General features: G+C 58.7%; 46 protein-coding genes (2 of these 46 running past the window's edge). 12 read left to right on the top strand and 34 right to left on the bottom strand.

All coding sequences use genetic code 11. From position 1 onward, the window contains the following. The 4 genes in view from ACFSR7_RS22450 to ACFSR7_RS22465 are tightly spaced (at most 45 nt apart) and all read right to left on the bottom strand, a layout consistent with a single transcriptional unit that may run on beyond the window. Positions 1 to 809, bottom strand: partial view of a Gfo/Idh/MocA family protein gene (locus ACFSR7_RS22450; RefSeq protein ID WP_378165435.1) — the 5' portion only. It extends 181 nt beyond the left edge of the window; the window shows 809 of its 990 coding nt (coding positions 1-809); the start codon lies at positions 807 to 809; its stop codon lies beyond the left edge, outside the window. Between the two features lie 15 nt (positions 810 to 824). Beyond that, the gene (locus tag ACFSR7_RS22455) at positions 825 to 2,474 is read right to left on the bottom strand and encodes an extracellular solute-binding protein (protein WP_378165437.1); all 1,650 of its coding nucleotides are present in this window, start codon (positions 2,472 to 2,474) and stop codon (positions 825 to 827) included. Positions 2,475 to 2,519: 45 nt separating this feature from the next. Then, the gene (locus ACFSR7_RS22460) at positions 2,520 to 3,410 is read right to left on the bottom strand and encodes a carbohydrate ABC transporter permease (RefSeq protein WP_378165438.1); all 891 of its coding nucleotides are present in this window, start codon (positions 3,408 to 3,410) and stop codon (positions 2,520 to 2,522) included. 33 nt (positions 3,411 to 3,443) lie between these two features. Continuing rightward, the gene (locus ACFSR7_RS22465) at positions 3,444 to 4,343 is read right to left on the bottom strand and encodes an ABC transporter permease (RefSeq protein WP_378121348.1); all 900 of its coding nucleotides are present in this window, start codon (positions 4,341 to 4,343) and stop codon (positions 3,444 to 3,446) included. A 176-nt stretch (positions 4,344 to 4,519) separates the two neighbouring features. Between ACFSR7_RS22465 and ACFSR7_RS22470 the strand changes: the two genes are divergently transcribed. Together ACFSR7_RS22470 and ACFSR7_RS22475 are read left to right on the top strand one after the other, a co-directional pair. Next, positions 4,520 to 4,759, top strand: coding sequence for a hypothetical protein (locus tag ACFSR7_RS22470; RefSeq protein ID WP_378165440.1), 240 nt, complete (start codon positions 4,520 to 4,522; stop codon positions 4,757 to 4,759). 6 nt (positions 4,760 to 4,765) lie between these two features. Further along, the gene (locus tag ACFSR7_RS22475; RefSeq protein WP_378165442.1) at positions 4,766 to 5,167 is read left to right on the top strand and encodes a hypothetical protein; all 402 of its coding nucleotides are present in this window, start codon (positions 4,766 to 4,768) and stop codon (positions 5,165 to 5,167) included. Here the strand turns inward: ACFSR7_RS22475 and ACFSR7_RS22480 are convergent. The 5 genes from ACFSR7_RS22480 to ACFSR7_RS22500 all read right to left on the bottom strand — a co-directional run bounded on the left by ACFSR7_RS22480 (position 5,077) and on the right by ACFSR7_RS22500 (position 13,336). Further along, positions 5,077 to 6,903 (bottom strand): cache domain-containing sensor histidine kinase, encoded by a 1,827-nt coding sequence (locus ACFSR7_RS22480; protein ID WP_378165444.1) that lies wholly within the window; start codon positions 6,901 to 6,903, stop codon positions 5,077 to 5,079. The genes ACFSR7_RS22475 and ACFSR7_RS22480 overlap by 91 nt on opposite strands. Further along, on the bottom strand, positions 6,900 to 8,153 hold the full coding sequence (locus tag ACFSR7_RS22485) for a response regulator transcription factor (protein WP_378165445.1): 1,254 nt from the start codon (positions 8,151 to 8,153) through the stop codon (positions 6,900 to 6,902). Before ACFSR7_RS22485 ends, ACFSR7_RS22480 begins: the two co-directional genes overlap by 4 nt. Positions 8,154 to 8,245: 92 nt before the next feature. Continuing rightward, positions 8,246 to 11,026, bottom strand: coding sequence for a glycoside hydrolase family 38 N-terminal domain-containing protein (locus ACFSR7_RS22490; RefSeq protein ID WP_378165447.1), 2,781 nt, complete (start codon positions 11,024 to 11,026; stop codon positions 8,246 to 8,248). 211 nt (positions 11,027 to 11,237) lie between these two features. Then, positions 11,238 to 12,407 (bottom strand): GntR family transcriptional regulator, encoded by a 1,170-nt coding sequence (locus ACFSR7_RS22495; protein ID WP_378165448.1) that lies wholly within the window; start codon positions 12,405 to 12,407, stop codon positions 11,238 to 11,240. A gap of 155 nt (positions 12,408 to 12,562) precedes the next feature. Next, complete coding sequence (locus tag ACFSR7_RS22500; RefSeq protein ID WP_378166084.1) at positions 12,563 to 13,336, bottom strand: phytanoyl-CoA dioxygenase family protein; 774 nt, start codon at positions 13,334 to 13,336, stop codon at positions 12,563 to 12,565. Between the two features lie 128 nt (positions 13,337 to 13,464). On the opposite strand from ACFSR7_RS22500, the gene ACFSR7_RS22505 reads away from it, so the two are divergent. Continuing rightward, positions 13,465 to 14,358 (top strand): helix-turn-helix domain-containing protein, encoded by an 894-nt coding sequence (locus ACFSR7_RS22505; RefSeq protein WP_378165449.1) that lies wholly within the window; start codon positions 13,465 to 13,467, stop codon positions 14,356 to 14,358. Positions 14,359 to 14,439: 81 nt separating this feature from the next. Here ACFSR7_RS22505 and ACFSR7_RS22510 read toward each other — a convergent pair whose 3' ends face one another. Continuing rightward, entirely contained in the window at positions 14,440 to 15,969 is a 1,530-nt protein-coding gene (locus ACFSR7_RS22510; protein WP_378165451.1) for a carboxypeptidase M32, read from the bottom strand. 114 nt (positions 15,970 to 16,083) lie between these two features. On the opposite strand from ACFSR7_RS22510, the gene ACFSR7_RS22515 reads away from it, so the two are divergent. Then, positions 16,084 to 16,431 carry an iron-sulfur cluster biosynthesis family protein gene (locus ACFSR7_RS22515; protein WP_378165453.1) on the top strand — a complete coding sequence of 116 codons (348 nt, stop codon included), beginning with the start codon at positions 16,084 to 16,086 and terminating at the stop codon, positions 16,429 to 16,431. Positions 16,432 to 16,446: 15 nt separating this feature from the next. Continuing rightward, a complete protein-coding gene (locus ACFSR7_RS22520) occupies positions 16,447 to 17,046 on the top strand; it encodes a beta-class carbonic anhydrase (protein WP_378165455.1) in 600 nt (199 codons plus the stop codon). Here the strand turns inward: ACFSR7_RS22520 and ACFSR7_RS22525 are convergent. Continuing rightward, positions 17,043 to 17,597: a DUF309 domain-containing protein gene (locus tag ACFSR7_RS22525; protein ID WP_378165456.1), complete on the bottom strand. Its 555-nt coding sequence runs from the start codon at positions 17,595 to 17,597 to the stop codon at positions 17,043 to 17,045. The genes ACFSR7_RS22520 and ACFSR7_RS22525 overlap by 4 nt on opposite strands. A gap of 143 nt (positions 17,598 to 17,740) precedes the next feature. On the opposite strand from ACFSR7_RS22525, the gene ACFSR7_RS22530 reads away from it, so the two are divergent. Both ACFSR7_RS22530 and ACFSR7_RS22535 read left to right on the top strand, forming a co-directional pair. After that, positions 17,741 to 18,187, top strand: coding sequence for a hypothetical protein (locus ACFSR7_RS22530; protein WP_378165458.1), 447 nt, complete (start codon positions 17,741 to 17,743; stop codon positions 18,185 to 18,187). A 6-nt stretch (positions 18,188 to 18,193) separates the two neighbouring features. Then, positions 18,194 to 18,484: a DUF2653 family protein gene (locus ACFSR7_RS22535; protein ID WP_378165460.1), complete on the top strand. Its 291-nt coding sequence runs from the start codon at positions 18,194 to 18,196 to the stop codon at positions 18,482 to 18,484. A 56-nt stretch (positions 18,485 to 18,540) separates the two neighbouring features. Here the strand turns inward: ACFSR7_RS22535 and ACFSR7_RS22540 are convergent, their stop codons facing one another. From ACFSR7_RS22540 to fur, 3 genes are all read right to left on the bottom strand, one after another. After that, the gene (locus ACFSR7_RS22540) at positions 18,541 to 20,988 is read right to left on the bottom strand and encodes an EAL domain-containing protein (protein ID WP_378165461.1); all 2,448 of its coding nucleotides are present in this window, start codon (positions 20,986 to 20,988) and stop codon (positions 18,541 to 18,543) included. A 365-nt stretch (positions 20,989 to 21,353) separates the two neighbouring features. Next, positions 21,354 to 22,331, bottom strand: a complete 978-nt coding sequence (locus ACFSR7_RS22545; RefSeq protein WP_378165463.1) for an aldo/keto reductase — start codon at positions 22,329 to 22,331, stop codon at positions 21,354 to 21,356. A gap of 364 nt (positions 22,332 to 22,695) precedes the next feature. Beyond that, positions 22,696 to 23,175 (bottom strand): ferric iron uptake transcriptional regulator, encoded by a 480-nt coding sequence (gene fur / locus ACFSR7_RS22550; protein WP_378165465.1) that lies wholly within the window; start codon positions 23,173 to 23,175, stop codon positions 22,696 to 22,698. Between the two features lie 186 nt (positions 23,176 to 23,361). Between fur and ACFSR7_RS22555 the strand changes: the two genes are divergently transcribed. Beyond that, positions 23,362 to 23,724, top strand: coding sequence for a helix-turn-helix domain-containing protein (locus tag ACFSR7_RS22555; protein WP_378165467.1), 363 nt, complete (start codon positions 23,362 to 23,364; stop codon positions 23,722 to 23,724). Here ACFSR7_RS22555 and ACFSR7_RS22560 read toward each other — a convergent pair. Then, the gene (locus ACFSR7_RS22560) at positions 23,696 to 24,322 is read right to left on the bottom strand and encodes a phosphatase PAP2 family protein (RefSeq protein WP_378165469.1); all 627 of its coding nucleotides are present in this window, start codon (positions 24,320 to 24,322) and stop codon (positions 23,696 to 23,698) included. The two genes, ACFSR7_RS22555 and ACFSR7_RS22560, sit on opposite strands and share 29 nt — an antisense overlap. Further along, positions 24,319 to 26,379: a sensor histidine kinase gene (locus ACFSR7_RS22565; RefSeq protein ID WP_378165471.1), complete on the bottom strand. Its 2,061-nt coding sequence runs from the start codon at positions 26,377 to 26,379 to the stop codon at positions 24,319 to 24,321. Before ACFSR7_RS22565 ends, ACFSR7_RS22560 begins: the two co-directional genes overlap by 4 nt. A gap of 120 nt (positions 26,380 to 26,499) precedes the next feature. Here ACFSR7_RS22565 and ACFSR7_RS22570 point away from each other — a divergent pair, with 120 nt between their 5' ends. Together ACFSR7_RS22570 and ACFSR7_RS22575 are read left to right on the top strand one after the other, a co-directional pair. Beyond that, positions 26,500 to 27,231 carry a response regulator transcription factor gene (locus ACFSR7_RS22570; RefSeq protein ID WP_378165473.1) on the top strand — a complete coding sequence of 244 codons (732 nt, stop codon included), beginning with the start codon at positions 26,500 to 26,502 and terminating at the stop codon, positions 27,229 to 27,231. Positions 27,232 to 27,269: 38 nt separating this feature from the next. Then, on the top strand, positions 27,270 to 28,139 hold the full coding sequence (locus ACFSR7_RS22575; protein ID WP_378165475.1) for a class I SAM-dependent methyltransferase: 870 nt from the start codon (positions 27,270 to 27,272) through the stop codon (positions 28,137 to 28,139). A gap of 58 nt (positions 28,140 to 28,197) precedes the next feature. On the opposite strand, the gene ACFSR7_RS22580 is transcribed toward ACFSR7_RS22575, so the two are convergent. Then, complete coding sequence (locus ACFSR7_RS22580; RefSeq protein WP_378165477.1) at positions 28,198 to 29,133, bottom strand: MBL fold metallo-hydrolase; 936 nt, start codon at positions 29,131 to 29,133, stop codon at positions 28,198 to 28,200. Positions 29,134 to 29,542: 409 nt separating this feature from the next. Between ACFSR7_RS22580 and tnpC the strand changes: the two genes are divergently transcribed. Further along, positions 29,543 to 31,000, top strand: a complete 1,458-nt coding sequence (gene tnpC, locus ACFSR7_RS22585; RefSeq protein WP_378165479.1) for an IS66 family transposase — start codon at positions 29,543 to 29,545, stop codon at positions 30,998 to 31,000. 309 nt (positions 31,001 to 31,309) lie between these two features. On the opposite strand, the gene ACFSR7_RS22590 is transcribed toward tnpC, so the two are convergent. The 6 genes from ACFSR7_RS22590 to ACFSR7_RS22615 form a co-directional block, all read right to left on the bottom strand. Then, positions 31,310 to 32,539 (bottom strand): VWA domain-containing protein, encoded by a 1,230-nt coding sequence (locus tag ACFSR7_RS22590; RefSeq protein WP_378165481.1) that lies wholly within the window; start codon positions 32,537 to 32,539, stop codon positions 31,310 to 31,312. A 3-nt stretch (positions 32,540 to 32,542) separates the two neighbouring features. Then, the gene (locus ACFSR7_RS22595) at positions 32,543 to 34,921 is read right to left on the bottom strand and encodes a DUF5682 family protein (RefSeq protein WP_378165483.1); all 2,379 of its coding nucleotides are present in this window, start codon (positions 34,919 to 34,921) and stop codon (positions 32,543 to 32,545) included. Next, positions 34,918 to 36,009: an ATP-binding protein gene (locus ACFSR7_RS22600; RefSeq protein WP_378165485.1), complete on the bottom strand. Its 1,092-nt coding sequence runs from the start codon at positions 36,007 to 36,009 to the stop codon at positions 34,918 to 34,920. Before ACFSR7_RS22600 ends, ACFSR7_RS22595 begins: the two co-directional genes overlap by 4 nt. Continuing rightward, positions 35,985 to 37,802 (bottom strand): HEAT repeat domain-containing protein, encoded by a 1,818-nt coding sequence (locus tag ACFSR7_RS22605; protein ID WP_378165486.1) that lies wholly within the window; start codon positions 37,800 to 37,802, stop codon positions 35,985 to 35,987. Before ACFSR7_RS22605 ends, ACFSR7_RS22600 begins: the two co-directional genes overlap by 25 nt. A 13-nt stretch (positions 37,803 to 37,815) precedes the next feature. Beyond that, positions 37,816 to 39,258 (bottom strand): SWIM zinc finger family protein, encoded by a 1,443-nt coding sequence (locus tag ACFSR7_RS22610; protein WP_378165488.1) that lies wholly within the window; start codon positions 39,256 to 39,258, stop codon positions 37,816 to 37,818. A gap of 274 nt (positions 39,259 to 39,532) precedes the next feature. Beyond that, complete coding sequence (locus tag ACFSR7_RS22615) at positions 39,533 to 40,000, bottom strand: MarR family winged helix-turn-helix transcriptional regulator (RefSeq protein ID WP_378165490.1); 468 nt, start codon at positions 39,998 to 40,000, stop codon at positions 39,533 to 39,535. A 212-nt stretch (positions 40,001 to 40,212) separates the two neighbouring features. On the opposite strand from ACFSR7_RS22615, the gene ACFSR7_RS22620 reads away from it, so the two are divergent. Continuing rightward, the gene (locus tag ACFSR7_RS22620; protein ID WP_282908478.1) at positions 40,213 to 40,389 is read left to right on the top strand and encodes a hypothetical protein; all 177 of its coding nucleotides are present in this window, start codon (positions 40,213 to 40,215) and stop codon (positions 40,387 to 40,389) included. A gap of 169 nt (positions 40,390 to 40,558) precedes the next feature. Here the strand turns inward: ACFSR7_RS22620 and gyrA are convergent, their stop codons facing one another. The 11 genes from gyrA to ACFSR7_RS22675 form a co-directional block, all read right to left on the bottom strand. Further along, positions 40,559 to 43,036 (bottom strand): DNA gyrase subunit A, encoded by a 2,478-nt coding sequence (gyrA, locus tag ACFSR7_RS22625; RefSeq protein WP_378165492.1) that lies wholly within the window; start codon positions 43,034 to 43,036, stop codon positions 40,559 to 40,561. A gap of 16 nt (positions 43,037 to 43,052) precedes the next feature. Continuing rightward, positions 43,053 to 45,026, bottom strand: coding sequence for a DNA topoisomerase IV subunit B (gene parE / locus ACFSR7_RS22630; protein ID WP_378165494.1), 1,974 nt, complete (start codon positions 45,024 to 45,026; stop codon positions 43,053 to 43,055). A 182-nt stretch (positions 45,027 to 45,208) separates the two neighbouring features. Beyond that, positions 45,209 to 45,562: a hypothetical protein gene (locus ACFSR7_RS22635; RefSeq protein ID WP_378165496.1), complete on the bottom strand. Its 354-nt coding sequence runs from the start codon at positions 45,560 to 45,562 to the stop codon at positions 45,209 to 45,211. A gap of 107 nt (positions 45,563 to 45,669) precedes the next feature. Next, a complete protein-coding gene (locus ACFSR7_RS22640; RefSeq protein ID WP_378165498.1) occupies positions 45,670 to 46,656 on the bottom strand; it encodes an ABC transporter permease in 987 nt (328 codons plus the stop codon). Continuing rightward, a complete protein-coding gene (locus ACFSR7_RS22645; protein ID WP_378165500.1) occupies positions 46,640 to 47,683 on the bottom strand; it encodes an ABC transporter ATP-binding protein in 1,044 nt (347 codons plus the stop codon). The genes ACFSR7_RS22640 and ACFSR7_RS22645 overlap by 17 nt, the downstream gene beginning before the upstream one ends. A gap of 17 nt (positions 47,684 to 47,700) precedes the next feature. Further along, a complete protein-coding gene (locus ACFSR7_RS22650; protein WP_378165502.1) occupies positions 47,701 to 48,525 on the bottom strand; it encodes a GDSL-type esterase/lipase family protein in 825 nt (274 codons plus the stop codon). Between the two features lie 262 nt (positions 48,526 to 48,787). Next, entirely contained in the window at positions 48,788 to 50,587 is a 1,800-nt protein-coding gene (locus ACFSR7_RS22655; protein ID WP_378165504.1) for an ABC transporter ATP-binding protein, read from the bottom strand. After that, positions 50,584 to 52,368 carry an ABC transporter ATP-binding protein gene (locus ACFSR7_RS22660; RefSeq protein ID WP_378165506.1) on the bottom strand — a complete coding sequence of 595 codons (1,785 nt, stop codon included), beginning with the start codon at positions 52,366 to 52,368 and terminating at the stop codon, positions 50,584 to 50,586. The genes ACFSR7_RS22655 and ACFSR7_RS22660 overlap by 4 nt, the downstream gene beginning before the upstream one ends. Positions 52,369 to 52,652: 284 nt before the next feature. Further along, positions 52,653 to 56,354 (bottom strand): dynamin family protein, encoded by a 3,702-nt coding sequence (locus ACFSR7_RS22665; protein ID WP_378165508.1) that lies wholly within the window; start codon positions 56,352 to 56,354, stop codon positions 52,653 to 52,655. Continuing rightward, positions 56,351 to 57,025, bottom strand: a complete 675-nt coding sequence (nth, locus tag ACFSR7_RS22670) for an endonuclease III (RefSeq protein WP_378165510.1) — start codon at positions 57,023 to 57,025, stop codon at positions 56,351 to 56,353. Before nth ends, ACFSR7_RS22665 begins: the two co-directional genes overlap by 4 nt. Positions 57,026 to 57,668: 643 nt before the next feature. Continuing rightward, positions 57,669 to 57,671: the final stretch of an S-layer homology domain-containing protein gene (locus ACFSR7_RS22675; RefSeq protein ID WP_378165512.1), read on the bottom strand. 2,706 nt of this gene lie beyond the right edge of the window; only the last 3 of its 2,709 coding nucleotides appear in the window; the start codon falls outside the window, past its right edge — the gene reads right to left on this strand; it ends in the stop codon at positions 57,669 to 57,671.

The raw sequence follows: 57,671 nt of genomic DNA on the forward strand, positions 1-57,671 counted from the left end.
CGGTCGTGCGTGCAGAGGATGACCTCGCCCGACTTGGACAGCACCTCGATCGTGCCGTCCGTGCCGACGATAAACATTCGGCAGTCCCATGCCGTATTCCGGGGCGTCAGCCAGTCTGCTTCGATGTGGACCGTGACGCCCCCTTCCAGGACGAACAGCGCCTGTGCGAAGTCGACATAGTCCGGCTTGTCCGCGAAAAAGCGGGTATGCAGCGAGCGTGCCGTCACTTCGCGGACTTCGCCGCGGCTCATCCACAGGGCCAGATCGATATCGTGGATCATCAGATCGACGATCAGCCCGCCGTTGCGGGCATTCTCGTACATCCACGGCTCCTCGCGCTGGGCGGTCGACTCGTGCGGCCGCATCATGATGCAGCCGGCGATGTCGCCGATCGCGCCTTGATCGATCAGTTCCTTGGCCTTGACGTACAGCGGGTTAAAACGCTCGGTCAACAGGACCGAGCACTCGGCGTCCGAGGCCGCGATCTGCCGCTCCAGCCGCTCCAGCTCTCCCTCGGTAATCGAGACCGGCTTGTCGGAGATCGTATGCTTGCCTCGTTTCAGGCATTCGATGACGGCATCGGTCTTCAGATCGTTCGGCAGGCAGACGATGGCCGTATTGCAGTCGATCTCGTCCAGCATGCGCGCATAATCCCGGTAAAAAGGAACGCCGTAGCGTTCCGCAACCGTGCGCCAGCGTTCCTCCGTCTCCATAATGGCAACCAGGCTGACGCCTTCCGCTTTCAATATTTCCTGGATCGCGTATTCTCCGTGAATCCGCAGTCCGATCGCGACGACTTTTAGCTCCATTTTTATCCGTCCGCCTTACTGCTTATTTTTCTGAACATATTCGTCGATCAGCTTCAGCTTTTCGGCCGTTACGACCGGTTCGCCGATCTTTTTAAAGTTTGCGAGCATGTCGCTTGTAATCTTGCGGACTTCTTCCTCCGAGTCGGCGAAGATCGCCTTCGCTTCCCACTTGCTAATCTCCGGCCACAGATCCGGCCAGTGCTTATCCCACTCCGGTCCTGTGCCGGAGAAGTTGAACGGCACGTTCTGCTCGCCGACGGCCGGCAGCCAGGTTTTCTGCGCCATAATGAACTCATCGGTGCCTGGCATGACGGTTACGCGCGGAATGACGGGCACGTTCAGCAGATTGTAATAGGCAATGCCCGTCGTGGTCTCGAAGCTTTTATCCGCTTTGTCCTGCTGCTCCTTAACCTCGGGCTTGGGCTCAAGCAGCCCGTCCGCGTTTTTGACATAGTACTCGCCATCCGGGCCCGTGCTCAGAATGGTGGCGCCTTCGGTGCTAACGCTCCAGTTGAGGAATTCCATCAACCGCTCCATATTGCGCGTGTTTTCGGCGAATTTTTTGGAAACGGTCAAGGCCTGGGCCATCGCAAAGCTGGATTCCTGATAGATCGGCATCGGCAGACCCGGCACCTGGATCGGCGGATTCGGAATAAAGCGCTTCGCCGGATCTTCAGCCTTCAGTACGCCGTTGGCCGTATCCATCGGACCGTTCGTATTGAGCGTAAAACCTACGCGGCCCGAGCTGAGCTTGGCTTGGTACTGCGCAGGCTGCTGGGTAATCGTTTCCTTGTCGAGCAGGCCGTCCTTGTACAGCTTGTTCATGAACAACATGTAGTCTACGATGTGCGGATTGTTGAACCACCAGTTCAGCGTTTTGTTGTCTTCGGACAGGTCGAACCAGTTTTTGGTCCAGGAGTACATAAACAACTGGCGAAAGTTATCGAAGGAGGCCGGGATGATCGCCTTGCCGTTCACGTCAGGAATTTTTTCTTTAAACGCTTTCAGGACGGCATACAGCTCGTCTGTCGTCGTCGGCGGCGCCATGCCCACTTGCTTGAGCCAGTCCTCGCGGATCATCGGGCCGACGACCATCTGCATGACGTTTTTGTTCGCGGCCGGATTGCCCGGAATCATATACATTTTGCCGTCCTTCTTGCTGGCATAGGTCACCTTGTTGTAGTCCGGGTCTGTATACTTCAGCAGATCCGGGTACTTGGACAGCCACGGGTCGAGATCGACGATATATCCCGCTTCCGCCCATTTGTTGGCGATACCGTTGTTGATGTCGTCCGTCAGGATGCTGACGACATCGGGGATATCTCCGCTGGCCAGCATCGTGTTCATCTTATCCGCCGGCGTCTTCGTGTTGGCGGTCGTGATTTGGATGTCGATGTTTTTGTTTTCCAGCAGCCACTGATGCATCCTGTTGTCTGCCTTCGGCGCGTTGTCGAAGGTGTGCATGATCAAGACGTTTACCTTGAGCGGCTCTTCCTTGGGCGGCGCTTCCGATGCCGATGCCGATGATGATGCGGAAGACGAGGCGGGAGCCGGCTCCGAGGATTTGTTATTTGCGGCGCCGTTGTCTTTGGCGCATGCGGCGAGCGAGGCGCCGAGCATGGAGACGGATATCAGCGTCGCTAGCAGCTTTGCTTGTTTTTTCATGTTGACGACAACCACCCTTGTTTGAATTTGTTCGAAACCGATTCTTTAGCCTTTTAACGAGCCGATGATCACTCCCTTCACGAAGTAGCGTTGGAGGAATGGATAGACCGACAGGATGGGCAGCACGACGACGATGAGCATGGCCATCTTGACCGATTCGGCCGTGACGGTTCGTCTTGCGTTATCGCTTAAATTCACGACGCCGTATGCCAAATTGCCTGCCTCGTTTTGATTGATGTTCATGACTTTCATCAGCAGCGTCTGAAGCGGCAGCAAATGCTCGTTAGTCGTGTAGATCACGGCGGTCAGGTAGTCGTTCCAGTGTCCGACGGCGGCGAATAGCGCCATCGTGGCGAATATCGGCAGACTGAGCGGCACCGCGATGCGGAAAAAGATGGTTAAGTCGTTAGCGCCGTCGAGCTGAGCCGAATCTTCCAGCTCCTGCGGCATGGCGCGGAAGAAGGAACGGAAAATAAACACGGTAGCGGCGCCGTAAAGCGTCGGAACGATGTACACCCAGAAGGTGTTGAGCAGGTGCAGCGACTTGTACAGCATATAGGTAGGAATGAGCCCGCCGCTGAAAAACATCGTCAATATGAGCATCACGTTAATGATGCCGCGGCCCTTGAGTCGCTGCTTGGACAGGCCGTACGCCATCAGCGAGACAAGAGCGATCGAGAGCAGCGTCCCGATGATCGTCCGTCCGATCGAGATGGCATACGCATTCATCATATCGCTTCTGGAAAAGACGGCCGCAAAGTTGTCGAGCGTGAACTTGCGGGGCCAGAAGTTGATGCCGCCCCGCGACGCGTCCAGTCCCTCGTTCAACGAGAGCGCCGCGATTCGCCAGAACGGAAACAAAAAGGTAAGGCAGAGAACGCTCAAAAACAAATAGTTGAACCATTGAAACGCTTTTTCCCCGCGCGTTTGCTTCATGGTGACCTCCTCGAATCCTTCGACTGAATGGCTCTAAAATACCCCATCTTCCCCGAACTTCTTGACGATAAAATTGGCGGAGACGAGTAAAATCAAACCGATTATGGACTTGAACAATCCGACGGCCGTCGCGATCTCGTAGTTGGCGCGGAATACCCCGACCTTCATGACGTACGTATCGATAATTTCCGCCCGGTCGAGAACCATGTTGTTCTGCATCGCGTAAATCTGCTCGAAGCCGGCGTCCAGGAAATGCGCGATATTGAGAATGAACAGCAGGACGATCGTCGCGCGGATCGCGGGAAGCGTAATGTGCCACACTTGTCGCGGGCGGCTAGCGCCGTCCACGACCGCCGATTCGTACAGCTCCGGATTGACCGATGTTATCGAGGCCAGGAAGATAATCGTCCCGAAGCCGATGCCCTTCCAGATATCGGAGGCAAGAATCATGCCCCAGAAGTAATTGGGGTTGCCGAACCAGAATATGGGCTCCTTGATGATCCCAAGGCTTGCCAGCATCTGATTGACGAAGCCGCCGTCGACGCTGAACAGATCGTACCAGATGCCGGTAATGACGACCCAGGAGACGAAAAAGGGCAAGTAAGAGATGGTCTGCGCCAGCCGCTTGAACATCCGGCTGCGCACCTCGTTCAGCAGCAGCGCCAGCACGATGGGAGCCGGGAAGCCGAACAGCATCTTCAGCACGCTGATCGCGATCGTGTTGCGCAGCAGCACCTCGAAGTTCGGACTGCCGAAGAGCTCCCTGAAATGGGCCAGCCCGACCCATTCGCTGCGAAAGACCCCTTTAATGATGTCGTAGTCCTTGAAGGCGATGAGCACGCCGTACATCGGCTGATAGGCAAAAACGAGAAACCAGACGACGCCTGGGAGGACGAACAGATAAAGATAGCGGTTGTTCCATACGCTCTGCAAATCGACACTCCCTTTTTCTATAGTTGCGCCTTGCGCTTGATGTCTCTAAGTATATAGGGGGAGCTGCCGGTGAAAAATCCAGGATTCTACGGGTCTGGTTTTAAAATTCTACGCATTTTGTATCCGCTTGCAAAAAAAAGCGCCGCATCGTCATTGCGCGCGCTTTTTTGCATTTTATGTTGAGTTACAAGGAAGAACCGAGCAGACCATCGGGGCAAAGTGCGCTGTACAGCGTTACATGGCGGGACCGAGCGGGCATTAGCGGCAAAGAGGCGCTGTACAGCGTTACATGGTGGGACCGAGCAGGCATTCGGGGCAAAGAGGCGCTGTACAGCGTTACATGGCGGGACAGAGCGGTCATTTGCGGAACAGTGGCGCTGTGCAGCGTTACATGGCGGGACCAAGCGGTCATTTGAGGAAAAGTGGCGCTGTACAGCGTTACATGTCGGGTCCGAGCGGTCATTTGGAGCAAAGAAACGCTGTACAGCGTTACTTGGCGGGACCAAGCGGTCAACCGGGGCAAAGAAACGCTGTACAGCGTTACATGGCGAGACCGAGCGGTCATCCGGGGGAAAAAAGCGCTGTACAGCGTTACATGGCAGGACCAAATGGTCATCTGCGGCAAAGAGGCGCTGTACAGCGTTACTTGGCGGGACCGAGCGGTCATTTGTGGCAAAGAGGCGCTGTACAGCGTTACATGGCGGGACCGAGCGGTCATCCTGGTGAGTCGTCTTTATTCATCGCTGACGGCCGGGATGCGGATCGTCACTTTTGTCCCGCTGCCTTCGGCGCTCTCGATCGATACGCCGTACGCTTGCCCGTAATGCAGCCGGATACGCTCGTGGACGTTGCGGATGCCGTATCCGTTGCCGAATGGAAAAAGATCGGCCGCAGGCGGAGCGGGCATGCCGATGCCGTCGTCCTCGATTACGAAAACCAGTTCGTCTTCTACTCGTCGCGCGCGGATCGCGATCGCGGTCGTGCCGGCTTTCTGCTCCGCGCCATGCAAGATCGCGTTTTCCACGAACGGCTGGAGAATCAGCTTAAGCGTCATACACGATTCAATGCCCGCCTCCACTTCGTAGATGAAGTTGATGCGTTCCTCCAGCCGGATTTTTTGAATTTCCGTATAGGCCTGCAGATGGCGGATTTCCTCCCTCACCACGAGCAGCGGCAGACCTTTATTGAGCGAGAGGCGATAGAAGGTCGCCAGATGGTTGACCATCCCGATAATTTTGTCATGCTGGCCGCCCATTGCCATCCAGTTGATCGTCGCCAGCGTGTTGTACAAAAAATGCGGATTGATCTGCGTCTGCAGCGCCTTGAGCTCGGACTCCCGCTGCGTCTGCTGGCTGGCCGTCAGCTGTTCGACCAGCTCCCTGATCTTGCGGATCATCCGGTTGTAGCTCCGGGCCAGCGCGCCGATCTCGTCGCGTCCGTCGATATCCACTTTTACGTCAAGCGTGAGATCCTCCACGCTCTTCATATGGCCGGACAGTACCGACAGCCGGCGGGCGATCATCCTGGCCAGCGCCAGCGCAAGCAGCAGACTGATCAGCAGGCACAGCGCCCCTACGACAATCGTAAACTGCCGGACCGTCTTGGCGCCCGCGAACAGCCTGTCGTACGACAGCACGCGGACGTACAGCCAGCCGGAATCACCGCCTCGTTCATACAATACCATCTTGTCGGCGCCGCCCATTTTTATCCTGAACTTGCCTGACGCTTGGCCGTCCACTTGTGCAGCGGTTTTCTCCGCCAAAGCAGCCGTCAGTCCATGCCGGTCGGACTCCCCGTCTGTCAGGCTCGCATAGACGTTCTGCCATTTGTCGTTCGCGACGAGCATATAGTCGTCCGGGCCGGTGCCGGTCGCCGCAAAGTCTCCGAATATGCGGTCATAACGAACGAACAGCTCGAAGACACCTGACAGCTTTTCGAAATTGTAGATAACCGGTTTAATGATCGCGACCCGCTTCTCGCCGGGCAAGTCGCTTTTTTCTCCGGACAGCCTGTAGTCGGGCTTGTTCACCTCGTCGGTGACGATCCAAAATTTGCGTTTCGACAGCGCGATATAGTCGTTGATCGTATATTTTTCCATATGTGCGAAATATTTTTGGTACCAGGCGGTGCGCAAAATATAGTCGATATCGATCAACACGTCGCCCGATTCGGGCAGGGTCGGATTGTTCTTATATAAAATAATCGATTCTATGCTGTTGTCTTGCTTGCCGACCTCGAAATACCGCGAGATGGTATTCAGATAAGCGTAGGAATAGTCGCCCGGAGACGTATACGAGAACGAAACCGCGCCGACGAACTTCGAATCCGAAACGAACTGATTAAGCAGCTGGTCGTAATTGTTGAGCTTGTATTCGGTATTCAGTACAACCTGCGACAGCGTCTGTCGGTACGATTCGCTCGCTTGCTCGTACACATACTTTTGCATGCTGGAATAAAAAGCGGCCCCGAGCGCGACGATGGACAGCAGGACAAGCAGCCCGTAGCTGAACATCATTTTGTGCTTGATCGAGATGTCGTGGACGCGCAGCGGCATCCTCATTCGGAGATCCGCTCCCTCAGCGACTCTCTGTACTCCTTTGGACTTACGCCGTACGTATTTTTAAAAACGACGCTGAAATAAGACGTGCTGTTGAATCCGGTGCTCTCGGCAATCTCGTAAATTTTGCGGGTTGGATCGGCCAGTTGATTCCGGGCATGACGCAGCCGCACACCCGTCAAGTAATCGATGATTGTCTCCCCGGTTTGTTCTTTAAACAAATTGCTGATGTAATTAGGCGAAAGAAACACCATTTTGGCCAATTCCTCGACCGAGATCGGCCCCCCGTAGCGGGTCTCGATATAGGCGACGATCCGCTGCACGGGTACCTCCTTGTTCAAGACGCGCGCGCCGCCGAGTATTACAGTCTTGTTCAAGTCTTGGCCCGACCGCCTTGCCAACTCGGCGGCGGCACGCCGGTACGATTCGGAAAAAAGGCCTGGATCGCGAATTCCGCTGCCGACGCAGGCCGCCAGATTCATGCCCAGCTCGCCATTCGCATAAATGCGAAGCGCGTCCAACACGCGGATCGCTTCTTCTTCGCCGGCAGCCGCGATCCAGACCAGCTCGTCGCCGTCCGACCAATACGATTCGGACCACCGCAGCCCCCTGCCGATGCAGGCCAGGTTTTGTGCGAGCTTTGTTCCGCTTACTCCCTTTTCCTTGACGCCGTTGCTACCGTCATCCGCCCTTATGACTGCGATCGCGAATTCATCCGAAGCCGGCATGCCGGCTTCGCGCATTTCCCCTTCGATAGCGTCCGGATCTTCGAGACGTCCCTGCAGCAGATCGCGCAGCAACTGGCGCACGGCCAGCGGCTTGGCTTCCGCCATCCGGCGCTGCAGCTCGAGCCGCATCCGCTCCTGCATGGCCTCTTCCTCGCAGACGGAAGCGACATTTTGAAGCGTTTCCAGCAATGCGCGAAAATCAAGCGGCTTGAGTAAATATGCGGTGGCGCTCAGCTCGATCGCCGTACGGGCATATTCAAAATCGTCATAACCGCTTATAATGACGATTTTCATGCGCGGATTCAGTTCCCGCGCATGCTTCGCCAGCTCAAGACCGCCCATCAGCGGCATTTTAATATCGGTGACTAAAATGTCGGGCGGCGCGGCGCGCATGTGCTCCAACGCTTCTTTGCCGTTCGCCGCCGTGCCGGCCAGGACAAGCCCCATTTGCTTCCAGGGCACATGCATGACAATGCCCTCGCGCTGAATCCGCTCGTCGTCCGCGATCCATACCGACCATGTCAAATCAAGCGCCTCCCTCCGGCAGGGCTATCGCAATCTCAAAGGATCGATTCGACAGCATGAGCTACCATTCGACAGCAAGTACGGCTTTTCCTTCATGCCTCCTCCGCTGCATGACCTCCCCAGACCAATCCGATCGTCACGATCTGACGGGGTCCGGCCTTGAAGGCGATCCCGCCCCCATCGGTCTCCAGCTTCTCGAGCATTTCCTCATTCAGGTTAAGGAGCCGGGCTTCGACAATTTCTTGCTCGCAAGTCAGTCTGCCGCTCGCCTCCCGGTCGGTCGTATTAAAAATCCGTACGATCCAGCGGTTCTCGCCCTCTTCGGCGGCTTTGACGGCGCTGATCTGCAGCCCTGCGCCCTCGATGCCGAGAAAAGATGCCGAGAGCGGCAGATTCGCGTCCCTGCGATAGGGCGATTCTCTCCAGACGCGGCCCGCAGGCCGTTCCGCGGTCCGGATCCCGGCCGCATAGCGCTGATGGGCCAACCAGAGCCTGCTCTCGAACTGTTCCTCGACGCGAATCGGCTCGATCGCATACGCGAACGTCATCGTTCTTAACTGCTGTCCGCCGTCGCCCGGATCGGTGCCGACCTCCTTGGCCGTGCTTCGGAAAAGCGTCAAGCCGAGCGCTCGGTCCTCGTCAGCGCGCAGGCATGTCTCGTAGAGTCCTTTGCTGTAAATCGCGAAACCTACCTTTCCGTCGCTTGCGGCGAGAATGCCGTTGTGCGGGAAAGCTTCATAAGGCTTGCGCAAATATTTGGACTGGTCAGGCTCGGAGAACGGCCGCTTCACCAGATCGAACGGCGTACTGGCGGCATAATGGTCCGTATCGAGCCCTGTCGGGAACCAGACGCCGAACCGGTGGTCGCGCACCGCGTTATCGACGACGGTCCGGCAGTAAACGACCGGGTCGCCTTGCAACAGCGTGACGAACGTCGTGACCGTAAAGTCCGTCCATGCTTCGCTGCGTTTGGCTCCCGAGGCGTCGACGCCCTGCGGCAGCCGCAGGCTGGAACGGATTCGCAGGCAGGTGGCATAGGGACCGTCGTAAACGACCGACACCTGCGCCGGAGAGCCGGCGGAGGTGAAGCGTTCGTTGCCGATCGGCGCCATATGCGTCCAGCCGTCCCCGATGTCTGCTTCGTCCTCGAAGCGCAGCAGCCCCCGGAACGTATGTCCGGTCGCGGCTTCGGTGATGTCGAGCGTGCCGTCCGGCTGCACTTCCAAGCGGATCCGCCCGTTGTTCCAGGCCCGGGCGCCGATCTTTTGCGTTCCTGGAAGGCGGACAGGCGCGATGAGCTTTGGCGCGCTGAACTCGAGCGTGCCGTGCCAATCGAGCTCGTAGGGTTCGACCGTATAGGCCGTATAGCCGAACGAAGGCACCTTCGCATGCAAGGCGAGCCGGTAAACGTCGCTGACCCGGCCGCGAGGCAGCTCGCGATAAGGACGGTACATTTCCGTATGCCCCCGCTGCACCGACAACACTTGGTAGGCGATCTCGCGCCGATCTCCGTCGAAAATACGGAAAGAAGTGCCTTGCAGATTATGATCGGCCATCCGAAGCGAGGCGTCCGATCCGGCCGGCAGCGAAAGCTCGATTTCCACGATACCGTCGATCTCGCTTTGCGACATGTTGAACACGGCCAGCACCTGTTTACCGTCCACCTTGCTTTCATCCAAGTGGTCGACGATGTAATGCACGCTTTCCTTGACAAGCCCGTCGCCTATTAGTCTGGCTTGATCGAACCGGTAAATCATATCCCGATGGACTTGATCGATGGAGCAGCCGCAGATCGAATCGTGCGGGTGGTTCTGGAGCAGATGCGTCCAGGCCTCGGTCAAAAAGCCTGCCGGATAAGGCTTACCCAGCGCCGCGGTCATGACGCCGAGCGGTTCCGCCCATTTTTCAAGCAGATTCTCGCCATGCTGGTTGTGCTGCTTGAGATGAATGCGGGACGACAGAACGTTTTCCGGCACCCAGTTGTTAATGCCATTGAAGCCGAGCGCGCGCTGCTCGCCTTTGTGAATGTTCAGGTCTTTGATTTTCAAGCGGAGATCGGCCGTATATTGCTCGATCGTGGCATGGACGAATTCGACGCCCGTCTCCTCGGTTAATGTGCGCAGCAGCCAAGTCAGCTGAGGTTCGATCTCGACATGGTCCACGCCGTCCATCCCGATCGCGATATCGGTGGTTGCGCGTTCATTTTTGTAAGTAAGGTACTGTTTTGCCCGCTCGATCAGCTCCTTCGCATGGCCCGAATAATCGTCGTCCCGCTCGAAAAACGGCCAACGCACGGCAAAGTAAAAATCGCTGTATGCCCGATCCTCGTCGAGCTTGAGCCCCAGCACCTTGCTCCCGTCCGCGCCTTCCCACCACAACTCCGACGGATCCCCGTCCCCATGGAAACCTCTGAACATGACGGCATGATCGATGCCGAACCCTTGAAGCAGCTGCGGCAATTGGCTGTTATGACCGAAAATATCCGTCACGTAACCGGAGCGAACAGGCTCGGCCCCCCATTTGCGGGCATCGCGAACGCCTTTGAGCAAATTGCGGATCAACGATTCGCCGCTGACGAGGAATTCGTCCGGCATCACGTACCAAGGTCCGATCTGGATCCTTCCGCCCGCGATCAGCTTCGCAAGACGATCCTTGCGCTCAGGCCGGATGCGGATGTAATCCTCCAGGATAATCGTCTGTCCGTCCAGCATGAAATAGCGATAAGCCTCATCGCGTTCCATATGGTCGATGAGTTCGTCCATCATGTGAACGAGGCGCAGGCGAAAGCCCTGGAAATCCTGGTACCACTCCCGATCCCAATGCGTGTGGGACAGCACATACATCTTGTTGATTTTTTTCTGGTTTTCGCTCAATGTAGAACCCCCTCAAATGACTAAATAATATATCATTATTAACACAGTTCATTGAATCGCACAACAATATGTTATATTATATGTTCAATAAATTTCTGCTCAGCAGAGTGAGTTTAATGCACTACGCCACGGATCAAAAACAAATAAGCCGTCCCCGAAGCGGTAATATCGGCTTGGGAACAGCTTTTTGCGGAAGTCTCAGATATTTGAATTATTGTCGAGGGGGAACTCCGGTTGACTCGCGTATGACGAGCGCCGTATCCAGCTGTTGGCCCGAAATCGGCGAGCCGTCGCGGATGAGCCGGATAAGCGAATCTGCGGCACGCTCCCCCATTTCATAGAAGGGCTGGCTGACCGTCGTAAGCGGCACCTCCAGATATTCGGTCATGGCGAGATTGTCAAAGCCCGCCACGGACAGCGCTTCGGGAACGGCAATTCCTGCGCGCAAGGCCGACTTGATCAGATGGATGGCCAACAAGTCGTTGCCGGCCAGCAAGGCAGTCGGCCTGCCGCTGCCGGACAGCCATCGCTTCAACAGGGCGTCCGCCTCTTTGTGAAGCACTTCAGGCTCGGTGCCCAAGGCCCAATCCGCCGATACGATCCACTCCGGACGTACCGGAATCCCCGCTTCGACGAGCGCGCGGCAGTATCCCTTGTACCGCTCGCGAAATGCCGGATGGATATACAACCCCGGCGCGACAAACGCGATTCTCTCATGACCCATTTGAATCAAATGCCGGGTCATTTCGTAGCTGCCGCGTTCATTGTCCGGCGAGAACAGCGGCACTTCGATACCTTCCAGGGGGTGATCGATGACGACATACGGAAAGCGACGGATCGTCATCCCGCTGAACAGGTCGATATTGTCAAGGCCTGCGCAGGGATACACAATGATTCCCCGTGCATCTTGCGCCAGCTTTTCCAGCAAGCTCCGTTCAAGCAGCGGGTCCATCATCGCATTATGAAAGCTGACATAGTAGCCGTGTTTTCGCGCCGCATGCTCGATACCGAGCAGAATATCCTGCCCCGCATGTTCCAAGTCGCTCATTACGACCGAGATGAGCGGAATTTCCGCTTTTGCAACCACTTCTGCGTTACCCGGGTCGTCTTCCGATCCGGCACCAGTTTTAGGATTCAATGACTCGTCGCTTTGGCGGTCCAGATCCTCGCGAACAAACGTCCCCTTGCCCTTAACGCGATATAGCAGCTGCCGATGCTCAAGCTCCCGCATCGCTCGAATAACGGTTATTCGGCTCACGCCAAACTGCTCGGCGATCTCGAGCTCCGTCGGCAGCCTGTCTCCCGCCTTTAACCGCCGTTCCGCGATTTCATCAAGGAAAAACGAGAAAATTTTGCGATATAACGGCGTCCCCTGCGTCATTTGATCTCATGCCCTTCATTGTCGATGCAGTCATTATAGCAAATGACATATCATTCAGCCAAACCTACCGACGCAACAGCCCAAAAATAGACCTGCCGCCCCTAAAAGGACGACAGGTCTTGGCTCGGATCGATAGAAACGCTTGGCCTAGCCCGTTATTTCAAAGCGTATTCAGGCTGGTAAGATTTATAAACGGGATTCTCCCCGCAAACCATGAGTCCCTGTCCCCAGTTCACGTGCACGTCTTCGGTCGGCAGGTCCGTCGGGTCGCGGTACTGGAACAGGACGTTGCGCCGGTTGCGCGCGCTGCGATTGACGTCGGAGCCGTGGATGGTCAAATAGTTGAAGAACAGCACGTCGCCCGCCGATGCCGGACAAGGCGTCGCCGCGGACAATGGGTATTCCCGGTGATCCAGGTAATAGCGTCCGACATGCGGCAGCAGGCCTTGCTTGTGGGAGCCCGGAATAACGCACAGGCAGCCGTTTTCCATGTCCGAATCGTCCAGATGGACGCTGGCTGCGAGCATCGTATGATCGGCATGCGGGAAATAAGGCGTGTCCTGATGCAGCGGGAAGGCGGCGCCTTTTTCGGGCGGCTTGACCAGCATCTTGCTGTGGTGAAGCTGAACGTTGAGACCGATCAGCTGCGACAAGACGGCCGTCATGTTCGGGTGCACGGCTGCGCGGGTAAACGAAGCATCGTGATAATGAACGTCGTGGAAGCCTTTGAGCACCAGCTTCTTCAATTCCTCCGGCGGCAGATAGTCCCCCTGCCAGGTCGCATTGCCGTCGAACTTCGACTTGGCGGCGCGATCGATGATGCCGGTTACGGCGTTTCGCATCTCATCCACTTCTGCGGACGAGAATACGCCGCGGACGAGCAAGTACCCGCTATCCTTGTAAAATTGTACGTCGTCTGCTTTAATCAGCTTATCCATTCAAAATTTCCTCCTTCGATGTAAACGCTAAGAATACGATCAGTATAGGAAATTTTAAGACGACTGTATTTGCAAAAGCCGGACGTCCGTTTGCACAATCGCGCCAAGAGGTGACAGCGTTGACCGAAGAAAACTTCTTTTTCGTGACCCGGATCTTGAACGAGAACTACAGAAGATGCACCGACGGGGATGGCGTCACCTTTCAAATTTACAACTGGGGACTCGCGTGGCAGCATTACGACAATCCCGTTCACCGGCATTCGTTTCATGAAATTTGCTACGTACTCGACGGGATAGGCGAATACGAGGACGACGACGTCACTTACAAGCTAGAGAGCGGCTCTCTGTTCGCGTCGCTGCCCGGACATTGGCATCAGATTCGCAGCCAGTCGGGCCTGAAGCTGTTTTTTGTCGCCTTCGAGGTCGTCGCGGCACCGGCGTCTTCCGAGGCCAAGCAGTATGAGGACGAGCTGCAAAGCAGCAACTCGCCGGTCGTTGCGGATGCCGAAGGCGTGACCGCACTGTTATGGCGAGCACTGTACCGGCATGTCCTGCTGCATCAGGCAGACGGCGAGCCGCAAACGAAAAGCTTGTGCGCGATGCTGCTTCGATCGTTTCAGAGAACGTTCGGGCGGCAGGACGGAACGCCCGCAACTAAGGCGAAGGCCTCCTCCCGTTCCCGCACGCATCTCGTCCAGCTGGCGAAGCGTTATATTCACGACAACCTCGCGGGCTCGCTGGGCCTCGCGGAAGTGTCCGCCTATCTGAATATATCCTCGCGTCATTTGTCCCGTATCTTCAAGGAAGAGCTCGGCCAATCGCTCGTGGACTACGTCACCCGCGAACGCATGCTCACCGCTGAAGGTTTGCTCAAGACGACGCTCTTCAATGTCAAAGAAGTCGCTGACGCCACGGGGTATCAGTCCGTACATTACTTCACCCGCGTATTTTCGGATCGCTTCGGCATGCCGCCCGCCGAGTATCGCAAGGCGACATTGCCTGCCGGCGAATAATCCACGCTTTAAGTTCTGCAACGCAAAAAAGGGATGATCAGGTTACCCCTGTTCATCCCTTTGCAGTCGCATACCCGACGATTAAGACAGCCGATAGATCTCTTTGTACTTCTCTTCCAAGTAATCGCACAGATCGTCCGACCGCAGCGGCTCTCCGGTGATCCGCTCGATAATCTCGCCAGGCTCGAGCATCTTGCCGTGCCGGTACACCTTCTCGGCGAGCCATTCCTTGAGGGGCAGCAGGCGCCCGGCGGCGATGTCTTCGTAAAGCGCCGGCAGCTCGCGCTCCGCCGTCTTCAGCATCTGAGCCGCATACATATTGCCCAGCGAATACGACGGGAAGTAGCCGAACATGCCGCCCGACCAGTGGACATCCTGCAGGACGCCTTCGCCCGCGTTCGAAGGCTCGATGCCGAGTGCTTCCTTGTACTTCGCGTTCCACACTTCTTCGAGCCGTTCGGGATCGAGATTGTCGTTAAACAGCATCTTCTCGATCTCGTATCGGATCATAATGTGGATGTTGTACGTCAACTCGTCCGCTTCGATACGGATCAGCGACGGCTCGACGACGTTGATGCCGCGGTAGAACGCCTCCGCGTCGACGCCTTCGAGCTGCGCGGGAAATTCTTTCTTGAGCTCCGGCAAATACCGTTCCCAGAACCCGCGGCTGCGCCCGATCATATTTTCCCACAGGCGCGACTGCGATTCGTGAATGCCCATCGAAGTGCCGCCGCATAGCGGCGTGCCGTTAAGCTTCGGATCCACGTTCTGCTCGTACAACGCATGTCCGCACTCGTGGATGGTGCCGAACAACGCGCTCGTCAGATCGTCCTCCAGATACCGCGTCGTAATCCGTACATCGCCCGTGCTAAGACCGGTCGCGAACGGATGCACGCTCTCGTCGAGTCTGCCCGCATCGAAGTCGTAGCCCATCTGGCCGAGCGTGTAAAGGCTGAAGCGCTTCTGCGCGGCTTTGTCGAAGGTGCCCTGCAGGAAGGCCGTATCCGGCTTGTCTCCCCGCTGCGCGATGTCTGCGGCGAGCGGCACGAGCCGATTGCGCAGCTCGCCGAACAGCCGGTCCAGCTCCGTCGTGGTCGTGCCAGGCTCGTACATGTCCAGCAGCGTGTCGTACGGCGTTCCCTTCACGCCCCAGAGCGCGATGAAGCGGCGGTTGTAATCGACGATTTGCTTCAAATATGGGAGAAATCCTTTAAAATCGCTTTTGGCCTTGGCTTCTTCCCATTCGGTCTCGGCTTGGGAGGTCAGCACAACGTATTCACGGTACAGCTCCGGCGGGATCTTGAGGTTCCGCTCGTATTCCTTGCGCGTCTCCTTGATCAGCTTGCGATCCACGTCGGTCAGCTTGCCGTCCGAATCGGCCCCGTCCAGCTCCGCGAGCAGCTCGCCCATCTCCGAGGACGTGGACAGCCTGAACATCTCCGAGGACAGCGCCCCGACGGCCTCGGAGCGCTGGGCGATGCCCTTGCGCGGCGCTCCCGTCCGCATGTCCCAATAGACGACGCCAAGCAGCTCTTCATAATGCTTGATCTGGGTCGTCAGCGCACGAAACCGGACGATCGCCGAATCCTTTGCTGCGGCATTATCACGCATTCCGATCTCATCCTTCCATTTCCTATTGAATAGCAGACCCCTTGATCATACCTGCCCCGATCTCTATAATCAACATAACGGTCTTATAACGCTAACCGAAAGGAGCGAAGAGCGATGAGAATCGAGTGGACGAATGAGGCAGCCTCCGCGCTGCAATCGAAGTTCGCCCCGCCGGTCCGCGTCTGGAAGCTGGTATCGGACAACGAAGGCTGCGGCTGCGCAGTTAACGGCGTGCCCTTTTTATGGGCGGTCGACGAGCCGGGAGCCGGGGACCTTCGTGCCGACAGCGAGCCGGTCGAGCTTTGGTACGAGCCGCGCCATGCGGTCTACTTCGACGAAGTTCTGCGCGTCTCCTACAATAGCGCGACCCGCAGCTTCAAGCTGTCCAGCGACGGCCAGATCTACACGAACGCGCTGGGTACCGTCGACTTAAGAACTTCCGCAAGCACTTATACTCGCTGATAGGAGCCACTCAAGATGACCAAATTGGAAGAAGTGCTTAGTTACAACAAAGAGTTCGTCGCCAACAACGAATACGAAAAGTACGCCAACAACAATGCGCCGGACCGGCGCCTTGTCGTCGTCACTTGCATGGACACGCGTCTGACTGAGCTGCTTCCGAAGGCGCTCAACATTCGCAACGGCGACGCGAAGATCATTAAAAACGCGGGCGCCATCATCACCGCGCCGTTCGGCAACATTATGCGAAGCGTCATCGTCGCGCTCTACGAGCTGAAGGGCGACGAAGTGATGATCATCGGCCACAAGGATTGCGGTATGACGGGCATCGATCCGAAGGTCGTCGTCGGCCATATGATGAAGCGCGGCATCCGTCAGGACACGATCCGCATGCTGCACAATTCCGGCGTCGACTTCAACCGTTGGCTGACCGGCTTCGAGAACGTCAAGAGCAGCGTGGAAAACAGCGTCGAAATCGTCCGCAACCATCCGCTGCTCCCGCCCGGCACGCCGGTTCACGGCCTGATCATCGACCCCGTGACGGGCGAGCTCGAGCTTGTGACCGACGGTTACGATTTTCTGTCGGCCCAGCACGACGCCAGCGCGCTGATCGACTAATCGGCGCCTTCGGATGTCCGGTTCTTTTGCCGGCTGCGGATCGAGGATTCTCTTGCTTCGACGACTTCCGTGCGGTCCCTCGCGAGATGGCGATGGACGATGCTATCGTCCGCCAGCTGCCCGGGGGACAGCCACGCAGCGCCCAGCGCTTCGGCCCGGCGCACGGCTGCCTCCAACAGCTCGCTGTCCGCAATCGGAAGATTGAAGTCGTCGTAGACGACGTTATGCGCGTCCTTCCAGCGCTCTCTTCTGCGGGCCAGCATTTGCTTCAGCCGCCGGCCGTCCAGGCCGAGCTCGTCCATCCGGTCCGGCTCGATCTCCGATTCGGCCTTCGCGAGCAGCTTCATGGCTCCGCTGCCATTGCCCCTGCGCGCATGGTACTGCATGACTGCGATCCGGATCAGCACCAGCCAGCTGCCTTCATAGGCGGCTTCTTTTTTTTCCTTCCAATATTCCTCCATAATCTCGTGACACTCAAAATAGTCGCGGGTGCCATGATATTGCGCCAAATAATGTACGAAAGGCTCGGGAATCGGGAATAATGACATCATGTCGCCAGAACGCTCCTTCCTTCCAAGCAAGTTCAAAGTTCCAATAGCAACAAGCATACGAAAAAACGCGAAAAAATGAAACCGCTCGTGACTTTTACCGTATTACTGAACGCATCTTATTTACACAGGAGGAATCGCAACGTATGTGGAAAAAATTGTTGCTCGTGTTCACGCTATTCGCGTTCACGGCGGCCGTCGTCATTCCTGCCGACGCAGCGGACGCCGCGCGCAAAGGATTCAGCTCCAGCAAGCGTTCGTACACCAAGACGCCGGCCAAGGCGCAGGACAACGTATCCAGCAGCACGAACAAGAGTACCGGAACGACGGCGGGGGCCGGCGCAACGACGCCTAAGCGCGGATTCACGAGCGGAGGCGGCTTCATGAAAGGCTTGATGATCGGCGGCATCGCCGGCATGCTGTTCGGCGGAATGTTCGGCGGCATGGGCTTCTTCGGAGACATCCTGGGCCTGCTCGTCAATCTCGCCGCGATCTTCTTCGTCATCGTCCTGATCATGGGCATCGTGAATTCCTTGCGCCGTCGCAGACAGCATCAGCCGCAGGGTCCTAACGATCCCAACCGACGCTGGTAATCCGATATGAGGCTGACGACGGACGAGATCGTAAACGCCGTATGCCTGCATACGTCGGAGCGGCAGCAGGTCCCCGTCACTTCCGTTGAAGTCGAGCTCTTCTGGGACGATGAGCAAGGCTTCACCGCCGAGATGTGGGTCGAGGGACGAAGCCGCTACCTGATCGAAGCCAATCTCAAGGAAGCGATCGTACGATATATGCTGTCCGAATACGGACGCCGCGTCTATCCCTCTTCCATCACGATGGTGGCGGACGAGGAGCTTGAGGAAATATTCGCGGACGTATTCGAAGAATAACGCTCCATACAGAAGGGCCGGCGGTCAACTGACCGCCGGCCCTTCTGTCATGTGCTTTAGGCTCTCAGCTTGCTGTCGCGCAGCGGCTCGAAGAAGCTCCGTTCGATCTCGTCGGCTGGAATCGGCTTGCTGAAGTAGTAGCCTTGAATCTCTCTGCAGGATTGAGCGCGAAGAATATCGAGCTGCTCCTTGGTCTCGATGCCCTCCGCGATGATGTCGAGCTTGAGATGCTCGGCCATCGAGATGATCGTCGCGACGATCGCACGGTCGCTCTCGCTCACCGTAATGTCGCGGATGAAGGAACGGTCGATCTTCAGCTTGTGGATCGGGAAATGCTTCAGATAGCTGAGCGAGCTGTAGCCTGTCCCGAAATCGTCCAGACTGATGCGTACGCCGAGCGCGCTGAGACGGTTCAGAATCGCCGTCGACACCTCCACGTCCATCATCATGCTCTCGGTAATTTCCAGGTCGAGATACTGCGGATCAAGCCCCGATTCGGACAAAATGTTCGCAATGTGCTCGTCCAGATTGGACTGGTAAAATTGCTGGGAGGACAGGTTGACGGACACCGGCACAAGCGGCCCGCCGGCCAAATGCCATTCGCGCATCTGACGGCAAGCTTCTCTAAGCACCCAGTCGCCGAGCGGGCCGATGAGCGCGATCTCTTCGGCAAGCGGAATGAACACGCCGGGAGAGATCATGCCCTTCTGCGGGTGATTCCAGCGTACGAGCGCCTCCACGCCGATCATGAGGCCGTCCGAGGAACGCACCTGCGGCTGGTAAAAGAGCTCGAGCTCATTGCGCGGCAGCGCCTGTCTGAAATCGCGCTCGAGCTCAAGCTTCTCGGTCAGCTTGTCGTTCAGCTCGGGCTGGTAGAAGCGGTATCCGTTTTTCCCCTGCTTCTTGATCTCGTACATGGCCAGATCCGCATGCCGGAGCAGCTGGTCGGGCTGTTCGCCGTGCTCCGGACAGACGGCGATGCCGATGCTCGCCGTCACGTAGTAATCTTGGTGATGCAGCGGGTAAGGACGCTGAATCTGGTGGACGATCTCCTCCGCCAGCTCGGACAGCGCCTCCCTGCTGCAGGTATCCATGACGAGGATCGCGAACTCGTCGCCGCCGAGCCGCGCGAGCTCCGCGCCGCTGCCCTCGAGCGCTTGCAAGATCCGCTCCGATACGTCCTTCAGGAACTGGTCGCCGTATTGATGCCCGAGCGAATCGTTGATCAGCTTGAACCGGTCGATATCGAGCACCATGACGGCGAAGCAGCTGCGGTTGATGCCGAGCTCCGACGCGGTCGCGGCCAATCGTTCTTGCCATTTGCGGCGGTTCGGAAGGCCCGTAAGGTCGTCTTCGTACGCCATTTTCCGGATATGCTCTTCCTTGGATTTGTCCTCGGTCACGTCGCGCAGCTTCATGTACATGCCAACGGCACCGTCGCCGGAGCGGACAGTCGCAATCGAGACTCTCAGGCTCAGCTCTTCGCCCTTGGCGTTCACGATGGTCGACTCGTACTGCTGGCGCTTGCCGTCCTTGGCCAGCGCGAGAATATGCGCCTGCTCCTCCGAACGTTCGGAAACGGCGACGCGCAGCAGTTCCTCTAGCGGCATGCCGATGAGCGTGGCTTGCTGTACGCCGACGATACGCTCCGCCGACGGATTAAGACCCGTGATCTTCCGGTCGAGACTGAGCGTGATGATGCCGTCGGTCATGCTATCGTAGATCGCCTTGTACCAATTCTGGCTCTCTTCGATCCGCCGCTGCTTGGCAGCAAAACGCTTGGCGATGACGATGCCTGCGAGCGAGAGCCCCAGCGTCAGCAGCGTGCCGACGACGACGCCGTAAGCCATTATTCGCTGGTTCGAGAACATGCCCATACTGCCGTGCATACTCGCATGGTCCATCTCGAATGCGGCCGCGCTCATGCCCGTATAGTGCATGCCCGCTACGGCAGCGCCCATGATCAGCCCGCTCGCCAGCTTCTTGCGGACCGCGTAGCGCTTCTGCTGACGGTGGTAGACGAAGGCGAGCCATAACGCTGCGATGGACGCAATCAGCGCGATGACGACCGACAACGTCACGATGGTCGGCGAATACCGGATCGGCATCTTCATCGCATCCATGCCGATGTAATGCATGGCGCATATGCCCGTGGCCAGTGAAACGCCAGCCATCAGGAGGCGACGGTAGCCCAAATGAGGCTTCGCCGAGATAAATAACGCGACGAAGCAGCCTGCAATCGCGGCGGCAGCCGATACGACGACGAGCAAGCTGTCGTATTTGACGGCCATCGGCAGGCGCAGGGCAAGCATTCCGACAAAGTGCATCGACCAGATGCCCATGCCCATGATCGCCGAGCTGAAACCGATCCATAATGTTTTGTATCCGGAGCTTGCGGTGCTGATGCGGCCTGCGAGATCGAGCGTCGTATAGGAAGCGAGTACGGCGATCAAATAAGAGAGCAAAACGAGTGAGAGATCATAGGATCCGTGCGTGTGTGTCATGGCGGTCCTCCTAGCCAAATCATGCGCTGTCCGATAGCGTCGCGCTTTTACCCATTATACGTGGAATCGACGCATAGTACACCCAATTCTTGGCGCAAATCATCATAATTCATCGATATTTGTCGATCGAGCGCTTTAATCTATATTTATTATTCCTATGAAACCGTCAGCAAGATCGCCCTGTCCGTCTCTTTAGGTTTTGCGGCCCTCCGAAACTTGCTTCGTGTTTCTACAGCAAAGCTCCGCCACGCCGAAAACGCGCTTATCTCTCACGGATTGCCTCCAAATTTATCTTCTTTATTCTAGACAGAAGGCAAAAAAAGCCGTTCGCGATCGCGAACGGCTCCCACATCGTTTAGCTTCTATTACCAGGCATAAGCGCGCGGCGCTTCCCCCGGTCCCGGGAAAATCTCGTCCAGACGCTTCAGCGTCGCCTCGCTTAGCTCGATGTCGACGACGCGCAGCGCGCCCTCGAGCTGCTCCATCGTGCGAGGCCCGATGATCGGCGCGGTCATAGCCGGATGCGCCAGCGTCCAGGCCAGCGCCAGGTTCGCTTCGGATTCGCCCAGCTCCGCCGCGAGCTTGGCGAACGCTTCTAGCTGCGGACGATACTTTTCCACGCGCGTCTGGTCGCTGGCCCGCTTCGAGCCCGGCGCCGGATTGAGCGCATGTCCGCTCAGCAGACCGCCGTCCAGCGGACTCCAGGCGATAACGCCGATTCCGTGCTCGTGCGCGGCCGGCAGCACTTCAAGCTCGGGAAGACGCGTGATCAGGCTGAATTTGTGCTGCTCGGACACAAGGCCGAGCATGCCCTTCGATTTCGCTTCGTACTGGGCTTTTACAAGATCGCGGCCCGCGAAGTTACTCGAGCCTACGTATCCGATCTTGCCCTGATATTGCGCGATGCGGAAAGCTTCCCACAGCTCGTCCCAAGAAACGTTGCGATCGACGTGATGCATCTGGTATAGCTCGATATGATCCGTCTGCAGCCGACGAAGCGAGCCTTCGAGGTGGCGACGAAGCTTGTACGACGACAGACCGGCTTCGCCGTTGGGTCCGTCGTGCGCGTCGCTCATATCGCCATAGAACTTGGTCGCCAGCACGACGCGCTCTCTCCGTCCTCCGCCCTGCGCGAACCAGCGTCCGATGATTTCCTCGGTACGTCCCGCGTTTTCGCCCCAACCGTAAATATTCGCCGTATCGAAGAAGTTGATGCCAGCGTCGAGCGCGGCGTCCATCATCCGGAACGCGTCCTTCTCGTCCGTGTCCACCCCGAAGTTCATCGTTCCGAGGCACAACTTGCTGACCTTAAGGCCCGATTTTCCCAGTTGACTGAATTTCACTAGCGAATCTCCTCCTCGATATGAATTCCTCTCTATTGTAACCGATCGTATAACAGTTAGGCTAATGCCATCCGATACGCAGCATCTGTAATCGCCATCCAGCTGCATAATTCCGCGGGAGGGGTAAACATTAACAGAAACGGAGGTTTAGCCATGATTGTCACATACACGCTTATGTTCATTTTATTGATTGTCGCCGTCGGATGGCTGTTGTTCCGTGCAAGGGACCTGAAGCGCAAATCGGACAGGCGCTAACCGGTCCGTCTTCGACTGACGCGCAAACAGCCCCCGCAAGCGAAGCGGCAGCTTCGCCTGCGAGGGCTGTTATTCAAATAGAACCAGTTGCGCTGCAAGCGGATTGCGCTCAAGAGACCGCCTTGCTTGTCCTTTTGCAGCCTTCGCGCTGGCAGCTGGCGTAGGTGCCCGTGAATTCGAGACGATGGTCCGTCACGAGAAATCCGTATTCCCGCGCGAGACGCTGCTCCAGCTCTCCGAGCCAATCTTCCTTGATCTCCTTCAAACGTCCGCAAACAGTACAGATCAGATGGTGGTGCATATGCGCATTCTCGTCGCTCCGGAGGTCGAATCGAGCAACGCCGTCGCCGAAATTCATTTTCTCCACGATATGAAGCTCTGCCAAAAGCTCCAGCGTACGATACACAGTCGCTAGGCCGATGTCCGGATGCACTTCGCGCACGAGCATGAACACTTCTTCCGCGCTCAGATGATCCTGCTCGTATTCGAGCAATACGCGCACCGTCGCTTCGCGTTGCGAAGTCAGCTTATAGCCTTTGCTGAGCAGCTGCTTATTTATTTTAGTCAATTGATCTTCGAGTACCGCCATCGGGATTGCCCCCTTCGTCCGCAGAACGCATTTACGCCATGCAGATTATAATGATTCTAATCTATTATAACCGAAGACAATGAGAAAAGAAATCACCGCGTTTCATTGAAAACGCTTGACATGATACATTTTGTATCATACAGTAATAAACAAATAGTCCACTATATATAGCAAGGAGATATCGCGATGAGCATGGGTGACCGTCTACGCCAGCTTCGCCTCGAACGTCATCTGTCACAGGAGGAAGTGGCTCGCCAGGTCGGCATTACGAGATCTGCGTACAGCCATTACGAAATCAACAACCGTCATCCCATTTACGAAACGCTCATCAAGCTGGCGAATTATTTCAACGTCTCACTGGATTATATCATCGGCGGCGCAGGCGGGAAGCGTAACGAGCATCCGACCGAGCCGCAGGAGCACAAAATCCTAGAGCTGTTCAAATCCATGGATCAGGAGCAGCGTCAGCAGTCGATCGGCCTCCTCCTCGGCATTGTCGAGGGCGACCGGAAAAAGCCCGCTAGGTCCGTCGCCAAAAGCAAATCGTAGCGACAGCCAGCGCGCATAGCCCGCCAACGCAGAAGCCGGCGCAAACGTCCGACAAATAATGGACGCTGAAGTAAATCCGACTCCAGCCTGTCGCCGCTATTAGCAATCCTGCGAGTGCGCAGACGGCGATTTTCCAGGTATGCCCGCGCAGTTCAAGCCATCCAAGCAATATCCACCAGCCGTATAACGCGGCTGCGATCGTCGCGTTACCGCTCGGATATCCGTAGCCGTCATGCGCAATGCCCCATGCGTCTTCAGGACGCTCGTAGCCGAACGCGGACTTGAGCGCCGTCTGCAGGACATATGCGGCCATAACGACACCGACGAATGAGAAGGCGATTTTCCAGGAGCGAAGCCGCCACCAGCACGCAGCGGACAGCAAGGCGACCGTAGCGATGCCGGCCGAACTGCCCATGTCGTTTATCGTCCGCCACAAGCTCGTCCAGCCGGACGCGCGGATATCCGCAGCAGCATCTGCAGCAAACCTGTCCCAACCGGCATAGCCGCCGGCCCTCAAGGACGTAATCGTCGCGAACAGCAGCGCCAATAAGGCGACCGCGATTAAGATCGTTCTTTTTTGCGCGGTGCTAAGTATCATTGCCCTTCCTCCATATTCATTCGTTTGGCAATCGGCAGCGTAATCACGAATTCGCTTCCGCCTTCAGGCCGAATGCGCGCTTCGATTCGACCGCCGTGCGTCTCCACGATCTCGCGAACGATAGCAAGACCAAGCCCGCTGCCGCCGGACGAACCGTTTCTCGACTTGTCGTTTTGGTAAAATCGTTCGAAGAGCTTCGGCAGCTCCTCGGGCGTAATGCCCGCGCCGTTGTCGAGCACCGCGATCTCCGCTTCGTACGGTCTTGCGCCCCGTCTCGCTTCGATGCGAATCTCACCTCCGCGAGGCGTCGCCTGGATGGCGTTATAGATCAGATTGGACATGACCCGATCCATTCTTCGCTCGTCGATCTTCAAGTTGACGCTCTCCGTTCCCGGACCTTCCGTACGGCAGACATACGCGATTCCTTTGGTGAGCAGCTCCATGGCATAATTCTCCGCGAGACGGTCGACCCATGCGGGAAGCGGCACGAGCTCATAGGACATCTGGGCTTGACGAGCCTCGAGCATGGACAGATCGAACAAATCCCGGATCAGCTCGTTTAGACCCTCCGCTTTTTTGAGCATGGCGCCGATGACCGCGTCCCGCTGCTCGGGATCGGAGATCACGCCGTCCCGCAGCGCCTCCAGGTAGCCTTGAATAAGCGTCATCGGCGTGCGGAGGTCATGCGAAATATTGCTGACGAGCTGCCGTCTCGACTGCTCCGCGGCACGCAGCGCTTCCGTTCGCTCTTCGATGCGCGCTTCGAGCTGGCCGTTCCATCTGCGCAGCTCCGCCGACAGCTGTTCGGCCTTGGCGAACGTCCTGGAGAACCTAAGCGAAATGAGAAACGAATTCATGACGACAAGGAACAGCAGTCCGAACGGGACCATATCAGGCGCGTGCCACCAGCCGTTGTAAAAAAAGATGTCGCTGAGCACGGTGCCGACGAAGCCGGCCACGCCGATCAAGGAAAGGGCCGCCCCCTCGCGTCCGCGAATCAGCGCCACGATGAGCAAATACAACGATGCGCCGCTCAGGATAATTACGAATGCCTGATAGAGCAGGATAAGCGAGCTAGACGCCAGAAGCGGCAGCCCCCATGTCAGTCCCATGAGTACGCAGGCGCCGGCGCATGCGGCAAACGTCCAACTGCGCGTGAGCTCCTTGCTGTACGTACGGCGAAAGTACGCAAAGCCGCACAGTGCGCTCAGCACGAAAAAGCTGTATTCGAGACGTCCGGCCGCCGTCCAGGTCAATTCCGGCACGATTCTCGGCAGCAGACCTTCTCCGATGACGCTCATCCGCCCAGCGACGCAAATGCAGAGCATCGCAAACAACAGGTTGTCCAGCTCTTTTCGCCTGAGCGCATACAAGCCGATATGATAAATGCCGATCATAAGCAAGCAACCGAGTACGATAAATTCCCTGGCTTCATGTCCGAAGGCGATGCTCTTGATCTGCTCCGGCGTACCGAGCACGAGCGAGCTGCGGATGCCGCCCGTCCGGTGATGGAAGTTCGCCAGTTCCAGCTCCAGTACGACCGAAGCGCCGCCGGGTTGAAAGAAAACCGTATCCGGCATTTGGAACGGCGTCGTCGAAGCCTTGTCAGCACCGGGTACGCCTTTCGATCCGACCAGCTCGCCGTCGACATAGAGCGCATAAGCCGTCGATAAATTCGGCAGCCGTATGCCGAACATGCCGCTTCCCGTCGGCAAATTCCGAAGCACCAGCCGGTACGTGCCATAGCCCTGGCTGGACAATAGACCTCCGCGGCCGTCCGGAAGCCCGCCCCAGATGCCCGGGACGTCAATCGTCGTGTCGTAAGACGCTCCCTGACGCAGCGACTCGCTTGAAAAGCGCCATTCGCCCGCGAGCGGAACCGTGCCGCTTTTTACGAACGAATAGCCGTTCAGATCGATGATGCCGTCCTTGGCGACTGGCTTGCCGACCGAAGCGCCGCCGCCGAGCGCGAGCCCACCGGCCAATCCGGCCAACGCCATCACGAAGACGAAGACAAGCAGCGCTCCCTGTCCCCGCCTCATTTTTATTGCTTTCATTTTCCGATCGCTCCTGCCTTGAAACATTGTCCTCATCGTAAACGCGCATTGCTTATGCGTCAACGCTTTAAGTATAATAAGGTACAGTCGAACGTTGACATGGCATGGGAGGGAATTACCTTGAGCAAACCGATTGGCACCGTTCTCGTCGTCGACGACGAGCGCGAGATCACCGAACTGATCGGGTTGTTCCTGACTAAAGAAGGCTTCGCGGTGCACGCCGCCGAGGGCGGACAGGACGCGCTGCAGATCGCGGAGGCGTTAAGCCCGGATCTCGTCATCCTCGACGTGTCTCTCGGCGACATGGACGGCATCGAGGTATGCAGGCGGCTGCGCGAAGGCGGGTGCGCGGACGTACCCATTCTCTTTCTCAGCTGCAAGAGCGAGGATGCGGACATCGTCCTGGGACTGTCCGAAGGCGGCGACGATTATATTACCAAGCCGTTCAGTCCGAGACAGCTCGTCGCCCGCGTGCAAGCCCATATCCGCCGCAGACGCCAGCGCGAGCGGCCGCAGGCGGACGAGCAGTACGGCGTGATGTCGTTCGGCAGCCTTGCGATCGATCCCGGCCGGTTCGAGGTTACGCGGGACGGCGAGACGATTCCGCTGTCGGCCAAGGAATTCGAGCTGCTGTGCGTCCTCGCGCGCCAGCCCAACCGCATCTTCGCGATGAACGAGCTGTACCGGCTCGTCTGGCATACCGACAGCATGGGCGATACCCGTACGCTGATGGTTCATATCAGCAATCTGCGCAAGAAGATCGAGCCCGATCCGTCCAATCCCGTGTATATCCATACGGTTCGCGGCTTCGGGTACCGATTCCTGCCGGAGTCGCTTCAGGACGCCCGCTGAACAATTTAATTTGAATAGTAAAGGAAGTTAAACGGAACATGAGAATGGCTACAGATTGGCAAGACTACGAACTGATCGACACCGGCGCCGGGGACAAGCTGGAGCGCTGGGGGGACGTAATCTTAAGACGCCCCGATCCGCAAATCATCTGGCCGCTCGCCAAGGAATCCGGGGATTGGCAGCGTCCCGACGGCCACTACTTCCGCAGCTCCTCCGGCGGCGGCCAGTGGCAGTTCAACAAGCAGCTGCCCGAGCGCTGGACGATCTCCTACGGTCCGCTCCGCTTCCACATCAAGCCGACCAACTTCAAGCACACGGGTCTTTTCCCCGAACAAGCGGTGAACTGGAGCTGGATGATGAAGCGGATCAAGGAAGCCGGCAGGCCGATTCGCGTGCTCAATCTGTTCGCCTATACCGGCGGTGCCACCGTTGCCGCGTCCGCGGCCGGCGCTGAAGTGTGCCATGTCGACGCCGCCAAGGGAATGGTCCAGTGGGCCAAGGAAAACGCGGCGCTCTCGGGCCTCGAGTCCGCGCCCGTACGCTATATTACGGACGACGTATTCAAGTTCGTGCAGCGCGAGCAGCGCCGCGGCAAGCAATACGACGCCATCATCATGGATCCTCCTTCCTACGGCCGCGGTCCCGGGGGCGAGACCTGGAAGCTCGAGGACAGCCTGTATCCTTTCCTTGAGGAGTGCAAGAGCATCCTCTCCGACACCCCGCTGTTCGTGCTTGTCAACTCGTACACGACCGGCCTCTCGCCGACCGTGCTGCACAATTTGCTGCACATGTCCATCGGCCGCCGTCACGGCGGCAGAATCGATGCCGGCGAGATCGGCCTGCCGATCACGCGCAGCGGCCTGACGCTGCCGTGCGGGATTTACGGTCGCTGGGAGAGCGCGGAATAAACGCTAGATAGTCGAAGAACCGCCCCTAGCCTTAGGCTAGGGGCGGTTTTTTGGCTTTTTATAAGCTTGTTCTGGCGGCGGACCACAGCTTCGTCCGTCCGTGCTCCATCGTCCAAAGTCTGTCTGCCGGGAGCCCCCGCCGTTCCCACTCGGCGTTCAGCCGGTCCAGCGCCTCCTTGGGCGTGTCGTCAGCCAGCCGGAATGAGCCGTAGTGCATCGGCACGAAATAGCGCGCCCCGACGTCTGCGAATGTCTGTACCGCTTCTTCGGGCGTCATGTGCGAGCCGCCCATGAACCATTCCGGTTCGTAAGCGCCGATCGGGATCAGCGCGACGCGGATGTCTCCATACTTCTCGCCGATCCGGCGGAAGGTGCCGTCGTAGCCGCTGTCGCCGGCGAAATACAGGCAATCCGAATCATGGCGCATCACCCAGCCGCCCCAATGCGACGAATTGGTGTCCCATGGCGTCCGCCTCGTCCAATGCTTGGCCGGCACGAAGCCGAACGTTACGTCGCCGACACGCGTCTCGGACCACCAAGAGAGCTCTTCGACACGCTTGAAGCCCTTGCGCCGGAACCATCCAGCCAGGCCGGCAGGCACGAGCGCGACAAAATCGCCGGGCAACCGGCGCAGGGTGCCCAAGTGAAGGTGGTCGTAATGCGCATGGGACAGGACGACGACGTCGATCGGCGGCAGCGAATCGATTGTTAGCCCCGGAGGCGACAGCCGCGGAGTGAACCCCATCCGCGACGCCCATACCGGGTCCGTCACGATATTAAGTCCGCCGAGCTGGACGAGAAAGGTCGAATGACCGACGAACGTCACGGTCGGCTCGCTGCGGTTGGCGGTGAGCAAGGCTATATCCGGATCGGCGCGGGACACGACAAAAGAAAGATCTTTCTTTTTCGACCGGCGTTCCTTCTGCCACTGGCGCAGCTCCGCAAAGGATTTGATGTTCGAAGAGCCGTCTGCATTCTCGTACTTTTTCACCATCGTATCTCGATGCTCCTTTTGGACGCGTCCTGCTTTCCTACTATTGTAACAATCAAGGCGGCAACGTGCACTGCCTAGCGGAAAATTGTCCGTCGTCCGTAAAAAAACCGTCAAGGAAACTCAAAATCTCCCCAGGCGGTCTCCTTACAGGTCTTCTTATATCCCAAACTTGATTTGTGCGAAATGCCGGTCGATGGCGCAGCCGCCAGCCGTTCCGAAGGGCCCGCGCAACGTCGCCCGTGTTGTTCTTTCGCCGTAATGCCTGCAAATGTACATCTATTTATGCCGTTGTCACCCCTTTTGGACAGAAAAGATGCAAATGCGGTTACTACTTAGGTCCACCCTTTTAGTTTTCTGGATATAGGTGTAAAAGATTATACCTATACATATTCAGAAAGGGGTGAATCCGGTGGTAGATAAGAAGCTCATAAAGCAGATCAGCCATAGTGATCCTGAGACCATCGAGGCGTTCATTACATCGCTGGTCGATCAGTTTACCGCTACAATCGCGCAGTATACCGCTAAAATCGAGAAGCTTGAAAACCGAATTAAAGACCTCGAACGTCAGCTTGGCCAAAACTCCCGCAATAGCAGCAAACCGCCTTCAAGTGACGGTTTCCGCAAGCCGACCAACTCGCGGCAGCCCGGCGGAAAAAAGGGAGCTCCAAAGGGCCATGACGGACATACGTTGCTCTTCGCTGAAGTGCCGGATCACGTCGTTCATCAAACCATATCCGTCTGCGGCGCTTGTCAGGCGTCGCTCGAAGCCGTGCCGTCTTTAGACTACGAGAGACGTCAGGTTTTTGACCTGCCTGCACCACGCGTTGTGGTCACCGAGTATCGCGCAGAGAAGAAGCGTTGTCCTCATTGCAGGCGTACGCAGCGCGCCCTCTTTCCTGAGGGCGTGAATGCTGCCACACAATACGGCGACGGATTCGCAGCCTGGACCGCGTATTTGAGCGCGTTTCAAATGATTCCGCTTGCGCGTATTGGGCAGCTCTTTGCTGATTTGACCCGTTACCGTCCGAGCGATGCGACGCTCTTGTCGTACCTAAAAGTCACGCATCACCGCCTAGCACCGGCTGAGCAATGCGTGCGCGAGGCGCTGCTGAAAAGCGACTATCTGCATTGCGACGAAACGGGCTTTGGTGTCCAAGATCACGAGCACTGGCTACATACCGCCTCCACTGCCGATTACACGCTATTTACCGTTCATCCCAGCCGCGGAAGTGTGGGCATGAAAGCAGGAGAAATCTTGCCTACTTACACGGGAACGGTGATGCATGACAGCTACGGCGCTTACTTTAAAGATGAATTTTCCTTCTCCCACTCGCTGTGCTGCGCCCATCTGCTTCGTGAATGCCAGGGGATAAGCGAGCATGACAAGCATACCTGGTCGACGCGGATGAAAACGTTGCTGCAGGAAGGCTGGAAGACGGCTTCGGACCACCGAAAACGAGGCGAGCCTTTGAGACAGGAACACATCCAACAGATGCAGCAACAGTACGACGAAATTCTAAAACAAGGTGAACTTGAATGGTCCAAAGATCCTGTTCGCCCCAAAACCGGCCCGAGAGGTCGAAAAACGAAAAGCAAAGCGGCGAATTTGGGACAGCGGTTCCTGAATTACAAGGACGCCATTCTCCGCTTTCTTTATGATGCAAAGGCGCCCTTTGACAACAACCAGGCCGAACGCGATATTCGCATGGTGAAAGTCAAAGACAAAGTTTCAGGCTGCTTTCGTACAGAGCAAGGTGCAAAAGTTTTCGCGCGCGTGCGCGGCTTCATTTCCACGCTTCTCAAGCAACAACTCCCCATACTCCCCTCCCTTTCGGCGGCACTCCGCGGCACTTTTACTTTCGGTTGACCTAAGTAGTAACCAAATGCGCAGTTATTTTCCTCCATCCGCCCCATTTCCGGCTTGTGCTTTGAATTTACCTGCACATTTGCAGGTATTTCGTCAAGTGTCACGCGTCGGCACAAAATACATGTACAATTGTAACAATTGCAGGATTTCCGCACACTCAACATTCGAAATGCTCCGGCACGCCAAAAGTGCGCTTACTTGTCCACGAATCGCCGCTCATTTTTCTTGCTGATCTTTCAAAAAAAGACGGCGCCGGATCGGCACCGTCCCGAATCGAAGTGCCGGTCATGGCCGGCGCTCGCAGGTCAGTCAGTTTTTCGCCTGCTTGACGCGGTCCGCAAGCTGCATCAAGTCCATCCCTTTTAAGGCGCCTTCGATCAGCTCCGGCAGTTTGTCCGGGGAGCAGCCGAAGCAGGGAATGCCAAAGCCTGAGAGCTTGCGGGCGACGTCCTCGTCATACGAAGGCGCGCCGTCGTCCGAGAGGGCGAGCAGGCACATCGTCCGCACGCCGGATTCGTGCATGTCGCGCAGCCTGCGGATCATCTCCGTCCGGTTGCCGCCCTCGTACAGATCGGAAATGAGCAGGAACAAGGTTTTCTTAGGCTCGGTTACGAAGGATTCGCAATAGGCGACCGACTTGTTGATGTCGGTGCCACCGCCCAATTGAATGCCGAACAGCAGATCGACGGGATCGTTCGCGCACGCCTCGCTAAGGTCCACGACATCGGTATCGAACGCGACGACGCGCGTCTCAAGCGAAGGCATGCTGGCAAAGATCGAGCCTGTGATGGACGCATAGATAACGGAATTCGCCATCGAGCCGCTTTGGTCGATATCAAGGATGACCGTCCATTCCTTACTTTTGCGCGCACGATCGAAGAAATACACCTTTTCGGGGATGAGCAATCGGCGCTCGACGTCATAATGCTTCAAATTGCTGCGAATCGTCTTGTCCCAGTCGAGTCCCGTCAGCGAGGGCAGTGGAGAATGACGCCGCTTGTTCAGCGAACCGGTCACCGCGCGGGTCAATTCCTGGGCCATCCGCCTGACGATCTCGTCCACGACTTCCCGTACGAGCGTCCGTGCCGTTTCCTTCGTCCGCTCCGGGATTTGCCCGCGCAGCGACATGAGCGTCGCCACCATTCCGATGTCCGGCTTCACCTGGGAGAGCAGCTCGGGCTCGAACAGCAGCCTGGTCAGCCCTTTGCGATGTACGGCATCCCCTTGAATGACGGACACGATATCCGACGGGAAAAAGGATCGCACGTCTCCCAGCCACTTCGCCAATCTGGGCGCAGAAGCGCCCAAGCCGGCCGACTTCGGACCGCCGCCCGCCGTACCGGCTCTCGGACCCGATCCGCCGATTTCACCTGACGTTCCGTCATAGATCGCTGCGAGCGCCTCGTCCATCAAGAGGCTCTCTTCGTCCAGCCGCGCGCCGCCGCCTGACGCGCCGCCCGCAGCTTCAAGCTTCTCCTCGGCCGCGGCGCCCAAGATCAGGCGCCACCGCTTCACTTGATCCGCATCCATCGTCGTCATCGGCTACAGATCCCCGAAGTCAAAGTCGTTAAGCTCATCCAATCGCTCCTTTTCTTCCTCGTCCAGCGGACGCTGCAGCGCTTCGCCCGATTGCTCGGACCCCGTCCCCCAAATCTCTCCGAGCAGCTCGGCGATCGCCGCCTTCTCTCGCGGCTCGAAGCTGCTGAACGCGCGCCGCAGAAAGACGAGCGAGCGCTTGAACGGTTCGGGATCCAGGCCATGGATATATTCGTCCAGATGCCGCCATAAATAGTCGCGCGACAGCAGCGCGTAGCGATTGCGCATCGACAGGCCTTCAAACCATCCTGCCCCAAGATCGACCTCCATGCCCGGCGACAATCGGCGGGCGACCTCGCTCGTGAACGCCTCTTCGCCGGCTTCGTTGCGCTCGAGCAAAATGGAAAACGCATAACCCGACAGCCTCGGGTTGCGATCGTCGCGTACGGCAAGCTCCTTAAGCTTCTCCAGCCAGAGCCGCTCGTCGACGTCGGCATAATGCTCCTGCGCCACTGCGTTCATGGCGTGCATGGCGGACATCATTTCCGTTGCCGCATCGTCGTTGCAGCCCGACGCGCCATCCAGCATCAAGCATCCGCGCAGGAATAACTGCTGCAAAATCGGCAGCAGCGGCCGGGTATCGATGCGCCGCACCGAGCCGTACTGCATGAGCACCGACAGCTCGCGCAGCGTTTGCGCGATTTGCGCGTAGCTCCCTGCGTCGACGGCGAGCCGCTGCAGCGCCGCCACCGCTTGGCCGGCGACCTGCGGAAGCCCGCATTCGCCCGCCTGTCGGATCAGCCTGGCGGCATGCTCGATATCGTCGCAAGCGAGCAATTGCTCGTGGATGGCATAGGCCGCAGCCAGCTCCACCGTTTCGCCCTTGATCGTCGCCTCTACGATCTCGATCTCCGCTTCGGGCGACCATTGCAGCACCCAATGCTCGGCCCAAGTCGCATCCGTCTGACGCCGATGCTGTTTGCGCGCGAAGCGAATGCCGAGCAGCGCCAGACGGTGGAGCAGGACGGACCGATGGAGATCGAGAAAAGCGGAATCCGCAGACTTGACGCTACGATTCTCGCGAAGATCCAGCTCCAGGTCCGCCGCGACCAGCGTTCTGTATTTGGTCAGCTTCAGCCTGGCGAGCTCGCGGTTCAGATCGTCTTGAATCGGCGTCTGGCTGACGCCCTCAGGCAAGCTGCCGATCGCCGTGCCGATATCCGTCCTTGCCAGCGCTTCGGCGACGACGGACAGCTCGCCGTGTCCGAACAATATCGTCGCCGCGTCCCGCAGATCCTTCCAGGTCGGAAGTTCGCCGTCATGCATCGCGGAGAGCGCGCCGGCAAGCCGCACGCCTTCGATGACAGAGGCCGTCGAACGGTAAGTGCCCTGTTCTCTTAATCGCGCCGCGACCGAGGATAAATACAAGGCCGGAAGCCGATCCATCTCGCGCTGTCGCATGCAATGCCACATCAGCCCGAAGTACGCGGGCGCCGCGTTGCCCGCGCCGTATCCCGAATGCGAGGATAGCTTGTAGTAGGAATAAGGCATCAAGGTCATTTTGGTCGGTACGCGCGGCAAAAGCGAAAGCTCTTCGTCGTTCATCGCCGGCAACTCAAGGTCCAGCGCCGACGTATGATAGGCCCCGGTCAGGACAACGATCCGCCCCGGATCGTGGCCGCCGTCCAGCGTCTCGCGGATTTTACGCCGCATATAGGCTTCGCGGATCTCGTTGTACGCCGCTTCGTGCGGGGCACGGTGCCGCTCTTCGCCTGCAGTCCATGCCCGCATCTCGTCGGAAAATTGCGAGATCGATTGCCGATAAGCGCCATGGCGAAGCCGATGTTCGAAATGGCGCTCCCAGTAGGACTCGAAATCCGGTTCCCCTGAAAGCTCGGCGATACGCGCGTAGAAGTCCCTCTGAGCCGACCTCGCCTCCGTCTCGCCGGGCATGCCATCAAGGCGATCCTCCGTCGAAGCAGATTCGTCGCCGCCATTTCCATCGGTCGCCTGCAGCGGATCTGCGTCTGCCGACCGCTCGTGCCGGAGCGCATTCAGCGCCAGCGATATATCGGTCGGCAGGTCGATGAATTCGGCTTGGCTGCCATTGCGCGCCGCCCACCGCAGCGCCTGGTATTCGGGAGAATACTCGGCAAACGGATAGAGCAGCGTACGGACGGGAAGTTGCGCTGTATAGGCGAGCAGCGCGACCGGCGGCACGACGCCGCGCGCGACGAGCTGTCCAGCAAGCTCCCCCGCGTCGCCAGGGCCTTCGATCAGCACTGCAGTAGGTCTTACCTCGTCAAGCAGCGCGAGAAGATGGTACGAGCCGGCCGGCGACAAATGCCGAATGCCGAAATAATGAGGATTCCGTGCCCCGTTCACCGATTCATCTCCGAACAGGCGCCGTACAAGCTCCGCCAGGAGGCTCCCCGCTTTTTCATGACGTTTTCCAAATACTCCTTCCAAGCGATGCGATCCTTCTCCTCATCCTTCACGATCGCGCCCTGCAAGCCTGCGGCCACGTCCTCGTCGCTGATCCTGCCGTCCCCAAAACTCCCCGCAAGCGCCATGCTGCCGGTCAACAGCGAGATGGCCTCTGCCGTGGAGATGACGCCCGTCGGCGGCTTCACCTTCTCTTTGCCCTCGAGCGTCGTGCCGCTTCGCAGCTCTCGGAAAATGGTGACGACCTTCCGGATCGTATCGTCGTCCGGCTGAGACGCCTTCAGCTCGTAGTTGGACGAGATCTCGCTCACCCGCCTGCGCACGATGTCGATTTCCGTTTCCAGGCTGGACGGCGCCGGAAGCACGATGATATTAAAGCGGCGCTTGAGCGCGGCCGACATCTCGTTTACCCCGCGGTCTCTCGTATTGGCGGTGGCAATAATAGAAAATCCGCGCTCCGCCGCCGCTTCCCGATTCAGCTCGGGAATGGCGATCGTCTTTTCCGACAAGATGGAGATCATCGCGTCCTGCACCTCTGAGGCGCAGCGGGAGATCTCCTCGAAGCGGGCGATGCCGCCGCACTCCATCGCGCGGAAAATCGGGCTGCGGATGAGCGCCTGATCCGACGGCCCCTGCGCTAGGAGCATCGCATAGTTCCAGGAATAGCGAACATGTTCCTCGCTAGTACCTGCAGTTCCCTGTATGACCTTGGAGGAATCGCCGTGGATCGCCGCAGTCAGGTTTTCGGAAAGCCACGACTTGGCGGTGCCGGGCTCGCCGATGAGCAGCAGCGCCCGGTCGGTGAGCAGCGTTGCGATCGCCATCTCGACCAGCCGCTTGTTGCCGATATATTTGGGCTTGATCGCCGTGGCTCCCGCCTGGCCGCCCGTTATAAACGTAAGGACGGATTTGGGGGACAGCTGCCAGCCCGCAGGCCTCGCCTCCTTGTCCGCTTCCTTCAGCGCTTCGAGCTCCTCCGCATACAGCCGCTCTGCCGGCAATCTCAGGACATCTTGCTTTTGAGCCATCCCCATAATCCCCTTCCGTGTTCCTCTTCGGCCGATTCCGGCGCTTGTTCGATCTCTTCAATCTGCGTCATCCAATCGGTGCGCAGCGATTCGTACGTCAGCTTTTCCCCGAACGCCCGCAATCGCGGCGCGTACGATTTAGGCATGCTGGCGACGAGACGCCGCTGCTGCCCGTTCATATAATACATGTTTTTCGCAGCTCCCCGTTCGAGCAGCTCCATGAAACGCTCCGGCGCATCTTTGTACCGGATCCGGAACAACGTAGCCAGCATGTCTGCGGTATCCTTGACGCCCCACCTGGCTTCGCGCAGCTTGCCCGTCAGATAGGCCGTGACCTCTTTGTCGGCCCGCTGGGCGAACATGTACACGAGCATCGGCTGATCCAACCGGATGAACAAGGGAACCCATCTCGGATCCCAGGCTTCCTCGCGTGCGACCGGCTCGTCATACCGGTCTTCGTCTTCGTCGTAAGCATCTCGGTAAACGACCTCGCGAATGGCGCCGAGCAGTTCCTTGGCCGCCTTGGTCTTGCTGCCGTTTAATTGGCCTCCATAACGATCGTAGACCTCAGCCGGAGTCAGCCTGCGAAATGCCGCCCGGAAGCCGTATGGGACGAAAGGTCCTTTGGCGCCGTTCCCAAGCTCCATGGCCAACCGGTCCGCTTCCGGCAGTTCCATCTCGAGCAGCAGCTCGGCGGCCGCTTCCTGCGCGTTCTCCGTCTCGGGGACGAGGTACGCTGCGGTGGTCAGAAGCTGCTGCACGAACGGAAACGCTGCGGCCGCCATTTTCTTGCCCGCCCCTTCCAGGGCATGCAGCACGATCAGAAGCTGCTCGGACGCTTCCGTCTTTTGCTTGGCTTCGCCGTTCAAATACTGCGTCAGCGCTTGCTCGCCTTGACGGATCAAGCGCTCCAGCAGCTGCGGCGAACCGCTCTTCCTGATCGGCTCGACGGCAATCGCGCCGTCCTTGGCGACGGCGGCTTCGTACAATCGGTCGAGCGCCAGTTCCGTACCGATGCGTGCCAGCGCGTCGTAGGCGGCCCCGCGAACGTCCTTTCGCTTATCCCGGCTGAGCTCGAGCAGCAGCGTCTCTTGATCGGCATAAGCGCCCAAGATCGAGATCGCCGCCAGTTTGACCTCCGGCGAGCCCGAAGAGGCGCCTTCCGCGACGAGCTCGAGCATCGAGGCGCCGAGCTGCTTGTGAAGAAGCTGCAATCTGCGACCGTCGCCTTTCCCGCCTTGCAGGTTCAGCTGGCTCTGCAGCACAGGGACTGCGCTCGCACCGAAGGCAGGAATCAGCTTTTCCTGAACGTAGTCGGGGATCTCCGCGTAGCTGTCTTCCAATGCCGCGCATACCGCGGGCAGCGCGCGCAGGTCCAGGAAGCTTCCGTCTTCGTATGACACCCGGATTTGCTCCAACCGGCCTTGGCCTTTGGTCGTCAGCGCTTCGATGAACGGATGGAGCTTGCGGTAAGGGCTATCCGTAGGAAGATCGATTCCGGTGCCTTGGATCGGTTGCGGTTCCCCTGCCATATCCGTCTTGCCCTGCGTATAAAGAACCGCGACGAGCAGCGTCGACAGCTCGAGCAGCCTGGCAGCGCTGTCCTCCCTGCTTGCGGCGAGCAGCTCTTCGGCCGCAGTTGCCAGACGACCGAATACCGGCGCGGTTTCGCCAAGCTTTTTAAGCCCGGGCAGCAATTTGTTCAAACGGAGATCGTTCGCCGCCATCGCGCTCCCCGCGATGAACAACCGGCGCGTCTCTTGCTGAAGCTCGAATAAAATATCTATGCTCATAATCGCTTCTCCCCTAGTAGAACAGCCGAATGATCCGGCTGTCGGTGACGATGCTCATCAGCTGTACGCTCAGGCGGTTGTCGTCCAGGCGATGGTTGAACATGACCAGTGCAGCCTGGTCCTTCAGATCCTTTTCATCGAGCAGCGCAATCAAGGAAGAGGTCTCTCTTCCGTTGGACTTCAAGTCCGAGATCGGCAGCAGTTTTCCTTGCGCATCCCGGAGACAGAGACCGTCCGCCGTCTTGTCGATGGAACGGTAAGCGACCAGCATGACGGGCGTTTTATCCGCAAGCGGGTTTTTGATGATGTTCTTGACCTGCTTGATGACATCCGCATACGACGGTGCCGCCGTCGCTTTGACTTTGGCAAAGTCTTCTCCTGCCGCATCCCGCTGCGTCGCCGCCTCCCAGCGTACTCTGGCGTTGAGCTCGCCGGGATAGACGAACAGCTCGTCAGTCTGGATAACCGCGCGTACGGTATCCTCTTCCTTAAGTGCCCGGGCAGCCCGGAACGGACGCAAATGGCGAGTGCTGCGCACCGTGCCGTCGCCAAGGTCGGCCCACCAGCCCGCATCCACGTACTCGCCGCGCGCCGCATCCGTATAGGACAGAAAAGAAAGCTGGAGCAGCTCGGCGCCCCGCTTCACGTGGCCGTATTCGCGGAGCTCCGCAAGCTGCCAGGCATGACCGAGCTGTTCCTCCAAGGAGGAATCCGTCTCCATCGGCAGCTCCGGATCGTCCGTTCTTTTTTCCAAATAGGAGACGCCTTTTTTCACCAGCGAATGCATAAACAGAAGCTGCTCCATCGCTTGCGAATATACCGCTTCGCGATCGCCTTCCGTTTGCAGCGTATGTACGAGTTCCCTGAGCTTGGCTTGCACGCCGGGAATATAATGGTTGCCAAGCTGTTTCGCCTGATCTTCGATCATCTGGACCGTTTTCTTGTCCGCGCTTCCCAGACCCGATTGGACGAGCTGCAGGACGAGCTTTTCCAGCAGACGAAGTCCCTCCACCTGACTGGCGAATTTTTTGACGAGCGCGGATTTGTTTACTTTGCGTTTCGCCGAAGGCGCGTTGCCTTCGGATTCCGCAGCATCCTTTTTTTTCTCTTCCCGCTTCTCTGCCTTGTCTCTTTTGTCTGCGATATCTTGCGGGACCTCCGAGGTCGTAAAGGAATTGCCCATCGCGCGCGCGTACAGCAATCCGAGCGCATGCTTGCAGGGAAATTGTCTGCTGGGGCAAGAGCAACGAAAGACAGGGCTCGCTTCGTTGACGAAATCGACGGAGCATCTGTAAGGCTCTTTGCCGCTGCCCTTGCATTCTCCGAAGAGCAGCGTTGTATCTGGACTTTCGCTCAGGACCGGAAAGCTGTTTTTCTTGACCAGGTCCCGGCCGTTCTTCATCGCGCCGGCGTTCGGCGCCAGGCTGTCGACGTAAGCTTCCGTGATCGTGGGCATGGTTGACCTCGCAATTTGGATGGATGGCCTTTCTTTTCACTTCTATTCAGAAAATAGCTGTCTCACGCTATAACTACTTCTATTACCCTTTTAATTGGAAAATTAATCATGGCGTGATTGTTCAGGTCTAGCAGAAAGAACGATAATCGGGCAAAAAAAAAGCCGAATGCTCGGCTTGGAAATGGCAATATTTTTAATTGGAAATGGCCTTTATTCACGATCGGAAATTTGCGGTTATTCTCGATCGGATAAGTGACGTCCGGTCTCGTCGGCTTCAGGACGTCGCCTGAATGGCGGTTGTCGGTTCGCCGGACGCGGCCAGCTTCTTGTCTCTCGTGCCCGATACCTTGCCGATCAGATAAACGAGCAGTTGGCGGTTGTGGGCGGACAGCCGGTCGAGCGAGCGGTTCACGATATCGCTGCGGACGCGCAGCCCCCGTTCGCGCTCCGTATGACCGAAGTCGGTCGTGCTGATCCATACGATACGGCGGTCATTCTCGTCCCGGGTGCGCTTGACGAGGCCATTGCGCTCCATCCGGTCGAGCAGCGTCGTCACCGCAGCCGGCGTCGTCTCCAAATGCGGCAGCAGCTCGGAGGGCTTCATCGGTTCGTTTGCCTGCAGCAGCTCAAGTACTTGAAGCTGTCCTCCAGTCAGTTGGGGGGACATCTCCGCTTCCATCTGCGATTGCCAATCCTTCGATAGCTTCATCCAGCTCTTTACGAACTCTGCAGCCGGTTCCACCTATGGATCACCTCTCCTCTTCGGAATGATGCCGTTTTGCTCTACTTCTTTAATTATATGCAAACCCGATGTCGAAAGATAGATTTAGCGCATTAATGATTTAAGTCATAAATCCGCACGGTCTGGTACGGGACGACAGCCTATGACATATAATGCTGACAGCTGGCGGTACCGTCCGCCCGGCGTGCGGTTGAAAAGAAGGAGAGGTCTTCATGGCGGTGGAGGACGAACGCATACGGATGATCGGCATCATGGCGCGCGAAGCCGGTATTATAGATGATCCGGGGTGGCTCAGCCGGCTGACGGAGCCGGTCCCCCTGTGGGTCGTGTTGGAAATGATGCTGAAGTGGATCGACCGTTACGATCCCCAGGACGGTCCGTACGATTGAGGCAAGCAGACAGATACAGCCCCGGTCGCGATTCGGCCGGGGCTGCTTCTACTGGAATTTTCAGGCGTTGTTTCCTACAAAGAGACTTAAGTTACACGGCGTTTCCGACTAACTCGCCTCTTGCATGCTGCTTTACGCTCTGCCGTTGAGGCCGCAACCAGCCGTTAAGTCAATGCGTCTGTGGCGGCAGCGGCTTAAGGAACGTCTCGGCAAGCGGATCCGTCCGCTCGATCGCGCCTATCGTTCTGCCGGTGCCTCTCCGGTCTTCGAGCGGCGTGCTGTCGGAGCGGAATTCGCCGTACGTGCCGCCTGCCGTCACGGTTACGATGCCGACATCATCCTTGACGTAATACGCGGCGACGAGACGGGTACCGTTCGGACGAACGCGCTTGCCTTCTTTGATCTCGAACGTCTGGATCCCTTTGCCTCCGCGCCCTTGCGGCGGATAGTCGAGCAGCAGCGAGCGCTTGGCGTAGCCGTAGTCGGAGATGACGAGAATCTCGCCCTCGTCGCCCGATACCTGGAGTCCGTCGGTCACCGCATCGCCCTCGCGCAGCTGGATGCCTCGTACCCCGCCCGCTACGCGGCCCTGCAGGCTCACGTCGGCTTCCTGGATACGAATGCTGAGTCCCTGCTCCGTGACGAGCAAAATCTCCTGCGGCGTATCGCTGCGGAACGCCGAGCGGACCTCGTCGCCATCTGCGACCTTCACGGCCGCGATCGCCGCGCTCCGGTTGGTCGCGTATTCGGCCATCAGCGTGCGCTTGACCTGGCCGCGCTTGGTCACGAACACGAGCGCCGGCCCCTGCTCGCCCTGATCGGCCAGCGCCTTCCACTCACCGGCCTTGACCGGGATGACGGCCATGATCCGATCTTCCTTAGGCAGGCCGATCAGGTTGACGATCGCCGTCCCGTTTTCCTTCCACTTGAACTCGGAGATCTGATGCACAGGCAGCTGGTAGTACATCCCCTTCTGCGTGAACAGCAGCAGCGAATCGAGCGTGTTAAGCTGCAGACTCCAGCGCAGCTGGTCGCCTTCCCTCAGCCCCGTGCTGCCCAGATCGCCGCCGGAACGCGTGAACGACAGCATGCTCGTGCGCTTCACGTAGCCGTGGCGCGACAGCGTCACCAGCACTTCCTCTGCCGGAACGGTCACTTCGAGGTTGACCTTGAGCTCTTCGACCTCGCCCTGAATGACGGATCTCCGATCGATGCCGAACTTCCCGCGAATCTCGCCGAGCTCGTCTTTGATGACGCCCATCAGCTTCTTCGGATTGTTCAGAATGCCGCGCAGCTGATTGATTTTTTTCATCGTTTCGGCATGTTCCTTCTGGAGCGAGTTGATCTCCAGGTTCGTCAGCCGGTACAACTGCAGCGTCAAAATCGCGTCGGCCTGGCGTTCGGAAAATTCAAACTTGGCAACCAGATTGTTCTGCGCGTCCTGGCGGTTTTTCGATGCCTTGATCGTCTCGATGACGGCGTCGAGCAGGTTCAATGCCTTGACGAGTCCTTCGAGCACGTGCGCGCGGTCTTCCGCCTTTTCGAGATCGTACTGCGTGCGGTGCGTGACGACCTCGCGCTGGTGAGCGACATAAGCGTCCAGCATCGCCTTAACGCCGAGCTGGCGAGGCGCTTTGTTAACGATGGCGACCATGTTGAAATTATAGGCGACCTGCAGGTCGGTTTTTTTAAGCAAATAAGCGAGGATGCCTTCCGCGTCCGCGTCCTTTTTCAACTCGATCACGATGCGCATGCCGGCTCGTCCGCTCTCGTCGCGCACCTCGGCGATGCCTTCGACTTTCTTTTCGAGCCGAAGCTGATCGATGCTGTTGACGAGCTTGGACTTGACGACCTGGTAAGGAATCTCGGTCACGACGATCTGCTGCTTGCCGCCGCGCATGTCTTCGATCGCCGTCTTGGACCGCACGTAGATGCGTCCTTTGCCGGTCTCGTAAGCTTCGCGGATGCCGTCCTCGCCCATGATCCGGCCGCCTGTCGGGAAGTCCGGTCCGCGCATGATCTTCATCAGATCGGCAACCGTCATATCAGGATTGTCGATGAGTGCAGTACAAGCGTCGATAACCTCGCGCAGGTTGTGCGGCGGAATCTCGGTGGCAAAACCGGAAGAAATGCCGCTTACGCCGTTGACGAGCAGGTTCGGATAACGCGCCGGCAGCACGACCGGCTCCTTGGTCGTATTGTCGAAGTTGTCCTTGAACAAGACGGTACGCTTATCGATGTCCCGCAGCAGCTCCATCGCGATCGCAGACAGACGGGCCTCGGTGTACCGCATTGCGGCCGGCGGATCGTCGTCCATCGAGCCCCAGTTGCCGTGGCCGTCTACGAGCGTATGCGCCATCTTCCAAGGCTGTGCCATGCGCACCATGCCGTCGTAGATCGACGAGTCTCCGTGCGGGTGGTAGTTGCCCATGACGTCGCCGACCGTCTTCGCGGATTTGCGGTACGGTTTGTCCGGCGTATTGCCGGAGTCGAACATGGCGTAAAGAATCCGGCGCTGGACCGGCTTCAGGCCGTCGCGGACGTCGGGAATCGCGCGGTCCTGAATAATGTATTTGGAATAGCGTCCGAAGCGGTCGCCAACGACCTCCTCCAGAAACGCCGGCAAGAAGTTCTCGAGCAAGCTCATATCGGTCTCTCCGTTCTTATTCCTCGTATTCCGTGAAGTCGACGTTGTCGATGATCCAGCGCTTGCGCGGATCGACCTTGTCGCCCATCAGCGTGGACACGCGGCGCTCCGCCTTCGCGGCGTCCTCGATCTGCACCTGCAGCAGCGTGCGGGACTCCGGATTCATCGTCGTCTCCCACAATTGATCGGGGTTCATCTCTCCCAGCCCCTTGTACCGCTGCAGCTCAGCGCCCTTGCCGATCTCCTTGAGATAGTTTTGCAGTTGCTCGTCGGTCCAGGCATAACGTACGGTCTCGAGCTTGCCCGATTTGCGCGTAAGCTTGTAGAGCGGCGGCTGGGCAATGAACACCTTGCCCGCGTCGATCAGCGGCTTCATGTACCGGTAGAAAAACGTCAGGAGCAACACTTGGATGTGCGCGCCGTCCGTGTCGGCGTCGGTCATGATGATGATTTTGGAATAGTTGCATTCCTCGACGTCGAACTCGGGGCCGACGCCTGCGCCCGTCGCCGCGATGATCGCCTTGTATTCTTCGTTTTTAAGGATGTCGACCAGCTTGGCCTTCTCCGGATTCATCGGCTTGCCCTTGAGCGGCAGGATCGCCTGGTACTTGGAATCCCGCCCCTGCTTGGCCGAGCCGCCGGCGGAGTCGCCTTCGACGATAAACAGTTCGTTGCGCGTATAGTCTTTGGACTGCGCCGGCGACAGCTTGCCGCCGAGACTCGCGCTCTCGCTGCGCTTCTTGCCGCTGCGGATCTCCTCGCGCGCCTTGCGGGCCGCTTCCCTGGCCTTGGACGCCTGTACCGACTTGCGTACGAGCTGCTGGCCGACCTGCGGATTCTCCTCGAGGAACACGGCCATCTTCTCCGCCACGATAGCGTCAACCGCGCTGCGCGCCGAGGCGCTGCCGAGCTGATCCTTGGTCTGCCCAACGAACTCGACGTCGGACATCTTGATGTTGATGACGGCCATCATGCCTTCGCGCAGATCGCTGCCCTCCAGGTTCTTTTCCTTCTCCTTGAGCTGACCGATCTTCCGGGCGTACTCGTTCATGACGCGCGTGTACGCCGTCTTAAAGCCCGTCTCGTGGGTGCCGCCCCCCCGCGTCGGGATGGCGTTGACGAACGAAGCGATCGTCTCGGTGTAGCCATCGTTGTATTGCAGCGCCACCTCGACCTCGATATCGTCGCGCTCCGCGGTGAAGTGGACGACGTCGTGCAGCACCGTCTTTTCCTCGTTCAGAAACTGCACGAACTGCTTGGCGCCGCCCTCGTAGTGGAACACGTCCTCCTTGCCCGAGCGCTGGTCCTTGACCGTCACCTTGAGGCCGGAGTTCAGGAACGCAATCTCCTGCAGGCGCTCGGACAGCGTATCGTAATTAATTGAGACATTGCCGTGAAAAACCTTCGGATCCGGCTTAAAAGTCACCTTCGTGCCGGTCTTGTTCGTATTGCCGAGCACCTCGAGACCCGTGACGGGCTCTCCGACGTGCTCCTTGCCGTCCTTGTCTACCCAGGTCTCAAACCGCATCCGGTGCGTCTTGCCTTCGCGGTAGATCTCGACCTCGAGCCACTGAGACAATGCGTTCGTCACGGAGGCGCCGACGCCGTGCAGGCCGCCAGACTTCTTGTAGCCGCCGCCGCCGAACTTGCCGCCCGCGTGCAAAATCGTGAAGACGACCTGCGGCGTCGGCACGCCGGTCTTGTGAAGGCCGGTCGGTATGCCGCGCCCGTTGTCCTGCACGGTGACGGAGTTGTCGCCGTGGATGGTTACGTCGATCCGCGAGCAATGCTTGGCCAAATGCTCGTCGACGGCGTTGTCCACGATCTCCCAGACGAGATGATGCAAGCCCGAAGAGGTGGTGCTGCCGATATACATGCCGGGCCGCTTGCGGACGGCGGTCAGCCCTTCAAGCACCTGTATGTCGTCCGCTCCGTATGTCGTACCCGCCTGCGCCGCGCTCTCCGCATACAGGTCTGTTTGTTCGGTCACGAATGATCCCCCTTGCTGCTTCTAGCGTCCGTCAAGGACGCGCCTTCCGTTCATTTTAAGCTAAAAGGCAGAAAATGCACAAGGCGTCCGTAAAGTAATGATGCCCCGCAAATAAAAATAACCGCCTGCGCGATGCAGAAACGGTCATCTATCCTGACGTTTAGAGTTTAACTGGACTCGCGCTAACTGGCAACGACGATTTTTTTGAGCAGCCGAATATCAGTCGTATGATCCGCTACGGTGGAGGCAAGATCGTTAAATGCGACCGCATGCTCGGTGTTTTTTGCGACTTGCTCGAAGGTAGCGTCAAGCTTCGTCTCGATGCGGTCAACCTTCTGCTCTACGCGGTCTAATCGCAGCTCGACCTGATCCACCTTCTGCTCGACGCGGTCTAACCGCAGCTCGACCTGATCCACCTTCTGCTCGACGCGTTCCAGCCTATTGTCGATCTGGTCCACCTTTTGCTCCATCCGATCCAGCCGTCCCACAACATCTCCAAGTTTCTCAGCGATCTGCCTTAACAACTCATCGTTCATCGTGGCTCACCGTCCTTGATTCGATTATAACATGGACAAGAACGATGTCGAACACGCACTTATAACTTCCAATTGCCATTGACAAATGGAATAACCATCCACCTGCATCAGGCTAATATATCCTGTCTCGTGAACACGGCGAACGATACCGCGATCGCCGCCAGCGACCAGACCCCCAGCACGATCAGGGAAAATCCGAGCGTCATGCCTTCGATCGGCGGCGGAGAGCCCTGCAAATATACGGACAGGTCGAGGTTGACATTAAACAAATATTTGGCGCTGTGCCAGGACGAGGCCATGTTGGCTAGGATCGAGCCGGAGATGACCGCCGCCATCATCGTAACGAGGCTCGCGGCCGTGCTGCGGACGAGCACCGACACCATGAAGGCAATGACCGCAACGGTCATCGCGGAGAACCAGACCAGGCCAAGCTGCATGAGCATATAAGCCCCTTGCGTGATCGCGTGGACGCCTGTCGTATCCATATCCGAGCCGTTCAGCCTGAAACCGACGAATACGGGCTCGCGCCACCCGCCGTAGCCGAAGACGAGACCGGAAACGAGATAGCTGATGACGGCCGTGGCCACAATAATCAGGGAGACGTACATCGTGAGCGTGACCAGCTTGGACGCCAAAATGCGCCACCTCCGTACCGGCCGGGTCAGCAGCATCTTGATCGTGCCGCCCGAGCGTTCGGAGGAGACGATGTCCGATGCGACGGCGAGCACCATAAGCGGGATAAATAAGCCTACGGCGTTTTGCAGAAACGTATTGGTGAAACGCACCGCGTTCGGCGTGTTCGGATTGACGTCCCGGTCGAGGTAATATTGAAGCTGCTGTACGAGCGCGACGCGCCACTTTTTCCATTCCTCGGGAATCCGGTCGCTCGTGAGCGCGTTCGTATTGTCGGAGATGCGCTGCCGGAGCTCCGCCCGCCAGTCCGTGTATTTGCCCTGGCTGCTCTGAGCGATTTTCATCTGCGCGTACACGAACACCGGTACGAGTGCGAGCAAAATAAGGACGATGACGGCAAATCGTTTTTTCTTCCACACTTTGACCGTTTCGTTGCGGATCAGTTCAAGATCCCGACGCATCGCGTTCGCCCCCCGTCAGCGTGAGAAATAAAGACTCCAGCGTCGGCACGACGCGCTGCACCGCGAGCACGCCGACGCCTGCCGATGCGCAGCGGGAGACGACGTCCGCAATGTCGTCCTGTTGCACGCGCGTCGGAACGGCTCCCGGGAGCGCGAGCAGGACCGACTCGTCCAGCAGCGCGCGGTCACTGTCAGCGACCTCTACGCGCGGATCCTCCGTCAGCAGCCGGCGTCCCGCTTCGGGATCCTCGAACAGCCACAGTGTATGCGCCTCCGCCTGCGCAATCATCTCGTGCACGTCGCCGACTGCGATCACGCGTCCGCCGTCGATGATGGCGACACGGTCGCACAGGAGCTGAATCTCGCTCAGCAGGTGGCTGGACACGAATACGCTCATCCCTTCCGCGGCCAGCTCGGCGATGAAAGCGCGCAGCTCCTTGATGCCCTTCGGGTCGAGCCCGTTGGTCGGCTCGTCCAGGATGAGCAGCTTAGGCGCGCCGAGCAGGGCCTGCGCAATGCCGAGCCGCTGCCGCATGCCCAGCGAATACGTCTTGACCTTGTCGTGGATGCGCTCGTCCAGCCGCACGATCCGTGCCACCTCTGCGATGCGCGCATCGCCGATGCCTTCTTGCATGCGCGCGAACAAATCGAGGTTTTCCCAGCCGGTCATATAGCCGTACATCTCCGGATTTTCGACGATGCAGCCGACATGCCGCAGCGCCCGCTCCGGATGCTTGTTCACGTCCTCCCCGCAGACGAGCACGCGTCCCGAAGTCGGCTTGATCAGATCGACCAGCATGCGAATCGTCGTCGTCTTGCCCGAGCCGTTGGGACCCAGAAAGCCGTAGATCTCCCCGGCTCGTACGTCGAACGTAATATTGTCGATAATCTTGCGTCCCTTGATCGTTTTCGACAACCCTTCGACCGAGAGCACCGGGGTCCCATGCCGCGCACGATTCGCGCTTGCAGCCCCGGAAAAACCCGAGGCATCCGTGCTACTGCCTTCAATCTTCACATCCGTCCGCATCCCAGCTGCCCCCTTCGTCAATTAAGCGCCTGCGCCACGCGAACCGCAATGCGGGCATAGCCCGCTCCGTTCGGATGGAAATGATCCGAGGACAAATAGCGCGCGGATTGTGCCTGGAACAAATCGGCCGTCGGCACGACGACAATGTCGCCGTCCTCCTCGGCCAGTTTAACGGCATACCCGTTCCAGTCCGCTAAAATGGATGCGATCTGCGGCCGCAGTTGCGCAAGCTCGTAAAACGGGTTGTACAACGAGACATAGACGATTCGGACGGACGGATGAATGGCGCGAAGCTTCGTAAAAACGGCCTTAAGCTGCTCCTCAGTCTTCGGCAGCCGCTGCTTCGCCAGCTCGGGATCGATGCCGCCGCCTTCCGCGATCGACCCGCCCGACTGCTGCGAGGAGCGGAATAAATCATTGCCGCCGATCGTGAGCAGGACAAGATCGGCCCCGGCCACCGCGTCCTGCATCGCTTTTCCGTCAAGCAAGGCGTTCAACTTTGCGGCTTCGAGGCCGCTGACCGCGAGATTGCCGTTCAATCTGACCGGCTTCCCCAGAGACTTGGAAAGCTGCGAGAGACTGTCCTCCACGTAGCCTTTGCCGGCGACATCGCCCACGCCTCGCGTGAGCGAATCCCCGATTGCGATCGCTTTGATCTCCGGCCGGCTCGTCCAATCTCCGCTCTGCTGCGGCGGCGCCTGCGTCGGCGTAGGAAGCGCCAACCCGGAGGACGGCGCCCAAGTATCCTTCAGCGCCCAGCCGAATCCCAGCAGCAGCAGCGCCGTGCACAGCAGGCATACCGTACCCAATATCGGCCACAGCCGATCTTTTCTCCTTCTCAAGCCTCCCCCTCCTCTCCAATACGCCGTGCCCTTACTGCGGCTATCGGCGACTATGCCGTTCCCCTCAATTTACCGAATCGAAACCGCTTTTTCAAATCGGGTGTCAATTCGGCCTGACGGTCCTTGTATCGTCGCCCGCGTCGTTCTTCCGCCGAAGTCGCTGCAAATATACATCTTTTATTGCCGCGTACCCGAAAAGCGCGCTTTCCTGCACAAAAAGCTCCCGCCCGATTCCCGGGCGGGAGCGCTGTTGCAGTTGTCCTTAAGCAGATAAAAACCGGTACTGCGCTTCGATCAGGTTGCGATAATGCCCCGGCCTGCGCATGAGCTCGTCGTGATTGCCCCGATCGACGATGACGCCGTGGTCGAGCACGAGGATCAGATCCGCGTGACGGATCGTGGACAGACGGTGGGCGACGATAAACGAGGTGCGGTGCTCGAGCAGCGTGCCGAGCGCCTCCTGAATGCGAACTTCGGTCTCTGTGTCGATGCTGGCGGTCGCCTCGTCCATAATGAGAATGCGAGGATCGGCCAGCAGCGCGCGGGCGAAGGACAGCAGTTGACGCTGCCCCATCGACAACGCGGTTCCGCGCTCCTGTACCTGCGTATCGTAGCCGTCAGGCAGCTTGACGATAAAGTCGTGCGCGCGCACCGACCGCGCGGCGGCTTCGACTTCGGCGTTGGTGGCGTCCGGCCGGCCGTATCGAATGTTGTCGCGGATCGAGCCGGAGAAGATAAACGTATCCTGCATGACGATGCCGATCTGCCGGCGCAGGCTGTCCAGCGTCGCGTCGCGGACGTCCATGCCGTCGATGAGCACGCGCCCGGAGGTCACATCGTAGAAGCGGCATAGCAGGTTCACGATCGTGCTCTTGCCCGAGCCGGTATGCCCGACAAGCGCGACCGTCATGCCCGGTTTGATATCAAAGCTCACATCCTTCAGCGCCAGGCGATCCGGGTCGTAGCCGAAGACGACATGGTCGAATTGCACGCGACCGCGGACGTCGGGCAGCGCCTTCGCGCCTTCCTTTTCCGCCACGATCGGCTTCTCGTCCATATACTCGAAGATCCGCTCCGCCGAAGACATCGAGATGAGCAGCTGGGAGTACATCTGCCCGAGCCGGTTGATGGGCTCCCAGAAGTTGCTGACGTAAGTGATGAACGCGACGAGCACCCCGACGGTCAATTCATCCTGCTGAATCAGATGCGTGCCGTACAACAGCAGGATCAGCGTTCCGATCGCCGAGGTGATCTCGATGACGGGCCCGAACAGCTGATTGAGCGCGGACGCGGTGTTCCACGAGCGAATGCTGCTGCCGTTCAGTTTTTCGAAGAAACTTAGGTTTTCCTTCTCTTGCGCGAACGCCTGCGTCACCCGCATGCCCTGGATCGCTTCGTTCAGATGCGAATTGATGCGGGACTGCTTGATGCGCACGGTCTGCCAGGCCATCCGTGTGCGCTTGCGCAGCGAGGAGGAAACGAAGATGAGCAGCGGCACGGTGATCATGACCGCCAGCGCCAGCTTCGGCTGAAGCACGAGCAGGATAACGACGATGCCCGCGAGCTGGGCGATATCGATCGCCGAGTTCACGACGCCGTTGGACAGCAGGTCCTGCAGCGCGTTGACGTCGTTGGTGATCCGCACGAGGACGGAGCCCGCCGGGCGCTTGTCGAAAAAGCGGAACGACAGCGTCTGCACGTGCTTGAACAGCGCCGAGCGAAGATCGTAAATGACTTTTTGCCCGATGTCGTTCGTATGCCGGATCGTATAGTTCTGCGCCCACCAGCGGAGAGCGTACATGGCGACCATCACGCCGAATACGATCGACAGATACCCCATGCTCCCGCTGCCGCCGTCCGGATCGATGACCTTGTCGATCGCCAGGCTTATCAGATACGGAACCGCGAGCCTCGTCAGCATGCCGAACACCATCATGACGAATACGACTCGCGTTACCGCGCCCTTGTATGGCTTTAAATAGTCGAACAGCCGGGCCATCTGTTTCCAGTTGAACGACTTTTCGATAAGGACATCGTCCTGATATTGAAACTGCCTGCTCATCCGCTCACCCTCCTGCCGCCTGCGGCGTCTTCGCCGAGTTCGTCCGGCCGGTCCGCATATTGCGTGCGGTACGTCTCCCGATACAGACCCGGCAGCCGCACCAATTCCTCGTGTCTGCCGCGCTGAACCACATGCCCCTTATCCAAAACAAGGATCTCGTCGGCGTGCCGAAGCGAGGAGATGCGGTGGGCGATGATGAACACCGTCCGTCCCGCCATGACCTGCCGCAGCGCCAGCTGGATGCGGTGCTCCGTCTCCATATCGAGCGCGCTCGTGGAGTCGTCAAGGACCAGAACCTGCGGACGGATCAAAAATGCGCGGGCAAGCGCGATCCGCTGCTTTTGTCCGCCAGACAGCCCCATGCCGCGTTCTCCGACGATCGTATCGTAACCGCCGGGCAGCTCCATGATGAAGTCGTGCGCATCGGCCAGCTTCGCGGCTTCCACAATTTGCTCCTGGGTGGCGTCGGCGCAGCCGTAGCTTATATTTTCACGGATCGTCGTCGAGAAAAGGAACGATTCCTGGAATACGATCGCGGTCCTGCTCCGCAGCTCGTTCAGATCGATCTGGCGGATGTCGGTGCCGTCAAGCGTAATCGCGCCGCTCGTCACGTCGTATGCGCGAAGCAGCAGCTGCACGACGGTAGACTTGCCCGAGCCCGTGCCGCCCAGCAGGCCAATAACCGAGCCGGGTCCGGCAGTCAGATCGAAGCCCGTCAACGCGGAAGGCTGGTGCTCGTGGTTCGGATAGCGGAAGTTCACGTCGCGGTAGCGGATAAGCCCGGTTCCTTCCGTCTTCGACGGAATCGGATGCGCCGGAGGCTGCACGTCGATGTGCCGGTTAAGCAGCTCGAGCAGGCGCTCTCCCGCCGCCTTCGATTGCGTATAGTTGTTGATCTGAAAGCCTAGCGTCCACAGCGGCGCGACAATCATGCCGAGCATGCCGTTCAAAGATACGAGATCGCCGAGTGTCATATGGTGATGGATGACGCGCCAGCCGCCGACAAGCAGAAGCAAGGCGATGCTGAAGCTGGCGACGAATTCGATGATCGGGAAGTATGTAGCCCATATCCCGGCGAGCGACAGATTGTTTTCTTTGTACTGGCTGTTGCCTTCGTCGAACTTGCCGTACTCGTGGCTGGCGCTGTCGTAAGACTTAACGGTCCGAACGCCCATGATATTCTCCTGGACGCTGGTCGTCAGCCGGCTGATCGCGATCCGGATCGAACGAAAAATCGGATGGATCTGCAGCTCGAAGCGAATGGCGAAGTAGCCGATGATCGGGATGATCGCAAGCGTCATGAGACCCATCGTCCAGTCGACGTAAAACATCAAGCCGAAGCCGAACAAGACCAAAAATAGCGTGTTCAGCAACTGGGCGAAGCCGAAGCCGATGAAGTTGCGGATGCCCTCGATGTCGGCCGTCAGCCGAGACATCAGGTCGCCCGTCCGCGCTTGGTCGTAAAACGAAAACGATAACTTTTGAAGCTTGTCATAACTGGCGTTGCGCATGCGGTAGGCGAGCTTGTTGCCGAGGCGTCCGCCGCAAAAGCCGTGCACGTACTGAAATGCTGCCTTGACGACAATTAGCGCGACCGCAAGCAGTGCGAGCCCCATAATGCCGTCGAATTTCTTTGGCGTGATCACGTCATCGATCAGCACCCTGAGGAGCAGCGGATACACGAGACCGATCGCCGTAGCGACGGCGAGTCCGAGTACCGAGCCCGTCAAAAAACCTTTGTCCGGCCAGAAAAATTGCTTGAGGCCTTTGAAAATATCCAAGCGACAGTCCTCCCCTGTGAGCATCCCCACGGAAGTGTAACAGGATTGTCACAACCGTTCAAACGCCATATGCCGCAAGGAGAAACGCTGAGTAGGTAGGAGAGCGATTAAGCATGGCAATGAGACCGATATCTCTTAAATCATCCTATTTAAGCCCTTACACCCGTATATGCATTAGAAAAATGAGGATATCGGGAGAAAAAACAAGCAAAGACCCCTCCCGCATCGCGTGACGATACGAGAAGGGCCGATATGCGGCGATACGGATCCGATAAAAAATCGGCTTAAACGCCCGATTTTAGTCCTTGCCAGTCGATTTGCAGACGTCTGAGCGATTCCTCCATGCCCGGCGTCTCAAGCGCGCGCCTGATGCCGTCCGCATAAGCGGCCAGCTCTGCCGACAGCCGGACCGCGAAGGCTTGAAGCTCGCTTTCGAAAGCAGACGCAAGCAGGGAAGCCCAGGCTTCCCGGGTCCCGGCGAGCCAGGCGTCGGCCGCCTGGAACAGCGCGGCCTCCGCTTCGTTCTTGAGCGCTGCGCTGCCCTCGCGCTCAAAGAAGTGCTTCGGGCTGCGGAACGCCTGCCACAGCTTGCGGCCGTCCCAGTCCGGTCCTGCGCCGAAGGGCGCCGGCACAGGAAGGCTGAGCGAAGGCGCAGCCGGCGCCTCCGTCTCGAAGCCGCCGAGGCCGGCCCTGGCGATTCCGTCTTCGACCTGCCGGCCGAGAAGGCGACCGAGCGCGGTCTCCATGCGGAGGCCGGCGGAGCGCAGCTCCTGCTGCAGGTCCTCGCCGACGCCGCGCTTCAAATCCAGCCAGCAAGACACGATGAGCTTGCGCAGGTCGCGACCGTCGTCCTGAAGCACGGACGGATGGAAGGCCGTCATAAAATGCTCGCCGAAACGATATTGGACCCTGCGGCGCAAATGGTACAGCTGTTCGCCCAGCTCCTCTACGAGCGGCTGGACGGCCGCATCCGGCGTTCCGGAAGTCCAGGCCTCCCGAAGCGTCTCGGCGGCCCGAAGCATGCCGGCGGCGGACGCCTGGCGGCTCGCCGCATCCTCACTGGCGGAGCCGAGCAGGCCGTCGATACGGGAGCCGATTCGATCCAGCTGCTTGCGCGCGGAGGCGAGGGCGAGACTGCCCAGCTCTTCGTCGGCAAAACGCCGGAACGCGGCTTCGAAATCCGCAAGCCCCGAGCTCCTTCGGCCCGTCGCGTCGCCAGCCAGCTTGGCTTCAAGGCCGAGGAGGCTGGAGACGGGATAAATGCGGGGCTGCCGGATGCCGTGCTTAAGCAGTTGCGACTCAACGTGCGCAGCGACGCCAGCCAGCTCCTCCGCAGAGGACGCGAGGTCCGCGGCGTTAAGCACGAAAAACATCTTGTCGAGCTCGAAGGCGTCTTTGACGCTGCCGAGCTGATGCAGGAAGCTCCGGTCCGCTTCGGTGAAGGCATGATTGTAATACGTGACGAACAGGACGGCATCCGCGTTTTTAATATACTCGAAGGCCACGCCCGTATGCCGCGCATTGATCGAGTCCGCTCCGGGCGTATCGACCAGCACCGCGCCGCTGCGGGTCAGCGTCGAGTCGACATGCAAGTCTGCCGAGGCAACGAAGCAGGAAGCTTCCTCGTCCGCCACGTAGCGGCGGTAATCGGCTCCCTCCGCCGTAAACGAAGTGCCGAGCAGCGGCCCGTAGCGTTCCCAGCCGCGTGCGGCAGCCCGCAGAAATGCCAGATGCGGCCTGCCGCGCGGGTGGATGTCGTCCGGCGACATGCGCGCCGCCAAGGCAAACAGCTCCGCCGGTCCTGCCGCGGCTTCGATGTCTCGCTCCCGCACGCCGAGACGTGCCAGCGAGTGCGCCAGGTCGCTGCGCATATCGTCCGCTTCCTTCATATAGATGCGGGCCGTTCCGTGTGGCGCATCGTCCGCCGGCGCCACGATCCGGTTGATCGTCGCCGTCGTCGGATTGGGCGATACGGGCAGCGCCGGCTGTCCGACAAGCGCGTTGGCGAAGGAGGACTTGCCGGCGCTGAAGGCCCCGAACAGCGCGATCGTGAAGCGGCTGTCCCGCAGCTGCGCCGCTTTGGCGGACAGTGCATCGCGCTGACGCGCGAGCTCGGGAAACGGCGCGAGCATCGCGGCACCCTGCTCGAGGATCGCGGCGGCGCCGGCGGAAGCGCCATAGGAGGCGCCCTCTCCGGACTCGGCCGTCTCTTCTGTAGCCGCCTCGCCGCTCCCGATCGACAGGTTGACGGCCGGAGCGGCATCCGCCGTTAACGTCTGTGACTTGATTCGCTCGCCGAGCGGCGCCGGCGCCGGCAGCTTAAGCTCCCGGATATCGGCCGCGCCCGCCATTGGCAGTATCCCGACCAGCCTACGCTCCGCTTTGTCTGCCTCCGCGTCCAGAGCTCTCAGCAGATCGGCGGCATGCTGCCTTTCATTCAGCTCAGCCATCGAGCCTGCGAGCGACGCAACCGCCGCGTCGCGCTCCGGCTGCCGGGTGGCAACGATTTCCTCGAATCGCTCGAGCGCCGTTTTGCGCACTTTTCTTTTCCATTCCCCGCTCAGCTCGGACGCGTACTGCAGCGTCGCATCGCCGCCGGCTCCCGCTCCCGGCTTGACAAGCGCGGCCATCCACGCCCCGTCCGGCGCAGGAAAGGCCGCCTCCAGCGACGCCTCCCAAGCCGCATCGCCGATACCGGCATTTCTCGCCTCGCGACGCAGCATCGCCCGCACGTGAACGTGCAGGTTCGCCTCCGCCTGCGCGGCAAAGTCCTGCGCGAGCTCGGCGAGCCTGCGCTCCCGTTCCGCTTCGGTCTTGGCGCCGCTGCCCAGCCAGCCGACCTTGAAGCCGCCTTGCCGGCTCTCCAGCACGGCCCGCGCCTTTTCGCGCGTCTCCGCCGGCGTGAGCCCGGCGTTCCCCAGCAATTGATCGAGCTCGCGCTTCAGGGCGTCCAGCTGCCGCTCGCCCTCCGTCTTCGCCGCTTCCAGCTCGGCAGCGAGCGCGCCGCGCCGCTGCGCCAGCTCGGCCAAACCGCTCTCTCCGCCAGCCTGCGCAAGCAGCGTATCCCGCTGTTCGCTCTGACGCTGCAGCAGCCCTTCCTTAAATTCGCCGGCCAAATGCCTGGCCGAGCGGTCAGCGCTGTGCAGGAGCAGCTTCTCTTTTTCGCCCTTAAGCGCCTCGATGACGCGCAGCAGCTCGCTCATCTGCGAGAGCGGGTGATCGGGCCGGCGCATCGACAGGAACAACAGGCCCGCCAGTTCGATTCGCCATGCTTCAAGCGCGCTCGCGAGTCCCTCCCGGAACGCTTCAAAGCGTACTTCGCTCTCGCGATGCTTGTCGATCTGGTTTACGATCAAGTACGTCGGCTTCCCCCATTGATGCAGCATGCGGAGGAACCGGAAGTTGACGTCGGACAATACATGGTTGTAGTCCGTCACGTAAAAAACGACGTCGGCCAGATGCAGTGCGGATTCCGTCGCGGCGCGATGCGCGCCGTCCGTGGAGTCGACCCCCGGCGTATCGACGAGCGCAAGCGATTGTCCGAGAAGCGGGATCGGGTAGCGGACGTCGATCGATGACACGCCCTCCCCGTCTACGGCAAGATCGCCAAGCCGTTCGACGGATACGCCCGGAATTTCCGTGACCGAGCCGTCCTTGCCGACGAACTCGACCTTGACCGCCGGCTCGCCGTTTGCGATCGTGACGACGTTGGCGCTCGTTGGGATCGGCGACGAAGGCAGCAGCTGCGCGCCGCACAGCGCGTTCACGAGCGTCGACTTGCCTGCGGAAAAGTGGCCGCAGAAAGCCAGCGTGGCCATATCCAGCGACAGCTTGCCCGCCAGCTCCGCGAGCTTGCCGCCGATCGAGACGTCTCCCGCCTCCGCGGCGGCTTGGGACATCTTCCGAAGCACATCGCCGTATGCGTTCAAGTCGCCTTGCCCCGCGACAGGCCTTTCCGTCACGGTTTCCATTTTCCCCGCCGTCATGATGCTGCTCCTCCCCGCTTGCGAACCGCCGTCGGCTTCATTCTTCTTTTACCCTCCGGACAAATGTCCAGCAGCGGACAAATCTCGCATTTCGGATTTTGCGCCTTGCAATGATAGCGTCCGAAGAAAATGAGACGGTGGTGCGTCAGCGTCCATTCCTCCCTCGGAACGAGCTTCATCAGTTTCTTCTCCACCTCGAGCACGGAGTCATCCGGCTTGGCCACGGCAAGCCGCTTGGACACCCGCTCCACATGCGTATCGACCGCGATGGCGGGCACGTCGAAGGCGTTGGACATGACCACGTTGGCCGTTTTCCTTCCGACGCCCGGCAGCTCGGTCAATCCCTCGTGGCTTGCAGGCACGTCGCCGTCGTATTTGTCGATTAAGATTCGGCTCAGCTTCTGGATGTTGGCCGCCTTGTTGCGGAACAAGCCAATTCGCCGAATATCGTTTTCCAGCTCTTCGAGCGGAACGTTCAAATAATCCTGCGGCTTAGTATATTTCTCGAACAGCGCCTGGGTGACGCGGTTCACCGTCTCGTCCGTACACTGTGCCGACAACAGCACGGCGATCGTCAGCTCGAACGGGTTGCGGTGGTTCAGCTCGCAGTGCGCGTCCGGGAACATTTTGGCGATCTCGTCCAAAATATATCGCATCTTCGTTTTATTCATCGCTTGCTTCCATCTCCCATGCCTTGTTTCCCTATTTAAGCATTAACTTTCAGTGTAGCGGAAGTTCGGCGATTCGACAAGAAAAACGGCCAGGGAACGGACCCTGACGGTCCTTTTAGATTTGGCGGATATGAAACTTGCATATCGCGTGACGCCTATTGACGGCCCAGTTGACAGCCGTTCCGATCGCGTTTGCCGCTCTTTACCCGCTACCTTCCCGCTTCGCGCTTGAACCGCAATGCCTGCAATTGTACATCAATTTTCGCCGAGACCGCCGCATTTGGACAGAAAAGATGCAAATGCGCAGTTATTTCCCTCCATCAGTCTGATTTTTGGCCGGCGCCTTTAAATTACCTTCATATCTGCATGTATTTCATCCGCTGCCGCTGTTCGGCAGAAAATACATGTACAGATGCAGGTTTTACGACCCAGCCGCACTTCCCATGGCTACCGCTCGCCGAGCGCGCGCTTTCCTGTCCAAGATTCGTCTCCGCCCGTGTCAGGAAATCGAACGACGCCTCTTTCCCGCTTCCCTTTTCTAATTGCACCGAGCATAAAATCAGTTATGCGAAATCAAGAAAACGGCCCCGCCGATAGGCGGAGCCGTCACACTTGTCGCGAGTATTACCGGTAAAGTCAGGCGTTA

Source organism: Cohnella sp. GCM10020058 (assembly GCF_042683485.1).
Classification (GTDB): Bacteria; Bacillota; Bacilli; order Paenibacillales; family Paenibacillaceae; genus Cohnella.

Excerpts from the sequence above, each read along its gene's own strand:
- ACFSR7_RS22635 (WP_378165496.1), bottom strand. The coding sequence starts at position 45,562 with ATGAACGATGAGTTGTTAAGGCAGATCGCTGAGAAACTTGGAGATGTT.
- ACFSR7_RS22655 (WP_378165504.1), bottom strand. The coding sequence starts at position 50,587 with ATGAGCAGGCAGTTTCAATATCAGGACGATGTCCTTATCGAAAAGTCG.
- ACFSR7_RS22640 (WP_378165498.1), bottom strand. The coding sequence starts at position 46,656 with ATGCGTCGGGATCTTGAACTGATCCGCAACGAAACGGTCAAAGTGTGG.
- ACFSR7_RS22575 (WP_378165475.1), top strand. The coding sequence starts at position 27,270 with ATGAGAATGGCTACAGATTGGCAAGACTACGAACTGATCGACACCGGC.
- ACFSR7_RS22455 (WP_378165437.1), bottom strand. The coding sequence starts at position 2,474 with ATGAAAAAACAAGCAAAGCTGCTAGCGACGCTGATATCCGTCTCCATG.
- gyrA (WP_378165492.1), bottom strand. The coding sequence starts at position 43,036 with ATGAGCTTGCTCGAGAACTTCTTGCCGGCGTTTCTGGAGGAGGTCGTT.
- nth (WP_378165510.1), bottom strand. The coding sequence starts at position 57,025 with ATGAATAAAACGAAGATGCGATATATTTTGGACGAGATCGCCAAAATG.
- ACFSR7_RS22600 (WP_378165485.1), bottom strand. The coding sequence starts at position 36,009 with ATGGCTCAAAAGCAAGATGTCCTGAGATTGCCGGCAGAGCGGCTGTAT.
- ACFSR7_RS22555 (WP_378165467.1), top strand. The coding sequence starts at position 23,362 with ATGAGCATGGGTGACCGTCTACGCCAGCTTCGCCTCGAACGTCATCTG.
- ACFSR7_RS22520 (WP_378165455.1), top strand. The coding sequence starts at position 16,447 with ATGACCAAATTGGAAGAAGTGCTTAGTTACAACAAAGAGTTCGTCGCC.
- ACFSR7_RS22605 (WP_378165486.1), bottom strand. The coding sequence starts at position 37,802 with ATGAGCATAGATATTTTATTCGAGCTTCAGCAAGAGACGCGCCGGTTG.
- ACFSR7_RS22645 (WP_378165500.1), bottom strand. The coding sequence starts at position 47,683 with ATGCGGACGGATGTGAAGATTGAAGGCAGTAGCACGGATGCCTCGGGT.
- ACFSR7_RS22480 (WP_378165444.1), bottom strand. The coding sequence starts at position 6,903 with ATGAGGATGCCGCTGCGCGTCCACGACATCTCGATCAAGCACAAAATG.
- ACFSR7_RS22580 (WP_378165477.1), bottom strand. The coding sequence starts at position 29,133 with ATGGTGAAAAAGTACGAGAATGCAGACGGCTCTTCGAACATCAAATCC.
- ACFSR7_RS22560 (WP_378165469.1), bottom strand. The coding sequence starts at position 24,322 with ATGATACTTAGCACCGCGCAAAAAAGAACGATCTTAATCGCGGTCGCC.
- ACFSR7_RS22540 (WP_378165461.1), bottom strand. The coding sequence starts at position 20,988 with ATGACACACACGCACGGATCCTATGATCTCTCACTCGTTTTGCTCTCT.
- ACFSR7_RS22620 (WP_282908478.1), top strand. The coding sequence starts at position 40,213 with ATGGCGGTGGAGGACGAACGCATACGGATGATCGGCATCATGGCGCGC.
- ACFSR7_RS22515 (WP_378165453.1), top strand. The coding sequence starts at position 16,084 with ATGAGAATCGAGTGGACGAATGAGGCAGCCTCCGCGCTGCAATCGAAG.
- fur (WP_378165465.1), bottom strand. The coding sequence starts at position 23,175 with ATGGCGGTACTCGAAGATCAATTGACTAAAATAAATAAGCAGCTGCTC.
- ACFSR7_RS22665 (WP_378165508.1), bottom strand. The coding sequence starts at position 56,354 with ATGACGGCGGGGAAAATGGAAACCGTGACGGAAAGGCCTGTCGCGGGG.
- ACFSR7_RS22460 (WP_378165438.1), bottom strand. The coding sequence starts at position 3,410 with ATGAAGCAAACGCGCGGGGAAAAAGCGTTTCAATGGTTCAACTATTTG.
- ACFSR7_RS22470 (WP_378165440.1), top strand. The coding sequence starts at position 4,520 with ATGTTGAGTTACAAGGAAGAACCGAGCAGACCATCGGGGCAAAGTGCG.
- ACFSR7_RS22495 (WP_378165448.1), bottom strand. The coding sequence starts at position 12,407 with ATGACGCAGGGGACGCCGTTATATCGCAAAATTTTCTCGTTTTTCCTT.
- ACFSR7_RS22525 (WP_378165456.1), bottom strand. The coding sequence starts at position 17,597 with ATGATGTCATTATTCCCGATTCCCGAGCCTTTCGTACATTATTTGGCG.
- ACFSR7_RS22530 (WP_378165458.1), top strand. The coding sequence starts at position 17,741 with ATGTGGAAAAAATTGTTGCTCGTGTTCACGCTATTCGCGTTCACGGCG.
- ACFSR7_RS22610 (WP_378165488.1), bottom strand. The coding sequence starts at position 39,258 with ATGCCCACGATCACGGAAGCTTACGTCGACAGCCTGGCGCCGAACGCC.
- ACFSR7_RS22535 (WP_378165460.1), top strand. The coding sequence starts at position 18,194 with ATGAGGCTGACGACGGACGAGATCGTAAACGCCGTATGCCTGCATACG.
- ACFSR7_RS22590 (WP_378165481.1), bottom strand. The coding sequence starts at position 32,539 with ATGACGACGATGGATGCGGATCAAGTGAAGCGGTGGCGCCTGATCTTG.
- ACFSR7_RS22565 (WP_378165471.1), bottom strand. The coding sequence starts at position 26,379 with ATGAAAGCAATAAAAATGAGGCGGGGACAGGGAGCGCTGCTTGTCTTC.
- ACFSR7_RS22510 (WP_378165451.1), bottom strand. The coding sequence starts at position 15,969 with ATGCGTGATAATGCCGCAGCAAAGGATTCGGCGATCGTCCGGTTTCGT.